The sequence below is a fragment of the Streptomyces sp. NPDC005648 genome (genome assembly GCF_040605395.1).
Classification (GTDB): domain Bacteria; phylum Actinomycetota; class Actinomycetes; order Streptomycetales; family Streptomycetaceae; genus Streptomyces.
This window is the reverse complement of record NZ_JBEXCS010000023.1, coordinates 1-56391: the sequence shown is the minus strand read 5'-3', so window position 1 is coordinate 56391 and position 56391 is coordinate 1. Positions and strand designations below refer to the sequence as shown.

Sequence of the window (56391 nt, the reverse complement as noted above, 5' to 3'; positions counted from 1 at the left end):
GGCCCGCACCCGGGGCATCCGGGTGCTGGAGGCCGACGTCCTCGCCGACAACACCCGGATGATCAATGTGTTCCTCGGCTCCGGCTACCGGGTGGAGGCCGGCCCGCCCGGCCAGATCATCCACTTCGAGATCGCCGTCGACCCGCAGGCCCAGGCCCTGGCCCGGGCGGAACGCCGTGAGCACACAGCCGTACGGCGCTCCCTGAAGCCCCTGCTGGAACCGCGGTCGGTCGCCGTGATCGGCGCCAACCGCAGCCCCCTGACCATCGGCCACGAGATCGTGGCCAACCTGCTGCGGGGCGGCTTCGGCGGCAGTGTGTTCCCGGTCAACCCGCGGGCGCGCGAGATCGCCGGGGTCCGGGCGTACCCCGGCGTGCGGGATCTCCCCGAGCCACCGGACCTGGCGCTGGTGGCCGTGCGTGCCGAGGCGGTTCCCGCTGCCGTACGGGAGTGTGCCGAGGCGGGGGCCAAGGCGGTGGTCGTCGTCTCGACGGGCTTCGGCGAGACGGGAGCCGAAGGGCGCTCGACCGAGCTGGAACTCGCGCGCTTCGCCCGCGCGTCCGGGATGCGGCTGGTGGGCCCGAACTGCATGGGCGTACTCAACACGACCCCCGCGGCACGGCTGGCCGCGACGTTCTCCCCCGCCCTGCCGAAGCCCGGCCGGGTGGCCATGTCCAGCCAGTCCGGGCCGCTGGGGCTCGCGGTCCTCGACTTCGCCAGGCGGCTGCGGCTCGGCTTCTCCGGCTTCGTGTCGGTGGGCCATGCCGTGGACGTGTCCACCGACGAGTTGCTCCAGTGGTGGGAGGAGGACCCGGCGACCTCGGTGATCCTGCTGCATGTGGAGACGTTCGGCGATCCGCGCCGGTTCGCCCGCGTCGCCCGCCGTGTCGCACCGCGCAAGCCGATCGTCGCGGTCCACCCGGGCCAGGCGGACGCGGCGGTGAGTTCGCTGTTCGCCCAGTCGGGGGTGATCCGCACCAGCGGCCTTCAGGAGCTGTTCGACGTCGCCCTGCTGCTGGCCCACCAGCCTCCGCCGCCCGGCAACCGGATCGCCGTCGTCACCAACGCGGGCGGTCCCGCGGCGCTCACCGTGGGTGCCTGCGCGGCGAGCGGCCTGTGCGTGCCCGCCCTCGGTGAGCGCACCCGGGACCGGCTCCGTCCGGCGCTCGCGCCCCACGCGGACGTCGCCAACCCGATCGACCTGACCCCCATGGCCACCGCCGAGCACTACCGGCAGGCACTGGAGGCGGCGCTGGCCGACGACGGCATCGACGCGGCGATCGTCCTGTTCATGCCGCCGCTGGCGGACAAGCCGGACGAGGTGGCGTCGGCGATCCTCGACGCGGCCGCGGGGGCGCCCACGAAACCGGTCGTGACGAGCTTCCTGGGCGGGGCGGGCGTCGCCGATCTGCTGCACCGGGGCGAACTCGTCGTCCCGACCTACGCCTTCCCCGAAGCCGCGGCCACCTCGCTCGGTCACGCGGCCGCCTACCAGTCCTGGCGCAGTACCCCCGCGGGGGTCGTACCGGACCTGGCGGGAATCGACACCGAGCGCGCGCGCTCACTGGTCCTCGGGCGTGCACCCGGCCCGCTTCCGGACGAGGTCACCGCCGAGCTGCTGGCCTCGTACGGCATCACCGTCCGGGACACCCCGAGGGGCGACGGCCCGGACGCGTTCCTCGCCGTCGGCGCCGACCCGGTCTTCGGTCCGGTGGTCTCCTTCGGCCTCACCGGGGACTACGCCGACCTCATGGCGGACCTCGCGCACCGCGTCACACCGCTCAGCGACCGCGACGCGCGGGAGATGGTCCGCTCGCTGCGGGCGGCCCCGCTGCTGGACGGCCGGGCGGGCGGCCGGGGTGTCGACCTGGCGGCGCTGGAGGAGACCATCCTGCGGATCTCGGCCATGGTCGAGGACCTCGCGGAGATCGAGGCGCTGGACCTGCGCCCGGTGCGGCTGCTGCCGCCCGGCGAAGGGATCTCCGTCGCGCGAGCGACGATCCGGCTGACGGACGACACGACGACAGGAGGCGGTCCGGCGTGAAGGTGGGCGTCTACTTCGACCTGCGCAACCCGCCGCCCTGGCGGCAGAGCTGGTCACGGCTGTACGGCTTCGCCCTGGAGATGTGCGAGGAGGCGGACCGGCTCGGTCTGGACTCGGTCTGGTTCTCCGAACACCACGGCTTCGAGGACGGCTACCTCCCCCAGCCGCTCACCATGGCGGCGGCCGCCGCGGCCCGCACCCGCAGGGTGCGCCTGGGCACCGCGGTCATCCCCGCACCGTTGCACGCGGCCCCCGAACTCGCCGAACAGGCGGCGATCGTGGACATCATCAGCGACGGCCGCCTGGACCTCGGCCTCGGCACCGGTTACCGGGTGCCCGAGTACCGTCTGTTCGGCGCCGACCTCGCCAAGCGGTACACCACGACCGACCAGCGCGTACGCGAGATCCGCGGCCTGTGGGCCGAATCCCTGGTCACCCCCGGCCCCGTCCAGGACCCGCTGCCGATCTGGCTCGGCTACCAGGGCCCGCAGGGCGCCCGGCGGGCCGGCCGGCTCGGCACGGGGCTGCTGTCCCTGAATCCCGCCCTGCTGGAGCCGTACCGGGAGGGCCTCGCCGAGAGCGGGTACGACGCCTCGGTGGCCCGGATGCAGGGTTCGTTCACCACGTTCGTCACCGAGGACCCCGAGGGGGACTGGCCGGTGGTGCGCAGACACCTGGCATACCAGTGGGACAGCTACCGCCGGTACATGGTGGAGGGGACGGACCGGCCCGCACCGCGCCCCATCGACCCGGAGAAGTGGCGGGAGACCGGGCTGAGCGCGAGCGGCGTCGGACAGTTCCTGTACGGCACCCCGCAGGAGACCGCCGAGGCCGTCACGGCGTACGTGGCAGGGTTGCCGGTGGAAGGGGTGTTCCTGTGGGCCTCGCTGGCCGGGATGCCCGAGGAGATGGTGGCCCGCCAGGTCCAGCTCATCGCCGGGAAGCTGCGTCCGCTGCTCGCGGACGTGTGACAGGAGGAACGGATGGGGAACACGACGGGGACCTGGGCGGGCGCGGACTTCCAGGAGCCGCCCCGCAGCCCCGGCGGGGTGGCGCTGTGCGGAGCGTGCCGCGGTTCCGGTTCCTGCCGGCTGGGCGTGCGTCGGGAGCGTCTCGACGACGACGGGGTGGCGTGGTTCGAACTGGCCTGTCCGCGCGACCAGGAGGGCGGCCCCGATGTGGCGCACGGCGGCTGGACGGCGGCCGTGCTGGACGACTGCCTCGGCCATCTCCCGCTGCTGCACCGGGTGTTGAGCGTGACGGCGGAACTGAGCGTGAGCTTCGTCAAGCCGGTGCCGGTGCAGCGGCCGCTGGAGGTCAGGGCCTGGGTGGAGCGGCGCGAGGGCTCACGCTGGTACATCAGGGGCGAGATGGTGCTGCTGCCGACGCGGGCCGTGCTGGCCCGGGCCTCCGGGATCTGGGTGACCCGGGACCGGGGCCACTTCGCACGGCACGAGAAGTGGCTGGCCGAGCAGGACGGCGGCAGCGGGGACGGCCGGGGCCGCCCGGACGGCCGAGGTCAGTAGGAGCGCAGTCCCATGCTGCGGGCGATGCCGTTGCGCTGGATCTGGCTGGTCCCCCCGGAGATGGTGGCCACGATCGACTCCCGGTAGCGGAAGCTCATCACGCTCTCCGTCGAGAATCCGTGTCCCGCGCAGACCTGCATCCCCAGCCGGGCGGCCGCCACGTACGTCTCCGAACCCTTCAGCTTCGCCATCGACCCCTCTCGGGTGCACGGCTTGCCCTGGGCGAGCAGCCAGGCGGCTCGGTGGGCGAGCAGTCGGGCGGAGTCGATCTCGGTCTGCAGGTCGGCCATGGCGTGGGCGAGCGCCTGGAAGTTGCCGATCGGCCGGCCGAAGGCGTGCCGGGTGCGCGCGTACTCCAGCATCTCGTCGAGGGTGGCCTGCGCGGCGCCCAGATAGCCGCCGCTGATGATCACCTTCTCCAGTTCGATGTTGGAGAGCATGACCTTCCAGCCGTCGTCGCGCGGTCCGACGAGGTTCTCCTTGGGGACCGCGGCGTGGTTGAAGAAGACCTCGTTGGTGCCCAGGATGTGCCGGGCGAGCGTCGGTGTCCGGCGCACCTCGACGCCCGGCGTCGCCGGGTCGACGAGCAGCAGGCTGATGCCGCCGTGCTTCGGCTCGCGCGGCCCCGTGCGCACGTAGGTCGCGATGGTCGTGTCGGGGAGCCCGGCACCCGTGCACCACGCCTTCTGCCCGCGCACGACGAAGTGGTCCCCGTGGTCCTCGGCGGTGGTGCGCAGCGCCGCCGCGTCGGAACCGCTGTCCGGCTCGCTGAGGCCGACCGCGAGCCGATGGCGGCCCGTCATGACCTGCTCGCGGATGAAGTCGCGCTGCGCCTCGCTGCCCCACCGGAACACGGTGATCCCCGGAATGAGCACGCCGATGTAGCACATGGCGACGTCGAAGCTGGCCCGCCCCAGCTCCTCGGCGATCAGGACGAGCTCGAGCGGCCCGCCGCCGTCGCCGCCCTCCTCCTCGCTGAACGGGAGCGAGAACCACCCCAGGTCGGCCATGCCGCGGAACAGCTCGGGCGGCACCACACCCTTCTCGTCCCACTCCTTGGCCTTCTCGGCCGGGCACACGTCGGCCACGAACTGCCGTGCCGTCGCGCGCAACAGGTCCTGCTCGTCGGTCAGCCCGAAGTCCACGGCCACTCCTCGCCACCAGTCGCCTATTTATCTATCTAATTATTCTATGTTAGCTGATAGAGGGGAGCGGGGCGGGGCGGTCGGGTGAGTGTTTTCGGGGGACGGCCGGAGCCGGAACCGGCCCACACGAAAAGGGCCCCCGCAGGCTCTCGCCTGCGAAGACCCTTCGCACCGTCGGGACGACAGGATTTGAACCTGCGACCCCTTGACCCCCAGTCAAGTGCGCTACCAAGCTGCGCCACGTCCCGGTGCCGTCTGACCTGGGGGTTTCCCCTGGCCGGACGTGCAGGGAAACAATACCGCACTCGGCTCCGTGGTCGCGCACGGCTTTTCAGTCCGCGGGCGGAAGCCCCAGCCCGGGGTAGGCCTCCAGGAGCCGCGGCGGGGCCGCCTGGCGCCAGGAGTCGGCGAGGATGGCGCGCAGTTCGCCCTCGTCCTCGATCGCGGCGAGCCGGGCCCGGACCCAGGCGAACTGTGCCTCGTGGCCGGCGATCCAGAACTTCTCCGGCTCGGCCAGCACCAGCTCGTCCCGCTCCTCCTTGGGACAGCGCACGGCGATGGAGGTCTCGTCCTCGGGCAGCGTCGCGAACATCTTCCCCGCGACCCGGAACGTGGGCATGTTCCAGGCGACCTTCTCCGTCGTGTCCGGCAGGGCAAGGGCGATTCGGCGTACGTCTTCGGCATCCGGCATGACAGGCACCGTAGCCGTCGTCACTGACAATCACCTGGTGGGAGTGCCCGTGCTCACATGCTTGCAGTACAGGGTCGTCGGCCGCAGCACCCCCGCCGGATCCGCCGCGTGGTCGGGGATCGAGGCCCAGGCCGCGCGCGTCCCGGTGCGCCATCAGCGGGCGGTTTCCCGCAGCTCGGCCAACACCGGGCGGATCAGCGGATGCCCCTCCGCCCCTCTGCGTACCGCCGCGAACACCCGCCGCGTCGGGGCGGCCCCGTCGACCGGCCGTACGACCACGCCCGTGAGGTCCGTGCCGCTCAGCGCCGACCGCGGTACGAGCGCCACGCCCGCGTCGGCCGAGGCGAGGGCGACGACCGCGCGGAAGTCGTCCGAGGAGTGTTCGAGGCGGGGCTGGAATCCGGCGCCCTCGCAGGCCAGGACGACCACGTCGTGGCAGGGGTTGCCCGGGTAGGGCCCGATCCAGACGTCCTTGGCCAGCTCGGCGAGCGGGATCACGGACGCCTCGGCCAGCCGGTGACGCACGGGCACGACCGCGTCGAACGGCTCCGCGTACAGCGGTACATGGGCCAGCCGCGGATCGTCGGCCGACGGGGCCCCGCGGTACTCGACGGCCACCGCCACATCCACCTGCCGGTCCAGGACCATCGGCAGGCTGGCGTCGCCCTCCGCGTCCAGGACGCGGAGGCGGATGCCCGGCGCCGACTCGGCGAGGCGGGCCACCGCGGGGGCCACGACCTGGGCGATACCGGTCGCGAAGGAGGCGACGATCACCGTGCCGGCGGCGCCCGAGCTGTACGCGGCGAGCTCGGCCTCGGCCCGCTCCAGCTGGGCGAGGACGGCGTTGGTGTGGCCGAGCAGGATCTCGCCGGCGGGGGTGAGACGTACACCCTTCGCACTGCGCTCGACCAGACGGTGGCCGGTCTCCTGCTCCAGGGCGGTGAGCTGCTGGGAGACCGCGGACGGGGTGAGATACAGCGCGGCGGCAGCCGCCGTCACCGTGCGGTGGTCGGCCACCGCACGGAGGATGTGGAGCCGCCGCGCCTCGATCATGGGATCGATTGTCTCAAATGCCCATGGGCCTCGACGCCCCCGCGCCCGCTCAGACCCGCTCGGCCTCCAGTGCCGTGCGCGCGGCCACGAAGGCGTCGACCGCCCGGTTCACATCGTCCGTGGAGTGCGCCGCGGACAGCTGCACACGGATACGCGCCTGCCCCTGCGGCACCACCGGATAGGAGAAACCGATCACATACACGCCCCGCTCCAGCAGCAGCTCCGCGAGCCGGCCCGCCTTCGCCGCGTCGCCGATCATCACGGGCGCGATGGCATGCTCGCCGGGGAGGACCTCGAAGCCCTCCTCGGTCATACGGCGGCGGAACAGGGCGGTGTTCGACGCGAGCCGTTCGCGCAGATCCCCCGCCGACTCCAGCAGGTCGAGGACCTTCAGGGAGGCCGCCGCGATCACCGGGGCGAGGGTGTTGGAGAAGAGGTAGGGGCGCGAGCGCTGGCGCAGCAGGGCGACGATCTCGGCGCGGGCCGCCACATAGCCGCCCGACGCGCCGCCGAGGGCCTTGCCGAGGGTGCCGGTGATGATGTCGACGCGGTCCATGACGCCGTGCAGTTCGGGGGTGCCCCGGCCGCCGGGGCCGACGAAGCCGACGGCGTGGGAGTCGTCGACCATGACCATGGCGTCGTAGCGGTCGGCGAGGTCGCAGATCTCGCGGAGCGGGGCCAGGTAACCGTCCATCGAGAACACGCCGTCGGTCACGACCAGCTTGCGTCGCGCGCCCGCGGCCTCCTTCAACTGCCGTTCCAGATCGGCCATGTCGCGGTTGGCGTAGCGCAGGCGGCGGGCCTTGGAGAGGCGGATGCCGTCGATGATCGAGGCGTGGTTGAGGGCGTCGGAGATCACCGCGTCCTCGGGGCCCAACAGGGTTTCGAAGACACCGCCGTTGGCGTCGAAGCAGGAGGAGTAGAGGATCGTGTCCTCCTGACCGAGGAAGCCGGCGAGGCGTGCCTCCAGCTCCTTGTGCACCTCCTGCGTCCCGCAGATGAAGCGCACGGACGCCATGCCGTAGCCCCAGCGGTCCAGCGCCTCATGGGCGGCCGCGATCACCTCGGGGTGGTCGGCGAGGCCGAGGTAGTTGTTGGCGCAGAAGTTGAGGACCTCGCCGGGCCGACCGCCGGAGGAGACGTGCACGGTCGCGGACTGCGGGGTGTCCAGGACGCGTTCGGGCTTGTGCAGACCGGCGGCGCGGATCTCGTCGAGGGTGGCACGGAGGTCGTCGCGCACGGAGTCGAACATGAGGGGGCTCCTAAAATGCCTTCGCCGTAAGGGGGTTACGCGGTCCAGTCGAGGATGACCTTGCCGCCACGGCCGCTCGCCGCGTCGGCGAAGGCCGCCTCGAAGTCGCGGTAGCCGTAGCGGCCGGTGATGACGGGCGACAGGTCGAGCCCGCCCTCCAGCAGCACCGACATCGCGTACCAGGTCTCGAACATCTCACGGCCGTAGATGCCCTTGACGGTGATCATCGAGGTGACGATCCGGGCCCAGTCGACCGCGAACTCCTGGGCGGGCAGGCCCAGCATGGCGATACGGCCGCCATGGGTCATGTTGGCGATCATGTCCCGCATGGCCTCGGGCCGTCCGGACATCTCCAGGCCGATGTCGAAGCCCTCACGCAGCCCCAACTCCCGCTGTCCGTCGGCGATCCGGGCCCGCGACACGTTCAGCGCGAGGCTCACACCGATCTTGCGGGCCAGCTCCAGCCGTTCCTCGCTGACGTCGGTGACGACGACGTTGCGGGCACCGGCGTGGCGGGCGACCGCGGCCGCCATCAGTCCGATCGGGCCGGCGCCCGTGATCAGCACGTCCTCGCCGACCAGCGGGAAGGACAGCGCGGTGTGCACGGCGTTCCCGAAGGGGTCGAAGATCGCGGCGACATCGAGGTCCACCGGGACGCGGTGCACCCACACGTTGGCGGCGGGCAGGGCGACGTACTGCGCGAAGGCCCCGTCGCGTCCGACGCCGAGCCCGACCGTGGCCCGGCACAGGTGACGCCGCCCGGCGAGGCAGTTGCGGCACTTTCCGCAGACCAGGTGGCCCTCGCCGCTGACCCGGTCGCCGACGGCGATGTCGGTGACGTCCCGCCCGGTCCCGACGACCTCGCCCACGAACTCGTGTCCCACGACCAGCGGGGTACGGATGGCCTGCCGGGCCCAGCCGTCCCAGGACCGGATGTGCAGATCGGTGCCGCAGATACCGGTGCGCAGCACCTCGATCAGTACGTCGCCGGGGCCGACGGCGGGCTCCGGGACGTCCGCGAGCCACAGCCCGGGCTCCGCCTTCTCCTTGACCAGCGCCTTCAACGCTACGGCTCCTGTGGGTGAGGTCCCGGCCGCGGGCAGACCGAGCAGGCCCGCGGCCGGGGAGGGGGTGGGTGCGTCCAGCAATCTGCCGTACGGCCCGGCCCCCGTCCATCGAGGTTTTCTTAACCCGCGCCTCAGCTCCGCTTCACGCCCGCACCGAGGTCGGCCGGGGAGGACATGGGGATGATGGGCACACCGACGGACACGAACGGAGCACGTCATGCAGGAGTTCCTGGTCGAGATCACCACCACCGTCCCCGAGGGCACCACGCAGGAAGAGGTGGACCGGCGGCGGGCCGCCGAGGCCGTCCGCGCCGCGGAGCTGGCCGCGACCGGCCATCTGGCGCGGCTGTGGCGCCCGGTGGGCGAGGTGCGCAGCATCGGGGTGTGGCGGGCCGCGGACGAGGAGGAGCTGCACCAGAAGGTGCTCGGCACGCTGCCCCTGCGCCCTTGGATGACGCTGACGGTCACCCCGCTGGAGCCCCACCCCAACGACCCGGGCCGGGTCGACACCACCCGATGAACCCCCTCCTCCCCGCCCCTCCTCCCCTTCCCCTGATGCCGGCGCCCTGCTTCCGGCCGCCCTCCTGGTGCGCTCCGGGCCGCTGCCGCCGCGGTGCCGCGGATCGGATGCCCGCGCCACATGGTCGTAGTACGACACACGGAACCCGGAAGACGGCGAGAATCGAACGACACGGGCGCTCTCGCCCCGCACCACTCGTCCGACTGACGTGGAGCCGCACATGACCACCGCACGGGACCTCGCGATCGTCGCCCTCGAGGTGGCGGCCCGCCAACCGCTGGAGCAGGGCGACCTGTCGCTCTCGCTGGCGGCGGCCGAGGTGTTCGACCTCGTCACGGCCGGGGCGCTGGTCCTGGACGGCGACCGCATCCTGCCCAGCGCCCAGTCCCCCACCGGCGACCGCCTGCTGGACGAGGCCGCGGCGGCTCTCGTACGACGGGAGCCGTACGAGTCGGTCGAGGACTGGCTGTGGCGCCGGGGCCGCGGGCTGTCCTCGACCTACGTCGACGACCTGGAGCGGATCGGGCTGACCACCCGGCCGAAGGGCCGCCGGATTCCCCTCCTGACCGGGCGCACGGTGCTGGTGGAGTCGGCGGCCCGCAGCGCGGCCGAGGAGCGCTGGACCGCACACGAGCCGATCCTCGCCGCGCTCGCCGCGGCCGCCGGGATCGCCGACGAACGGGCCGAGGACACCGAGGAGTCGACGGGTGACACGGCCACGACCGTGCTCGCCGCCCTCGGGGACGCGGTGATGGAACTGGAGGCGGTACGACAGCGCAAGGCGATCGAGGACGCCGCGTTCGACAACGTCTGGCGGGGCTACTAGGAGCCGGCGCCCGGAAGGGCCACCTCCGGCCGTGCCGAGCAGCCGCGTCCCTCGGTCAGCGGGGTTCTCGCCGTCACAGCAGCGGGAGACCGTCGGCCACGCGGCGCTCCAGCCGGGCCACCAGCTCCGCCGCCGAGGCCTTGATGGTCTCCAGGCCGGGCTTCCCCCAGGACCGCGGCTCCACGTCGGCCACACACACCGTGCCGAGCGCCATCCCGGTGCTGTCGATGAGCGGCGCGCCCAGATAGGACCGGATGCCGAAGTCGTCGACGACCGCGTTGCCCGCGAACCGCGGGTAGTCGCGGACGTCCTCCAGCACCAGGGCCTTCCGCCGGACCACCACATGGGGGCAGAACCCATGGTCCCGGGCGAGCTCACGGCCCAGCACCGGCGCGGTGCCGTCGGGTTTCACCACGGTGGCCGGAAGCACGTCCGGCAGATGCAGACCCGCGAAGAACTGCCGGTTCTCGTCGATGAAGTTGACCATGGCGTACGGCGCCCGGGTCTGCTCGGCGAGACGGTCCGCGTAGGCGTCCAGGTCGGGGTCGGGGCCTTCGCCCAGGTGCATTTCACCGAGGCGACGGGCGCGCGCGGGGGCCTCCTTGTCGTCCGGGGTGAGCAGCAGACGACCACCGGCCGGGCGCGACGGGTCGTACCTCATGGGCGGGCTCCGTCACTGTGGACGCAGGGCATATACGGGCTCCAGGGCGGGTGGTGTCAGGGGGTCACATGTGGGCGCCGTGGCTCGGCGCATGCGCCGGGGCGTGGGCGATGAGATGCCGGACGAGGGTGAGCAGGGTCTGGACACCGGAGCTGGAGATCCGGGCGTCGCAGCGCACCACCGGGATCTCCGGCGAGAGGTCGATGGCGGCGCGGACCTCCTCGGGGTCGTAGCGGTAGGAGCCGTCGAACTCGTTGATGGCGACGATGAACCCGAGGCCCCGCTGCTCGAAGAAGTCGACGGCCGCGAAGCACTCCTCCAGACGCCGGGTGTCGGCGAGGATGACCGCGCCGAGGGCGCCCTCGGAGAGCTCGTCCCACATGAACCAGAACCGCTCCTGGCCGGGCGTGCCGAACAGGTAGAGCACATGTTCCGGGTCGAGGGTGATCCGGCCGAAGTCCATGGCCACCGTCGTCTCGACCTTGTTCTCGATCCCGTCGAGAGAGTCGGTCGCGGCGCTGACCGTGGTGAGCAGCTCCTCCGTGCTGAGCGGCGCGATCTCGCTGACCGCGCCCACGAAGGTCGTCTTGCCGACTCCGAACCCTCCCGCGACCAGGATCTTCAGCGCGGTGGGGAAGGGGTCAGAGCTGTCGTCGTAGTCCATCGAGCACTGCCTCCAGAAGGGCCCGGTCAGTCGGGTTGTGGTGGAACTCGGGTGGCTTGGTGGTGAGCGCCCCGCAGTCGACGAGGTCCGACAGCAGCACCTTGGTGACCGCCGCCGGCAGCTTGAGATGGGCGGCGACCTCGGCGACCGAGACGGGCGCACGGCACAGGTCGAGCGCCTGCTGGTGCTCGGGGCCGAGGTAACCGAGGGGCGTGGCGCCGGTGGCCATCACATGCGACAGGAGGTCGAGGGCGATGGTCGGCCGGGTGCGGCCGTTGCTGACGGTGAAGGGGCGCACCAGCCGACCGGCCGCGTCGTCGAGCCAGGGCCCGTCGCCGGCCGTCGCCACGCTCAAGGCCTCATCGCCGTGGATTCGACGGCCTGCTGCCGGGGTGCGGTCGCCAGATAGGGGCGGACGCTCTTGACCAGCATCGCCATCTCGTAGCCCAGGACCGCCGCGTCGGCCTCCCGGCCGGCCAGCACGGCGAGACAGGTGCCGGAGCCCGCGGTGGTCACGAACAGCAGGGTCGAGTCGAGTTCGACGACGACCTGGCGGACCTCGCCGCCGTCGCCGAAGCGCACGCCGGCGCTGCGGCCGAGGGAGTACAGCCCGGAGGCCAGCGCCGCCATGTGGTCGGCGCTGTCCGCGTCGAGTCCGTGGACCGACTTCACGAGCCCGTCGCAGGACAGGAGTACCGCGCTGGTCGTGTGCGGTACGCGCTGCACGAGCCCGCTCATCAGCCAGTCGAGATCGGATACATGGCCGGTCGGCGCATCGCTCGCCATGGTGGATCGACTCCTTGGGGTACGAAGGTCTGCGGGAGCGGTGGGGGCGGGGGTGCGGGCTGAGGTGGTGAGTGGGGTGCTCATCCGGCTGGTGCGCTCCCGTCGTGCCGGGTGGGATGGTCGATGCCGCGCGCGGACGCGGGGCGTGCCTCGGCTATATGGGCCGGGTCCATGGAGGTGACATCCATGGGGGGCCGCGGGGTGATGGCGGTGACGTCCGTGTGCGGAGCGTCCGGGTGGGGGGTCGGGAGGCTGTACAGGGAGGCCGTGCGGGATGCCTCCCGGTGGGACGGCACGGGTGCCGGATCCATGGACCCCCTGGGGGCAGACCCCACGTGGTCGGACCCCATGTGTTCCGACTCCAGGTGCTGCTGGGCCTCGGCGAGGCCGATGCCGCGCTGGAAGGCGGCCATCAGGCCCGGGTCGTGGCCGACGAGCTGCTCCGCGTCCTGGCGGGGCGCCGGGCCGTCCCGCAGCTGCGGTGCGATGTGTTCCTGGGCGCGCCGGCGGGGCAGCTGGGGCTTGCCCATGGTGCCCCGGACGGTGCCGATGCGGGGTGTGGGCGGGGTGGTCACGTGCTCCGCGACGAGTCGTCGGTCGTCCGGCCGGATGCCGGGGAGCGCCTCCGCCGGATTGGCGCGCCCCTCGTGGGCACCGCGCACGGGCAGAGGCGCGGGTCCGCTGCCGTCGGCCGGGCCACCCGTGGCCGTAGGGCCGGCAGCCGCCGGGGGTCCGCCGTTCTGCTGGGGGGAGCGTGGGCCGTCCCACCGCTCTCCGTGGCGCGGTGCGGGCGCCGGGGGCGCGGCGCGGCGCCCGGTGGGCTCGGGGGCGGACCGGATCGGCACCTGCGGCTGCGGGGCCCGCGGCGGTACGGCGGCCCTGGGCGGTACGGCCGCCCCCGCCCCGCCGGTGACGGCGTGCGGCTGGGGCACCGCCCCGGGCACACCCGGCGCCGAGCCCAACAGCCCCTGGGGCACGACGAGTACGGCCTGCACACCGCCGTAGATGTTGGTCTGCAGGCGGACGTTGATGCCGTGCCGCCTGGCCAGCTGCGAGACCACGAACAGCCCGATCCGGCCGTCCGCGAGCAGGCTGGCGACGTTGACCTGGTCGGGGTCGGCGAGCAGGGCGTTCATCTTCTTCTGCTCCCCGACGGGCATGCCGAGACCGCGGTCCTCGACCTCGACGGCGAGGCCCGAGGTCACGAGGTTGGCGCGGAGCAGTACCTGGGTGTGCGGGGCGGAGAACACCGTGGCGTTCTCGACGAGTTCGGCCAGCAGGTGGATGACGTCGGCGACGGCGTGCCCGCGCAGGGTGCCGTCGATCGGGGGCACCAGTTTGACCCGGGAGTACTGCTCGACCTCGGCGATCGCGGAACGCAGCACCTCCGTCATGGAGACCGGATGGCTCCACTGCCGGCGTGAGACGGCGCCGCCCAGGACGGCGAGGTTCTCCGCGTGCCGTCGGATACGGGTGGCGAGGTGGTCGACGTGGAAGAGGCCCTTGAGCAGGTCGGGGTCCTCGATCTCGTTCTCCAGCTCGTCGAGGATGGAGATCTCCCGGTGCACCAGCGACTGCAGCCGCCGCGCCAGGTTCACGAAGACCTCGAGCTTCTGCTCGCTGCCGGCCTGGCTGGAGAGCTGGGCGGCCTGCACGACGGCGGTGACGGCACCGTCGTGCGCGCGGGTGAGGTCGGCGGCGAGCAGCTCGAAGTCGTCGGCGTCGTCGGCGGGGACGCCGCGCGGTGTGCGCTGCGGCGGGGCGTCGCCGCGGCGCAGCGCCTCCACGAGGGCGCGCAGGTCGGCCTCGCCGCGGGCGCTGCTGCGGCGCAGGGCGCCGATCCGGTCGCTCACGGTCCTGGCGGCGCGTTCGGCGGCGACGGCCGCGATCACGATGCCGGCCAGCGCGACACAGAACGCGCCGGCGAGGACGCCGTAGAGCGTGAGGCCGGGGCGGGCGCCGGTGGAGCGGACCGTGAACAGCACGGCCGCGCTGGCGCTCAGGGCGACGGCGACGGGGGGCAGCACCGCGAGCCTGAGCAGCTGGGGCCGTATATGGGTCTCGGGCAGCGAGGGAACGGTGCGGGCGACCGGTCGTCCGTGCCGTCCGCCCTCACGGCGGTCTGCGCGTGCGGCCGGTGCGCGGAGGTGAGACATCGGATTCCTCGTCGTACTGGTCCGTCGGTGCCTGGGGCGCGTGCTGCGCGGTTCGGGCATGCGTTGCCCGATGGACACTCACAGTAGTCGGCAAGGCATCATGTGCGGTGGGCAGTTGACAAAGTCCCACGCGGAGCATCCCGCTCTGGTATGAGGCGTCGTACGACAGACCGATAAACCCAGCGGAGATATGGTCCGAGCGGCAAAGGAACCGATCAGAGCTGGTCACAAGCGGGCGACAGGAATGACCGAGGGCCGGGGAGCCATCGCCCCCCGGCCCTCGCCGTGTGCCGTTCCCTGTCCGGTCACCGACCCCGCCGGACCGTTTGGGTCCTTTCCCTGCCCTTCCGAGTCATCCCCTGAACGTCACTGTCCGTGTCAACCGCGGACAGGGGCTCACGCCTTCGGCTGGGTGAACCGGATGCTGTTGCCGAAGGGGTCCCGCAGGGCGCAGTCGATGCCGTACGGGCGCTCGGTGGGCTCCTCCGTGAACTCGACCCCCTTGGCCCGCAGGGTCTCGTACGTCTTCCGGCAGTCGTCGGTGCTGAAGATGAGGAAGCCGCCCGTCGCGCCCTTGGTGAGCAGCTCGCGGACCTGCTCCGCCGTCTCCTCCGACAGCCGCGGCGGGCCGGGGCGCTCCAGCAGGACCTGGCGGTCCGGGTGGCCGGGGACGCTGACGGTGAGCCAGCGCATGATGCCGAGGTCGGCGTCCGTGTTGACCTCCAGGCCGAGTTTGCCGACGTAGAAGTCGAGGGCGTCGTCCTGGTCGAGGACGTAGATCTGCGAGTGCGTGATTGCTGTGAACATGTGCATCACGCTACGAGCCCCGCCCCGACAAAACTTATCCAGAACTGCTCTGTCGGCCGAAGGGCGGACGGACGTCAGGCGCTCGGCCGCATCCATGCCATCGTGAAGCAGGTGGGCACGTCCACGGCGACGGCCTGCTTGCGGTACTCCCTCGGCGAGTGGCCGACGACGGCGCGGAACGTACGGCTGAAGGTGCCGGGGCTGCCGAAGCCGACCTCGAAGCAGATGTCCGTGACGCTGCGGTCGGTCTCCCGCAGCAGGAACATCGCGCGCTCGACCCGGCGACGCTGGAGATAGCGGTGCGGGGTCTCGCCGAAGGTGGTCCGGAAGGTCCGCGCGAAGTGTGCCGGGGACACATGGGCGATCCGGGCCAGCGCCGGGACGTCCAGCGGTTGCGCGTACGCGCCGTCCATCGCGTCACGGGCCCGCAGCATACGGCGGTTGATCTCCTCGGCACCACGACTCACCGAGTCATCACACCACAGCAACGCGGCAGGACCGGCGCCAGGACGCCACGGAACAGGGGTGCCCCACGTCCTGGCCAAGGAGCATGTGTGGCCGGCGCGTGAGCGGAAGCGCCGACGGCAATCCGCCCGCACCGGAGCCACCGCCCCACAGCGCGACGTCCCTCGAAGCCCTCGCCCCACAGCGAACCCGACCGAACCCACCGGCCCACAACACCCCCGGAATCACCGCCCCGCAGCCCTGGTCCACCGAAGCCTCCACCCCACAGCCCGGCCCACCGGAGCCAACGGCCCGCGCGGCCTCGACCCCGTCCCGGGCTCACCGGCCCCGGCCCGTCCGGTGTCACCCGGCCGGGACCGTCTCCGGCTCTCCTGTGCCCTCGGACGTCCCGTGCGCGGCGGCCTTTGCCGTGTCGGCCTCCACCTTGATCGTCGCCGCCGTGAGCGCCTCCGTCGTCGGCCAGCCGCCCTTCGGGGGCTGGGCGACCGTCCGCCACCACGGGGCGGAGGGCACCGTCTCGGCGGTCGGTTCGAAGGGCTCGCCCGGCCGGGGCAGGGCGATACGGGAGCCGGTGGCCTGGGCGGCCGCGACGGTGCCCTCGCCGGGGTCGGACCACGCGTGCGTGGCCAGGTTGAACGTGCCCCAGTGGATCGGCAGCATCACTCCGTGCGGCTGCCCGCCCTGGAGGTCGAGGTGGGCACGCATGCCCTCCTCGGGCGTCATGTGGATGTCCGGCCAGAAGTCGGAGTACGCGCCGATCTGGATCATCGTGGCGTCGAAGGGGCCGTGCGCGGCACCGATGTCCTTGAAGCCCTCGAAGTACCCGGTGTCGCCGCTGTGGTAGATCCGGTGCTCAGGGCCCGCGACGGACCAGGACGCCCACAGGGTGTGCTGAGTGTTGCGCAGACCCCGGCCGCAGAAGTGGCGCGCCGGTGTCGCGGTCAGGGTGAGAGAGCCGACCCTCGTCGCCTCGTGCCAGTCCAGCTCACGCACCCGGTCGGCGGAGACGCCCCAGTGTTCGAGGTGGGAGCCGACGCCGAGCGGGACGGCGAAGAGGGTGTCCGTGCCGGCCAGCGCCTTGATCGTGGGGAAATCCAGGTGGTCGTAGTGGTCGTGCGAGATGACCACGACGTCGACCGGCCCGAGGGCCGCCAGAGGCAGCGGGACCGGGTGCAGCCGCTTGGGGCCGACGAAGGGCAGGGGCGAGCAGCGCTCACCCCAGACCGGGTCGAAGAGCACCCGCTGCCCGTCGATCTCCGCGAGCACACTGGAGTGCCCCATCCAGGTCAGCCGCAGCCCCGTGACAGGCGGCTTGGCGAGGTCGGCGAGGGTCGTGGCGTGCACCGGGACCGTGCCCTGCGGGGCGCGGCGGGGCCTCTGCTCCTTGTCGAAGAAGGCCTTCCCGAAGTCCAGCATCGAACCGGGGCGGACCCGGGCCGTGCCGCCGGGGTTCTGGAAGACCCCGTCCTTGAAGTGCGGTGATCTGCGGATGCGCGCGAGGCGCTCACCGCTCGGGTCCGCGCCGAAGGCCGCGGGCTGCAGCGAGCGGAGCCCGGAGCTCAGGGAACGGGACACGGTACCTCCAGGTGGAGTCGGTGAGGCATTCCATTATGGTCGGCGCCACTGACAACACCTGGGTCGTCCGGGGCTCGGCGGGCTCTTTCCAAGGAAAGCCCAAAGAACCGGCCGACCTCCCGCACCGCCGCGCCCACTTCCCGAAGGAACCGGGCCCGCCGCTCGGTGAACAGCCGATCGTCGGCGTCCATTCCCGTGACCATCCGGTGAGCTGCGACGGCGCCCCGTCCGGAGAACCACCGAGAGTCCCGTTGACACGCGCCGAAAGCGCTCCCGATACTGACTCACGATTCAGTAATAGCGAGGCGATGACCGTGATCGTCTGCCGGTGAGCATCCCCGCGGCCCGTTGGAGGCACCGTGTCCGACCTCCCCACCGAACTCGTCCCGCTCACTCCGGAGCAGCGCGACATCGTGGACCTCACCCGTACGTTCGCACGGGAGGAGATACGCCCACGCGCGCGTGCCGTGGACGAGGCGGACGTCGAGACCCCCTGGGACCTGTGGCGCAAGGCGGCCAAGGTGGGGATCACGGGCTTCATGCTGCCCGAGGAGTACGGCGGGGGCGGCTTCACGGACGTGTTCACCCAGTGCCTGGTCCAGGAGGAGCTGTGCGTCGGCGACCTGGGCATCGGCAACCTGCTCTGCTCGAACGGCTTCTTCGCCGACCCGGTCCTCGAACTGGGCAGCGAGGAGCAGAAGCGCGCGTGGCTGACCCCCCTCACCGGCCCCGACACCCCCATGACGGCCCTCGCGACCACCGAGCCGGCAGCGGGCTCCGACGCCGCCTCGATCACCACCACGGCCCGCCGCGGGGAGGGCGGCTATCTGCTGAACGGCCAGAAGGCGTGGATCTCGAACGCCGGCGAGGCCGAGCTGTACGTCGTCTTCGCCAAGACGGACCCGACACGGCGCTCGCGCGGTGTCTCCGCCTTCCTGCTGCGCAAGGACACCGAAGGGGTCTCCTTCGGTGAGCCGATGAAGAAGATGGGCCAGCGCGCGATCGTGTGCCGGGAGATCTTCCTCCAGGACGCCTTCGTCCCCGAGGAGCACCGGCTCGGGGCGGAGGGACAGGGCTTCCGGGGGCTCATGCGGACCTTCGACATCTCACGGACCGTCCTGGGCGCGGCCGCGACGGGCGTGGCGCGTGCCGCGTACGAGTACGCGCGCGACTACGCCCGCGAGCGGCACCAGTTCGGCAGGCCGATCATCGAGCACCAGGCGGTCGCCTTCCGGCTCGCCGACATGCGCACGCGCGTGGAGCAGTCCCGGCTGATGACCTGGCGGGCGGCCCGGCGCCTGGACGCCGGCCTGGACGCCACCGCGGAGGCCGCGATGGCCAAGCTGACGGCCTCCGAGACAGCCGCCCACTGCACCTGGGCGGCCGTGCAGACGCTCGGCGGCTGGGGGTACTCGCGCGAGTTCCCGGTGGAGCGGTGGATGCGGGACGCCAGGCTGGAGGAGATCGAGGAGGGCACCTCGGACATCATGCGGCTCGTGATCTCGCGGAACCTGCGGTGAGCGGGCCCGGCCACGAGCTCCTCACCGGGGGCGAGGCCCTCGTACGCGCCCTGTGCGGCCATGCCGTGACACAGGTCTTCGGCATCCCGGGCACACACAACCTGGAGGTCTACCGGCATCTGTCGGCCTACGGCATACGGCATGTGACGCCCCTTCACGAGCAGGGCGCCGGATACGCTGCCGACGGGTACGCGCGCGTGACGGGCCGTGCGGGAGTCGTCCTCACGACCACGGGGCCGGCGCTTCTCAACACGGCCGCGGCCGTGGGTCAGGCGTACTCCGACAGCGTGCCGCTGCTCGTCGTCTCGCCGGGTGTACCGCTGCGCCATCCGCGTCTGTCGACGGGGCTGCTGCACGAGACGCGCAGCCAGACCGACGCCCTGCGGGGCGTGGCCGCGTTCAGCCACCGGGTCTCCTCCGTCGCCGAGATCGACGCGGCGGTGGCCCGCGCGTTCACCCTGTTCCGCACCCGGCGCCCGCGGCCCGCGCACATCGAGATCCCGCTGGACCTGCTGGCGGCGACGGAGCGCGTCGGCCCCGTCCGGCTCACTCCGCCGCTGGAGCGGACGGCGCCGGATCCGCGCTCCGTGCGCGAGGCGGCGCGCCATCTCGCCGCCGCCCGGCGCCCGGCGCTGGTCCTGGGGGGCGGCACCCGTGACGCCCGGCGGGTCTGCCGCGCCCTCGCCGAGCGCCTGGGCGCCCCCGTCGTCACCACCGCCAACGGAAAGGGAGCCGTCCCCGAGACCCATCCGCTGTCCCTCGGCGTGTCCCTGCACAGCCCGGCGGTGCGGAAGTGGCTCACCGCGCGGGACGTCGTGCTCGCCGTCGGCACCGAGCTGGCCGAGTCCGACTTCTGGTCGCCGCCGCCCCGGCTCGACGGCACGCTGATCCGCGTCGACATCGACCCGGACCAGATGTACGCGGGCGCGCCGGCGGACGTGGCGCTCGTCGGGCACGCGCGTACCGTGCTGGAGACGCTGCTGGCCGAACTCCCGGGCCACGCGCGCGTACCCGACGACATCGCCACGCTGCGGGCGGCCCGCGACGCGGAGACCGCCGAACGCGACGCCCGCTGGACCCCGTATCTGAAGGCGCTGCGCGAAGTCCTCGCCGAGGACGCCATCCTCACCTCGGACAGCGCCCAGTGCTGCTACTACGGCGCCCTCCCCCACCTCCCGATCGGCTCCCGGAGCCAGTACCTCCACCCGACCGGCTTCGGCACCCTGGGCTACGCGCTGCCCGCCGCGATCGGCGCCAAGACCGCCCGCCCCGACCGCCAGGTGGTCGCGCTCAGCGGCGACGGCGGCCTGCAGTTCACGGTGCAGGAACTGGCGACCGCGGTGCGGCTGCGACTGCCCCTGCCCGTCGTGGTGTTCGACAACGGCGGCTACGGCGAGATCCGCGACGAGATGAGGGCGCGCGGCGACACGCCCACCGCGGTGGACCTCCCGCCGGTGGACCTGCCCGCCCTGGCCCGGGCCTACGGCGGTCACGGCACACGCGCGTACGGCCCCGAAGAGCTCCGCCGCACCCTCACACAGGCCCTCACCACACCCGGCCCCACCCTGATCGTCGTCCCCGAGGAGAGCCCATGACCGCCGCCCCCCTGATGTCGCTGACCTGGACGGACCACCTCACCGGCCGCCAGGGCTTCCTGGTCGTCGACCGGCTGGTGCGGGGTGTCTCCAGCGGGGGGCTGCGGATGCGCGAGGGCTGCACGCTGGACGAGGTCGCCGGGCTGGCGCGCGGGATGACCATGAAGGAGGCGCTGCACTACAACCCGGAAAGCCGCTACGTCCCGCTGGGCGGCGCCAAGGGCGGCGTCGACTGCGACCCCCAGGACCCGGGGGCGTACGGCCTGTTGGTGCGCTATCTGCGGGCCATGAAGCCGTACATCGAGAGCTTCTGGACGACCGGTGAGGACCTCGGCCTGACCCAGGACCTGGTGGACCGGGCGGCGGCGGAGGCGGGGCTCGTCTCGTCCATCCAGGCCGTGTATCCGCTGCTCGACGACGAGGCGGCGGCCCGGCGACGGCTCGCGGAGGCGTTCGCCGTCGAGGTGGACGGCATCGGGCTGGACGAGCTGGTCGGCGGCTGCGGGGTCGCCGAGTCGGCGCTGGCCGCCCTGGACCGGGCCGGTGTGCCGTACGAGGGCACACGGGTCGCCGTGCAGGGGCTCGGCACCATGGGCGGGGCCACGGCGCGCTTCCTGACGCGCGCGGGGCTGACGGTCGTGGCCGTCGCCGACATCAAGGGCACGATCGCCAACCCGGCCGGACTGGACGTCGAGGCGCTGCTGGCCGCGCGGGACGGGTACGGCGCCGTGGACCGCGCGGAGCTGCGGCCCGGGGACCGTGAACTGCCGGGCGAGGCCTGGCTGTCGGCCGAGGCGGAGGTGCTGGTGCCGGCGGCCGTGTCGTACGCGATCGACACCGCCAACCAGGAGCGGATCGGGGCGCGTTGGATCGTCGAGGCGGCCAACATGCCCGTGCTGCCGGAGGCGGAGGAACTGCTGGCGGCGCGCGGGGTGACCGTGCTGCCGGACGTCGTGGTCAACTCCGGTACGAACGCCTGGTGGTGGTGGACGCTCTTCGGCGACATCGGTCCGGACGCGGACGAGGCGTTCGCCCACACGCGGCGTTCGATGCGGGCCCTGGTCGAGCAGATGCTGGCCCGGGCGGAGGCCGACGGGACGACCCCGAGGGCTGCCGCGCACGCGATCGTGGCGGACCGGCTGCCGGTGATCGCCGAGCGGTTCGGATGGTACCGGTGACGGCCGTCGAGGAGCCGCCTGCGGGCCCGCGCCCCACGCCCGGGGCAGATCCGGGACGACCGGCCGTGCCCGACGCCTTGTTCGACCCCCGCTCGGTGGCCGTCGTGGGTGCCTCCGACAATCCCGCGAAATGGGGGTACTGGCTGGCGAGGGGTGCGCTGGCCGGGCGCGGACGCCGGGCCGTGCATCTGGTGAACCGGCGCGGCGGCCGTCTCGACACAGTGCCGTTCCGGGCGTCCCTCGACGGTGTGTCGTGCGAACACGTCGTCGTCGCCGTGCCGCCCGCGCAGATCCTCCCGGTCGTTTCCGAGGGACTGGGGGCGGGTGCGCGCTGTTTCACGGTCATCACATCGGGCGGTGACCCGGGCGGTGAACGCGAACTCGCGGCCCTGGTGACCGGCGGCGGGGCCCGGCTCCTCGGCCCCAACTGCATGGGCCTGGTCGACACCACGACCGAACTCCGGCTCAGCTGGGGCGACTTCCCGGCCGGCGCGGTCGGTCTGGTGTCGCAGAGCGGCAATCTCGCCCTGGAGATCGGGCGCCTCCTCGCCCGCGCCGGGCAGGGCTTCTCCCGCTTCGTCTCGCTCGGCAACCAGCGTGACATCGACGCGGCGGACGCCCTGGAGACCCTGATCGCGCACACCCCGACCCGGGTCGTCGCCGCCTACGTCGAGGATTTCCGGGACGGCCGCCGCCTGGCCCGCACCCTGTGTGCCGCCCACGCGGCCGGCAAACCGGTCCTCCTGCTGACGGTCGGCCGCAGCGCCGCCGCCACGGAAGCCGCCGCGTCCCACACGGGCGCGCTGGTGAGCCCGTACGACACGGTGGCGGCGGTGTGCCGGGACAGCGGGGCGCTGCTGCTGGAGTCGGCCGGGGAGCTCGTGGACACGGCGATGTGCCTGCTGGCGGCGCCGGGACGAGCGCCGGGAACCACGGCCCTCGCATCGAGTTCCTCCGTGCCCCGCGCATCGGGCTCCGTGCCCCTCGTGTCCGAACCTCACCCGGCCTCACCCACCGTCGAAGCGGCGGCGCCCCGAGCAGACTCCGCTGCCCGCCTCCTCCGCGTGGCGATCGTCGGCGACAGCGGAGGTCAAGGCGCTCTCGCCGCCGACGCTTTCGCCGTACGCGGCGCCGTCGTTCCCCCGCTCTCCCCGCGCACCCTCGACCGTCTCGCCGGACTCCTCCCGCCAAGTGCCGGGCGCCGCAACCCCGTCGACCTCGCGGGCGCCGGTGAAGCCGATCTCGGCGCCTACGCGCGCGTGGCCGGTGCGCTGCTGGCCGGCGGTGAGGCGGACGCGGTCGTCCTCACCGGCTACTTCGGGGACTACGCCACCGCCAACCCGGCCCAGACGGCCCGAGAGTGCGAGGTCGCCGGACTGCTCGCGGACGCCGCCGACGCGTCCGGCCGCCGTCTGCTCGTGCACACCATGGCGCGCGACACCCCGGCCCTGGCCGTCCTGCGCGAGCGCGGCATCCCGGTCTACGAACGCGTCGAGCAGGCCGCCACGGCACTCACCGGCGCCACCCGGGTCACCACCGCCACCCCGCACCTGCCCCCGCCGGCGCCGGCGGTGGCGTACCGCCTCGACGACGCCCGCCACGAGACCGTCCGCGCCCTTCTCACCGCCCATGGACTGGCCTTTCCCGCCGCCGAGTTCGTGACGGACGTCCACGAAGCCGTCGAGTCCGCGTACCGCGTCGGTCATCCCGTCGCGCTCAAGGCGATGGGCCTCGCCCACAAGACCGAGGCCGGTGGAGTGGAGCTGGACATCGCCGACGAGGCGGCGCTCCGTACCGCCTTCCACCGCATGCGGGCCTCGACCGGCGCCGGGCGCTACGCCGTCGAGGCCATGGCGGCACCGCCGTACGCCCATGAACTGATCGTCGGCGTGCGCCAGGATCCGGCCTTCGGCCCCGTCGCCCTGCTCGGCTTCGGCGGTGTCACGGCCGAACTCCTCGCCGACACCGCCCTCGCCCTGGCCCCGCTCACCCACGCACGCGCGCGTGCCCTGCTGCTCGGCCTGCGCCACGCCGCCCTGCTGACCGGCTGGCGGGGTGCCCCGCCCGTCCATCTGGACGCCGCCGCGGCCGCGGTGTGCGCCGTCACCCGAGCCGCCGCCGCACATCCGGAGCTGGCCGAACTGGAGGTCAATCCCCTGCTCGTCCACCCAGGAGGCGCGCTCGCGCTCGACGCGCACGCCGTCCCGCGAGCCCCCGAGGGCGACCGCACCCCCTGGGAACCGGTCAGGAGGTGATCTCAACCGGCGCCGTCAGCGGTGACGGAATAAGGTGACCGCGTGGCGAGAGTGCGGTTGAGTGTGGCGGAGCGGCGCGAGGAGTTGCTGCGGGCCGCCATCGAGCAGATCGAGGCGCGGGGCGTGGCAGCGGTGAGGATCGCCGACGTGGCCTCGGTGCTCGGCGTGAGCAACGCGCTGGTGCTGTACCACTTCTCGACGAAGGAGAAGCTGGTCGCCGCCGCCTTCACCTATGCGGCCGAGGACGACCTCGCCCATCTGCGCAAGCTGCTCGGCCGCCGTACGACGGCGCTGCGGCGACTGCGGTCGGCCGTGCGCTGGTACGCGCCGACGGGTCAGGCCAAGGGCTGGCGGCTGTGGATCGAGGGCTGGGCGGCGGCGCTGCGCGAGCCCGCGCTGCGGGAGGTCACCCGCGACCTCGACCGGCAGTGGAAGGCGGCACTCGCCGAGGTGATCGCGGAGGGCGTGGCCGCCGGCGAGTTCCGCTGCCCGGACCCGGGCGGCACGGCATTGCGCCTGACGGCCCTGCTGGACGGACTGGCCGTACAGCTGACGTCGTACGCCGGCGCGGTGTCGCGGACGCGGGCCCAGGACTGGGTGGACGAGGCGCTGGCGCGGGAACTGGGGCTGGAGCGGGAGGCGTTGACCGCCTCGGGGAGCTGAGGACGCTCGCCAACGCTCCGGCACCGCGGGCCGCGCCACCCGGAGGTGGGCACGGCCCGCGCGCCCGGAGTCGGACGGCTTCGCTCAGGCCACCGAAGCGATCCGCGTCCTGATGTCCTCGGGGGACAACGCGCCCTTCGCCGTGACATGGTCGCCGGACGACTCGCCGCGCAGTCGCCGTCCGATCCACGGCACCAGGTACTCCCGTGCCCAGTGCACGTCGTCGCGCCGCACCTCGAGCGTGCCGCGCGGCGGGAGCGGGGGCCAGGGCTGGTCCGGGTCGGCCGGGACCTGCAGACCGAGGACCTGACCGGCGCGCAGCGCCACGCGCGTGTGCCCCTCGGGTGAGAGATGGAGCCGGTCGCCGTCCCAGGCCCGCCGGTCCTGGATGGTCTTGAGGGACCACAAATCGAGCACGGGACAGCCGTACCGGTCGGCGACGGCCCGTACATGTCCGTTGTAGGTGGCGATCTTTCCACGCAGGTGCTTGAGCACGGGCACGCCACGGGTGTCGAATCCGGTCGTCACCATCACGGTCCCGGCGACCTCGGTGAGCCGGGCGATCGCCCGCTCGAAGCGCTCGGCGACCTCGTCGGGATCGGTGCCGGGCCGGATGATGTCGTTGCCGCCCGCGCAGAAGGAGATGAGGTCCGGCGCCAGTTCGACGGCCTGGGAGACCTGGTCCTCCACGATCTGGTCGAGCAGCTTGCCGCGCACGGCGAGGTTCGTGTAGGTGAAATCGCCTTCGGGGCGTCGGTCGGCCAGCAGGACCGCGAAGCGGTCCGCCCAGCCCACGAACGCCCCGTCGGGGCCGGGGTCGCCGACGCCCTCGGTGAAGCTGTCCCCCACCGCAACGTACGACCCGATCACTGATGTGCTGTCACTCTTCGAATCGTCTGCCACAGCGGTCATGATTCACCTTCCAATGTGACCTACGCGACCGTAGGAAAGGGTTGACGGTCGGTGAGATAAGCCACGCCTAAAGTGTTGACCAAACCTGGAATAACCTTCTGATCAGCGCTGTTGAGGCGGCAACGCCCGGACCCTGAAGTTCTGGGCTCCGAACGCTCTGCGGGTCGTCGTGAAGGAACACCGAAGGCCGGACCCGGGGATCGGGGTCCGGCCTTCGGCGGCGTGCCAGGCGTGAGGATGCCGGTCGGGGGGTCAGCCGACGGCGACGCCCTTGGAGCGGAGGTAGGCGACCGGGTCCACGTCGGAGCCGTAGTCCGGCGTGGTGCGGATCTCGAAGTGCAGGTGCGGGCCGGTCACATTGCCGGTCGCGCCGGAGAGGCCGAGCTGCTGGCCCGCGGCCACGGTCTGGCCGACCGAGACGGAGATCTGGGACATGTGGCCGTACTGGGCGTAGTAGCCGTCGGCGAGCCTGACGACGACCTGGTTGCCGTAGGCGCCGCCCCAGCCCGCGGTGACGACCGTGCCCGCGCCCACGGACTTGATGGAGGTGCCGGTCGGGACGACGAAGTCGACGCCGGTGTGGTAGCCGCTGGACCACATGCTGCCGGCCACGTGGTAGCCGGTGCCGATCGTGCCGCCGGAGACCGGGAGCTGGAAGCCGGTGGAGGCGCTGGTGGTCTCGGCGCTCCGGGTGGTGGCCTGGTGCGAGGCCGAGCTCTCCCGCGTAGCCGCGCTCTTCTCGGACGAGCCTCGCGAGCGGGACGACTCGGTGGTGCTCGACGCGGCCTTCCTGCCGAGGGTGAGCTTCAGACCCGGGTGGATCAGCGACGGGTTGTCGCCGACGGCCTCGCGGTTGTCCTCGTAGAGCCTGTGCCAGCCACCGCTGACGTTCTGCTCCTCGGCGATCTTCGAGAGGTAGTCACCGGCCCGCACCGAATAGGTGCGTACGCCCGCGGAGTTCGCGGCGCTCTTCTTTTCGGGCGCCTTCTTCGCCGTATTCGGAAGAACCTGCACGGCCTTTTCCGAAACCGACTGGGAAGCCGACTGGGCGGTGGCCGCATGGGCACCGGTGGCCCCCATCAGTGGGAGGGTGAGAGCGGCGCCACCGGTTCCGGCGACGGCGATGGAGCGGGTGAGGCGCTGGGACTTCGGGCGGCGGTGCTTACCCTTCGCGGGCATGGCGAATTCCTCTCCGGCGCCTGCGAGGTGAGCTGTCGGGTGCGGGCTGGAGATGCCCGGCCACGCGCTGGGCGCGGCTTTACCCCTAGCCGTTCCGGAGACCGGAACAGGCGTTTGTACCTGTGGGTCCCCCGCTCCTGCCGTTCACGGGTGAGTTGGTGCGGATACCGGTCGGCGGCAGGATTGGGCGTCCGTCCGGATTGGTGTGGAACGTAAGCGACGAAGACGCGAAGGAACAAGCGGCGGTTCCCCGCGAATGCGTTTCTCTTGATCCGCCGCGAAAAATAACCGTCACTCTCCGTGAATTGCGGGACCGCCCCGTCCCGCAACCGTCCATGAAAAGCGCCCTAATTACGTGAACATGACGGGGTACGCACGGTCACGAATATGACGCTCCTCACGTGACGCTGCTCCAGCTTCCTTCACTCCGGAGCGAGTTGGAATGAAGCCCAACCAAGGCGACCAAGGTGCCAATTCGGACAGAAGACTCAGATGCGACGCAGCCGGAAAACTGCCGCATCGAGGTCGCCGCGCAGGCCGGTAGCCAGTCCGTGATGCAGCAATACGGCACCTCGGTGCACTTCGCCCGTTTCGAGGCATTCGTACGACGCTTCGGAGTCGAGGGCGCGCAGCCGCAGCGCCGGTACCGGCTCGCCGTAGCCCTGCGCCTGGAGCCAGGCGAGGACGACCGTCTCGTCCCCGCGCGTGTACTGCACCGCGCTGAGCCCGCCCGTGGGCGGCCGCAGCCGGTGGAGGTCGCCGTGCTGGACGAGGGGCCGGATCTCCTTGTAGAGGGCCACCCAGTCGCCCGCCTCGGCGAGCTCCTCCTCCGTCCACTCGGTGAGGTCCCCCCCGACCCCGAGCACCCCGGCCATGGCGCTCACGAACCGGAAGCGCAGTGAGCTGACCCGGCCGTTGAGCTGCGTGTTCGGACTGTCGGTGACCCAGGCGGCCATCACGCGCGCGGGGTGGATCTGGCTGAAGCCGTGCTGGATGGCGAGCCGGTCCAGCGGGTCGGTGTTGTCGGAGGTCCACACCTGGTCGGTACGGCTGAGGACCCCGAGGTCGATGCGTCCGCCGCCACCCGAGCAGGACTCGAAGGCGACGCCCGGGTGGGCCGCCCGCAGCCGGTCCAGCAGGGCGTACAGGCCGCGGACGTGGTCGACCCAGAGGCGCTGGGGGTAGGCGTCGCCGGGCCAACCGGCGTCGGTGAAGCAGCGGTTGAAGTCCCACTTGACATAGTCGATCGGGGCGCTGGTGAGGAGCGTGTCGAGCTGCTCCCAGAGGTACTCCCGGACGTCCTCACGGGCCAGGTTGAGAACGAGCTGATTGCGGAACTCCGTCCGCTTTCGTCCCGGTTGGTACTGGACCCAGTCGGGGTGGGCGCGGTACAGGTCGCTGTCCGGGTTGACCATCTCCGGCTCGACCCAGATGCCGAACTGCATGCCGAGGCCGTGCACATAGTCGGCGAGCGGCCCCAGCCCCTTCGGGAAGCGGTCCGGGTTGGGCGTCCAGTCGCCGAGTCCGGCGCGGTCGCTCACCCGCTTGCCGAACCAGCCGTCGTCCACGACGAACAGTTCGACGCCGATCGCCGCGGCCCGCCGGGCGAGCGCCCCCTGCTGCTCCTCGGAGATGTCGAACTCGGTGGCCTCCCAGGAGTTGAACAGCACCGGACGGTCCTTGTCGGCGTCCGGGACGACATACGCCCGCTGGTAGGCGTGCCAGGCCCGGCTCGCCGCGCCGAAGCCGCCGTCGCTCCACAGGCCGGCGAAGACGGGAGTGGTGTACGACTCCCCCGTCTCCAGGCGCAGCAGCCCCGAGTCGTCATAGCCGGCGCCGCCGGTGATCTGCACGCGCGCGTCCGGGAGTTGCGCCACCGCGATCCGCCAGGAACCGGACCAGCCGAGCGCAGCGCCGTAGACCTCGCCGTGCTCCTCGGTGGCGTCGGTGTCCAGGGCGACCCAGGGCAGGTGCTGGTGACCGGTGTGGCCGCGCCGGCTGCCGATGGTCTTCTCGCCATAGGTGAGCGGGGACCGGGTGAGCAGGGACTCGGCGGCCCAGCGGCCGTGCAGCTGGGACAGGCGCCAGCCCTCGCGGTCGGGGAGGGTCCAGGTGGCCGCGTCGGCGCGCAGGAGTTCCAGGGCGGCGCCCTCGTTGGCGAGGGTCACCCACCGCTCCACCACGTCGTCTCGCATCCGGTAGTGCAGCGTCACGGCCAGCCCGCCGTCACGGAAGCGCAGCCTCAGGTCGTCGCCGTCGCTCTCGTACGCCTCGAAGCGCCACTCGGTGCCGCGCCGCTCCTCGGTGCGCACCGACAGGGCGGGGCGCACGAAGCGGGGGCCGCCCTCGACGGGGTACTCCTCACGGCCGTCGAGCTGGGACTCGAAGGGCCGGTAGACGGGCAGCGGGCGTACGGCCAGGGCCTCGGCGTCGGCGAGTGCGATCCGCGGGCCCCAGTGCAGATGCAGCAGCTCGTCGTCCTCGGTGAGGTGGACGGCGTAGCTGCTGGCCGGCCCGGACAGGACCCAGGTACGACCGTGGTCGGAGATCTCCAGCATCAAGCCCTCACACTTCCGAACAGTGGTGATCAATCTCCAACATCATCGACGGCGGCGGGGTGCCTCTGCAACGCCTGTGGACAACTCATTGCCTCAGGAATCCATGTGTATCGTCGACAGAAGTGCCCGTCGTCGAGCCGAGCCGGCGGGGCGAGCGGGAGGAGCCCTCGTGACGCAGCAGGTCCCGTCGACCGAACCGGAGCTGTCCGGAGTCCGCAACTTCCGTGATGTGGGCGGGCTGCCGACGGTGGACGGCCGGCGGGTGCGGCACGGCGTCCTGTTCCGCAGCGGTCACCTCGCGCACGCGACCGAGGAGGACGCCGGCTTCCTCGCCTCCCTGGGGCTGCACACGATCTTCGACTTCCGCAACACGGCCGACCACAAGCTGGAGGGGCCGGACGTCGAGCTGCCGGGCGTCCGCAATGTGAACCTGCCGCTGTCCGACCCGGCCGACGGCGCCGAGTTCTGGAAGATGGTCCGGGACGGCGAGATCGACCAGCTGCGCGGAATCCTCGGCGACGGCAAGGCGGCCGGCCGCATGATCGCCTCCTACCGCAAGATCATCAGGGAGCGCACCGAAGAGCACGCGCGCGTGCTGGGCGCGCTCGCCGAGGACAGCGTGCCCGTCCTGATGCACTGCGCGGCCGGCAAGGACCGCGCGGGACTGTCCATAGCCGTGACCCTGCTCGCCCTCGGTGTCGAGCGCGAGGCGATCGTCGCCGACTACCTGGAGTCCAACGCGAAGCACCGCCGCTACCGGATCCGCCGCAGCAGCTCCTCCGCCGCGGGCTACTCCCCCGAGGTCATGGAGTTGCTCAACCCCCTCTTCGAGGCGCGCGCCGAGTATCTGGAGGCGGCCTTCGCGGCCATCGAGGAGACATGGGGCGGTGTGGACTCCTATCTGGAGCAGGGGCTGGGTGTCACACCGCAGGTGCGGGCGCGACTGCGGGAGCGGCTCCTCGACTGACGGCGCGGGCCGCCTCGCCCGCGGCCCCGGGCTACTTCGCGCCCAGCGCGAACAGCAGGTAGATGAAGGCCGCGAAGAGGTGGCCCACGGCGATGTAGATGATCAGGCGCACCCACAGGGCGCGCGGGAACTTCTCTTCCATGTTGCTGTTGCTCATGGCATGTCTCCGGTGAGGGGGCCCAGGCACAGGGTGGCCGTGGGGCTCTGCAGCAGGGTGTGTACGAAGAGCAGCTCGACCCCGTCGTCGTCCTGCGCGGCGATGCGGTGCGGGGTGAGCGAGTCGAAGTGCGCGCTGTCGCCGGGGGCGAGCCGGTGCGCGGCGTCACCGAGGCGCAGCCGCAGCCGTCCCTTCAGGACGTACAGCCACTCCTCGCCGGGGTGCACCCGCACGATGTCGCCCTGCGAGCCGTGCGGGACATGGACGCGCAGGGCCTGCATCCCCCGGCCGGGCGCGCCGGCCTGGAAGTAGGTCCAGCCGCCGGCCGCCGTCGGTTCCATGTCGGCGGCCCGTACCACGGCGTCCCGCTCGGCCACCGTCTCGCCGAGCAGTTCGGACACCGTCGTACCGTAGATACGCGCGAGGGCGAGCAGCATCGGCAGCGAGGGCTGACGCAGACCGGTCTCCAGCCGGGAGAGGTGGGCCGGTGACAGCCCGGCGGCGCGGGCCGCCGCCTCCAGGGTGAGGGAGGCCCGGCGGCGCAGGGCGCGCAGCTGCGGTGCGACGGAGGGCAGCTCCGCCTCGGCTTCCGAAGAGCTCATGCCTCCATTCAGCCGGAAGCTTGCCTCCGCGGCAAATTTCTTGCCTCAGAGGCAAAGGCCACGCCTCCCCCGCCCGGCACTGCTACCGGTTGGCGACCGCCTGCTTCACCAGTGTCTTGCTGAAGTCCCACATCAGCCCGCCCCCGCTGTGCGCGTCGTCCATCACCGCGGTGAAGGCGTCCACGAAGCGGTCCACGTCCTGCTCGCCGATGACCAGCGGCGGGATCAGCTTGATCACCTCCAGATGGTCCCCGGAGACCTGGGTGAGGATCCGGTGCCGCTGCAGCAGCGGTACGACGACCATCTGCGCGAACAGGCCCTTGCGCGCGGCCTGCAGCATGGTCCAGCGGCCGCGCAGCTTCAACGACCTGGGCCTGCCGAACTCGATGCCGATCATCAGGCCCCGGCCGCGCACGTCGGCGAGCAGCTCGTACTTGTCGATCAGCGCGGCGAGCCGGGACCTCAACTGCTCGCCGGTGGCACGCGCGCCCGCGACGACCTGCTCGTTCTCCATGACGGACAGGACGGCCAGACCCGCCGCCATCGCCTGGGCGTTGGATCCGAAGCTCGCCGAGTGCACGAGCACCCGGTCCATCGACGAGTAGACCTTCTTGAAGATCCAGTCCTTGCCGAGCGTGGCTCCGACGGGCACATAGCCGCCCGACAGCGCCTTGGCCACACACACCAGGTCCGGTTCCACGCCCTCCTCGTGCTGGTAGGCGTAGAAGTCCCCGGTCCTGCCGAGGCCCGTCTGCACCTCGTCGGCGATGAGCAGCGCCTTGTGCCGGTGCAGCAGCTCCTGGGCCGCGCGCAGATAGCCGGGCGGGGCCTCGTGCACTCCCTTGCCCTGGATCGGCTCGACGATCAGGGCGGCCACATCGCCCTTCCTGAGCTCCCGCGCCAGGGCGTCGAGATCACCGAGCGGGACGGCGGTGTCGGGCAGCAGCGGGGCGAAGCCGTCCCGGAAGCCGTCCTCGCCGTTGACCGACAGGGAGCCGGTGGTCAGGCCGTGGAAGGCGTGGTCGCAGTAGAGGACCCTGGGCCTCCCGGTGGCGAACCGGGCGAACTTCAGCGCGGTCTCCACCGCCTCCGTACCGCTGTTGCCGAAGAACACCCGGTCCAGGTGCGGGCTGTACGACAGCAGCTTCTCCGCGAGCAGTCCGGGCAGCGGCTGGCAGTCGAAGCGGGTGAGGTCGGCGAGGCCGGCGTCGAGGACGTCGTGCAGCGCCTTGCGGACGACGGGGTGGTGGCGGCCCAGGCCCATCACCCCGAACCCGGCGAGCATGTCCAGGTAGTCGTTGCCGTCCGCGTCCCAGAAGTGGGCGCCCTCGGCGCGCTCGTAGACCTTGTCGAAGCCGATGGTGTGGAGCATGCGCGGGAGTTGGTGGTTCAGGTACCTCCCGTGCAGCTCGTAGCGTTCGGCTCCGCGCTCGGCCAGGAGCGCACCGAGGTCGAACTCCTTGGTCATTCGGCGTTCTCCTTGACTGACGCGGCCGCCTCGCCGCTCTCGGCCGCCTCCTTGACGGCGAGGGTGTCCTCGGCCTCCTTGACCGCGAGGCTGGCGCTGATCCGGCCGGCGACCTCCACGGGTGTGAGCCCGATGTCGGCCAGCACCTCACCGCGCTTGGCGTGCGCGAGGAACTGCTCCGGAATGCCGAATCGCCGTACGGGAACGTCGACTTCTGCGTCCCCGAGCGCCAGCGCGACCGCCGCGCCGACTCCGGAGGCACGGCTGTTGTCCTCCACGACGGCCACCAGCCGGTGTTCGGCGGCGAGGCCGGGCAGCGCCGGGTCGACCGGTTTGACCCAGCGCGGGTCGACGACCGTGCAGGAGATCCCGCGGGCCTCGAGGAGCTCGGCGGCCTGGAGGCACACGGGTGCCATCACCCCGACGGCGACGAGCAGGACCTCGGGTGTGGCAGGCCCACGGTGCAGGACGTCGAGGCCGCCGACCCGGTCGACGGCCGGGATCCGCGGGCCGACCGACTCCTTCGGGAAGCGGACGAGCGTCGGGGCGTCGTCGACGGCGACGGCCTCGCGCAGCTGGGCCCGCAACTGGTCGGCGTCGCGCGGGGCCGCGATCCTGAGCCCCGGCACCACCTGGAGGATCGACATGTCCCACATGCCGTTGTGGGAGGGCCCGTCGACGCCCGTGACTCCGGCCCGGTCCAGGACGAACGTCACCCCGCAGCGGTGCAGCGCCACATCCATCAGCAGCTGGTCGAAGGCACGGTTCAGGAAGGTGGCGTAGACGGCGACGACGGGATGGAGACCGCCGGTCGCCAGGCCGGCCGCGCTGACCGCGGCGTGCTGCTCGGCGATGCCCACGTCCCACACCCGGTCGGGGAAACGGGCCGCGAACTTCCCGAGCCCCACCGGGTGCAGCATCGCCGCGGTGATCGCCACGACGTCGTCCCGCTCCTCCCCGATCGCGGCGATCTCGTCACCGAACACCGAGGTCCAGGAAGGGCTGCCGGCGGGCGTCAGCGGCTCGCAGGTGAGCGGGTCCATCACCCCGACGGTGTGGAAGTGGTCCTCCTCATGGGCGAGGGCGGGTTCGTAGCCGCGGCCCTTCTCCGTCAGACAGTGGACGAGCACCGGACCGTGGAAACGTTTCGCGCGCCGCAGCGCCGACTCGACCGCTCCGATGTCATGTCCGTCGATCGGGCCGACGTACTTGAGGCCCAGGTCCTCGAACATGCCCTGCGGGGCGAAGGCGTCCTTGAACCCCTTCTTGGCGCCGTGCAGGGACTCGTAGATGGTGTTCCCGACGACGGGCGTGCGCAGCAGGACGTCCTTGCCCCAGGCGAGGACCTTCTCGTAGCCGTCCGTGGTGCGCAGGGTGGCCAGGTGGTTGGCCAGACCGCCGATGGTCGGCGCGTACGAGCGTTCGTTGTCGTTGACGACGATGATCAGCGGCCGGTCCTTGGCGGCCGCGATGTTGTTCAGCGCCTCCCAGGCCATGCCACCGGTGAGGGCGCCGTCGCCGATCACCGCGACCACATGGCCCTTCTCGCCCTGCACCTGACGGGCCTTGGCGAGCCCGTCGGCCCAGCCGAGCGCGGTGGAGGCGTGGCTGTTCTCGACGATGTCGTGCTCGGACTCCTCCCGCGACGGGTAGCCGGACAGGCCGCCCTTGCCGCGCAGCTTGGAGAAGTCCTTGCGACCCGTCAGGATCTTGTGCACATAGCTCTGATGGCCGGTGTCCCAGACGATGCGGTCGACGGGCGACTCGAAGACCCGGTGGAGCGCGATGGACAGTTCCACCACGCCCAGGTTGGGCCCGAGGTGTCCGCCGGTCCTGGCGACCGCGTGCACCAGGAACTCTCTGATCTCCTCGGACAGTTCACCGAGTTCCGCTTCGGACAGCGCCTTCAGGTCGCGTGGTCCCCGGATGCTCTCCAGAATGGTCACGCTCGGGCCCCCTTCGGTCCGTGCTGTTCAACTCACGGTGACGGCCGGCTCCCCCGACGCGACGCCGTCCTGTTCCATCTGTTCGGCGATCTTCATCGCCTCCTCGATGAGGGTCTCCACGATCTTCGACTCGGGCACGGTCTTGATGACCTCGCCCTTGACGAAGATCTGCCCCTTGCCGTTGCCGGAGGCGACCCCGAGGTCGGCCTCCCGCGCCTCACCCGGGCCGTTGACCACACAGCCCATCACGGCTACCCGCAACGGGACTTCCATGCCCTCCAGGCCCGCGGTGACCTCGTCGGCCAGCTTGTAGACGTCGACCTGGGCGCGTCCGCAGGAGGGACAGGAGACGATCTCCAGGCGCCGCTGCCTGAGGTTCAGCGCCTCCAGGATCTGGATGCCGACCTTGACCTCCTCGGCGGGAGGCGCGGACAGCGAGACCCGGATCGTGTCGCCGATGCCCTGCGAGAGCAGCGCCCCGAAGGCGACCGCCGACTTGATCGTGCCCTGGAACGCGGGACCGGCCTCGGTCACCCCGAGGTGCAGCGGGTAGTCGCACTGGGCCGCGAGCTGCTTGTAGGCCTCGACCATCACGACCGGGTCGTTGTGCTTGACCGAGATCTTGATGTCCCGGAAGTCGTGCTCCTCGAAGAGGGACGCCTCCCACAGCGCGCTCTCGACGAGCGCCTCCGGGGTCGCCCGGCCGTACTTCTGCAGCAGGCGCCGGTCCAGGGACCCCGCGTTGACCCCTATCCGGATCGGCGTGCCGTGCTCCTTCGCGGCCCGCGCGATCTCCTTCACCTTGTCGTCGAACTGCTTGATGTTGCCCGGATTGACGCGTACGGCCGCGCAGCCGGCCTCGATCGCCGCGAACACGTACTTCGGCTGGAAGTGGATGTCCGCGATCACCGGGATCTGCGACTTGCGGGCGATGGTGGCCAGCGCGTCCGCGTCGTCCTGCGTGGGACAGGCGACGCGGACGATCTGGCAGCCGGACGCGGTGAGTTCGGCGATCTGCTGGAGGGTGGCACCGATGTCGGAGGTACGGGTCGTCGTCATCGACTGCACCGACACCGGTGCCCCGCCGCCGACCGCCACCGGCCCGACATGGATCTGCCGCGACACGCGCCGCTCGGCGATCGGCCGGGCCGGTACCTCGGGGACGCCCAGGGAGACGGCGGTCATGACCTCACTCCCGGTTTCCGGAGACCGTCTCGCGCATCGCGCGCAGGGACTCCTTCAGCGACCCCATGGTGGCGAGGACGGCGGTGGGCTCGTAGCCGCAGTGCGCCATGCAGTTGGCGCACCGCGGGTCCTTGCCGCGGCCGTACTTGTCCCAGTCGGTCTCCTCGATGAGTTCGCGGTACGTCGGCACATACCCGTCGCTCATCAGGTAGCAGGGCCGCTGCCAGCCGAAGAGCGAGTAGTTCGGGATCGCCCAGGCGGTGCACGGGAAGTCGACCTTGCCCTCGAGGAAGTCGAGGAACAGGGGCGAGTGGTTGAGCCGCCACTTCTTGCGGTTGCCGCCCGCGAAGGCCTTCTTGAACAGCTCGCGGGTCTGCTCGACGCCGAGGAAGTGCTCCTGGTCGGGAGCCTTCTCGTAGGCGTAGGCGGGCGAGATCATCATCTCGTCGACGTGCAGGTCGTCGTTGAGGAAGTTGAGCACCTCGATGATGGTCTGCGGGGTGTCCGTGTTGAAGAAGGTCGAGTTGGTGGTGACCCGGAAGCCGCGCCGCTTGGCCTCCTTGATCGCCTCCACCGCCTCGTCGAAGACGCCCTCCTTGGCCACCGACTCGTCGTGCCGCTCGCGCAGCCCGTCGATGTGCACGGCGAAGGCGAAGTACGGGGAGGGCTTGAACTTGTCCATCTTCTTGCGCAGCAGCATGGCGTTGGTGCAGAGGAAGACGTACTTCCTCTTGGCCACCAACTGCCGCACGATCTCATCGATCTGAGGGTGCATCAGGGGCTCGCCGCCCGCGATGGACACCATCGGCGCACCGGACTCGAGGACCGCGCCGACGGCCTGCGCGACCGGCATGCGCTGCTTGAGGACGCCCGCCGGATGCTGGATCTTGCCGCAGCCCTCGCACTTGAGGTTGCATGCGAAAAGAGGTTCCAGCTCCACGATCAGCGGGAACTTGTCCCGCTTGCGGAGCTTCTGTTCGGCCAAGTAAGTAGCGACTTTGATGGACTGACGCAGCGGCATGGCCATCTGGCTCACCTCCTGGGGAGCAGCAAAGAACGGTGCCATTCGAAGAAAGCCGGAAGTACGGAACGAAGGACGCGGAAGGCTGATATTCCACCGCGCACCGTGCCGATCCGGACCAGTTCATGTTCAGGAGCGTCCACGACCACCCGTACGGCCGCAACGGGGCGCTCACCAGCGCGCACGGCGCTCAGAAGCGTCGCCGCCGATTCCATGTCGACCGCGATTGCGCCGGTCGCGAGCAGATCCGACCGTTCCTGACCGCGCACGACGTGATCGGAGCCGGTGAGAGGGCCGGTGTGGACGGTGCGGCCGGGCACGGCGCGCACGAGTTCCTTGACGAGCAGTTCGGTGCCGACGCACGGGACGGTCCCGCGCGGGTCCCTGGTCTCCTCGGCGACGACGAGGTCACCGGGGTGCATACCCGGGGCGAGCCCGGCGCAGAAGCCGGTGGCCAGGACGGCGGCGTCCACGAGGTCCGGCCGGGCCAGCATCCGGGCGGTCGACACATCGGCCGCCTCGGGTCCCATGCCCGTCCGCAGGACGGTGACCGGCCCGCCGGCGCCGCCGCGGTCGCTGGTGCGCAGGGCGAAGCTCTCGATGCCGAGCGCACAGGCGATCAACAACGGGGCCGAAACGGGCTGTGCGTCCATCAGCCCCCCTCCGCCCCGGCGAGAGGCCTCCTGGAGAAGGGCTCGCCGTTCTTCTCGGAGAAGGGCTCGCCGTTGACGTACCGGCCGAGTGCGGTCAGCGGGAAGACCTGCCGGTAGAGGTGGTAGTTGATGGAGAAGTCCCAGGGAAAGCCGGTCCCGGTGAAGTACGGCTCGTCCCAGGAACCGTCCTCGCGCTGGGTGGCCGCGAGCCACGCGACGCCACGCTCGACGGCCTTGGAGTCCTTCTCCCCCGCCGCGAGCAGAGCCATGAGCGCCCAAGCGGTCTGCGAGGCCGTCGAGGCGCCCCGACCGCTCCACTTCTCGGCCTCCTTGTAGGAACGCAGGTCCTCGCCCCAGCCGCCGTCGTCGTTCTGGACCGACTCCAGCCAGGCGACCGCGCGCCGGATCGCCGGATGCGAGCCGGGGAACCCGGCGGCCACGAGGGCGGGTACGACGGACCCGGTGCCGTAGATGTAGTTGACGCCCCAGCGCCCGAACCACGAACCGTCCGGCTCCTGTTCGGCGAGCAGCCATTCGATGCCGCGCCGGGTCCGGGGGTCGTGCGAGAGCCCCTCGACCGCGAGCATCTCCACCACATGCGCCGTCACATCCGCCGACGGCGGGTCGATGACCTCTCCGAAGTCGCAGAACGGCAGCCGGTTGGGGAACGGGCTGGTGTTGTCGACGTCGAAGGCGCCCCACGCCCCGTTCTTCGACTGCATCCCGAGGTTCCAGCGGACCCCCCGCCCGATGGCCCTCTCCACCCGCTCCGGGTCGTGGTGCCTGACCCTGCGCAGCGCGAGAACCACCTCGGCGGTGTCGTCGATATCGGGGTAGTTGTCGTTGTGGAACTCGAACGCCCAGCCCCCCGGCGGGAGTTGGGGTCGCTTGACCGCCCAGTCACCGGGCCGCACGATCTCCTCGCCGAGCATCCAGTCGGCCGCCTTGACCAGTTGCGGGTGATCGGCGGGCACCCCCGCGTCGACGAGCGCGATGGTCGCGAGACAGGTGTCCCAGACCGGTGACTGACAGGCCTCGATCATCCGGGCCCCGTCCTCGCGCCAGATGGCGAAACGGTCCAGCGAGGCCAGCCCCTCACGCATCACGGGGTGTTCGAGGTCGTAGCCGAGCAGGTACAGCGCGATCACCGAATACACGGCCGGCGGCTGGATGCCGCCCCAGCAGCCGTCGTTCTCCTGCCGCTCGATGATCCAGCGGGCGGCGGAGTTCATGGCCGCCTTGCGCAGTCTGCGTGGTACGACCTTGCGCACCTGGTGCAGCGCCTTGTCCAGCCGCTGGAAGGCGCCGTCCCAACTCGCCACTGGGGCAAGGGACTTGGGCGGGTTCGGGTTGTCGGGGTCGATGTGCAGCTCGTCGAGCGGGAAGGGCGCGGGCCGCACCGGGCGCTTCGCGGAGACGACCGTCAGCGGCACGATCGTCTGCCGTGCCCAGCACCCGAAGTCATAGATGTTGAGCGGCATCCACTTGGGGAAGTAGATGAGTTCCGGCGGGAGTTCGGGCAGGTCCTCCCACTTCCACCAGCCGAACAGCGCGAGCCAGATCCGGGTGAAGACCCGGGCCTCGGCGATACCGCCCCGGCCGCGGATCCAGGCGGCGGCCTTCGCCATGTGCGGGTCGCCGGGTTCGTCGCCGGCCAGGCGCAGGGCGACGTACGCCTCGATGGTGGTGGAGAGTTCGCCCGGTCCGCCGTAGAAGCTTGCCCAGGTGCCGTCCTCGCGCTGTTCGCCGCGGATGAACAGGGCCGCGGCGTGCGCGGTGGACTCGTCGAGGATGCCCAGGAACTGCCTCAGCAGGAGATCCTCGGCGTCCATGGTGACGTTGGTCTCGAGATCGCCCTTCCACCAGCCCTCGGCGTCCTGCCGGGACAGCAGGAAGCGGGTGGAGCGTTGTACCGCGCGTACGGCGACGTCGTGCACCCCGGTCACCACGGGGCTCGTGCTGTCGGTTTCGCTGGCCGCGGCAGCCCGGGGCGGCAGGGCCCCGGTGCTTCCGTCGGTCGTCGCTGTCATGGCTTCCCCTTCGTGCAGTCGTTCACATCGTGCTGCTGTGGGTCCGCCGTCGGCCGGTGCTCGTGTTCCCGCGACACCGACCGGCGACTACGCGAGGGCTATTCGACCGATAGTGATCATCTCTTTCGTACGACGACGAAGTCGGCGAGCGCCGCGAACCGGGCCCGCACCCGGTCGGGCATCTCGATGGCGTCCAGGGCCTCGATGGCGATGGTGTGCTGACGGCGTGCTTCCGCGGCCGTCCACTCACGGCCGCCCGCCTCCTCGATGAGGGCGGCGCGGGCGGCGAACTCCTCCTCCGAGAAGTTCTCGAAGTCGCTGCTCTTGGCGTCGGCGGCGAGGATCTCGCCGAGCCGCTCGGAGGCGGCACCGCCCGCCGCGAGCGCGGCCACGACCGGCAGGGACTTCTTGCGCTGGCGCAGGTCGCTCCAGGTCTGCTTGCCGGTGGAGACCGGGTCGCCCCAGATGCCGAGGAGGTCGTCGACGGCCTGGAAGGCGAGGCCGAGGTGGTAGCCGTACTTCTCCAGCGTGTCGGCGGTGCGGTCGTCGGCCCCGCCGAGCACCGCCCCGATGGAGCTGGAGGCGGCGAGCAGGGCGCCGGTCTTGTTGCCCTCCATCTCCAGGCACTCCTCGACGCTGACGCGGTCGCGGTGCTCGTAGGAGATGTCCTGCGCCTGGCCGTCGATCAGGGCTCGGGTGGCGGTGGTGAGGCGGCGGGTGGCGCGGCCGGCCTCGACGGTGCCGAGTTCCAGCAGCACCTCGTTGGCGAGGGCGAACAGGGCGTCGCCGACCAGGATGGCCTGGGCGGGGCCGTGCACCTTCCAGACGGTGTCGCGGTGGCGGCGCTGTTCGTCGCCGTCCATCAGGTCGTCGTGCAGGAGGGAGAAGTTGTGGACCAGTTCGACGGCCACGGCGCCCGGGATGCCGACCTCGGGTGCGGCACCGGTGACCTCGGCGGAGAGCACCGCGAGGGCGGGGCGGACGGCCTTGCCGCCGTCGCCGTCGGCGGGGTTGCCGTCGGCGTCGATCCAGCCGAAGTGGTAGGCGGAAACGGTGTCCATGGGAGGGGCCAGGCGGTCGACGGCCGCCCGCAGTACCGGTGTGGCAAGGGTCCGGCCGCGCTCCAGGAGCGCGGTCACGTCCACCGCGGTCCTCTCAGCGGCCGCCTCGGCCGGGGGCACAGTGGGCACAGTGTCTCCTTTTTCTGCGGTACCGGGGGTGCGGGGGCCTGCCGCGTGCTGATCGAGCATCAGGCCGCCTCCTCGACTTCGAAGAGGTGGCTCGGGCGGGGCCGGCCCAGGGCGGCGAGGGCGGCGTCCGCCGCGCTCACACCACTGCGGACCGCACTCTCCATGGTCGCGGGCCACCCTGTGGCGGTCCACGCTCCGGCCAGGTAGAGGCCGGGGGCCTTGGTGCGGGCGCCGGGCCGCAGCCGTCCGACGCCGGGGGTGGGGGCGAACGTCGCCGTGCGCTCCCTGGTCACGAAGAAGTCCTTCACCTCGGCACCGCGCGTGCCCGGAAGCAGTCGCTCCAACTCGGGCAGATAGCGCTCGCGCAGCGCGGCGACCGGTTCGTCGATCTCGTCCCGCGCCGCCGACTGCGACAGCGCCAGATACTGGCCCTCGCGCAGTCCGGAGGCGTCGGTGCGGTCGAAGACCCACTGGACGGGGGTGCCCAGGGCCGCGAAGAACGGCTTGTCGAGCACCTTGCGGTCGTAGACGACATGCACGTTGAGGATCGGCGCGGTGCCGATGTCCAGAAGATTTTCGGGGGCGTCGAGCGCGCCCTCGGGCAGCAGGTCATGGGCCTCGCGCTGGGGTACGGCGAGCACCACGGCGTCCGCCGACAGCGTCTCGCCGGGAACCTGGACGGTCCACCGTCCGTTCTTCCGGGTAGAGACGGAGGTGACGCGTGTACGGACCTCGGTACGGACGCCCGCGGAGTCGAGCGCCTTGCGGGCCAGCCGGTCATGCAGTTCACCCAGCGGGACGCGCGCCCAACCGATGTCGGCCGCGCCCGGGTCGGACAGCAGACCGGTCTTGAACACCATCGCGGCGAGCCCCAGCGAGGCGTCGCCCGCGACCGCGTTGAGGGTGGCGACCCCGACCAGGTCCCACAGGGCCTCGACGGCACGCGCCGACTGACCGTGCGCGGTCAGCCAGCTGCCGAAGTCCTGGGTGTCCAGGTCCGGATCGGCGAGGTCGAGACCCTTGAGCGCGAGCGCGGCCCGGCCCACCCTGGCCCGCTCGGCGAGCGAGAGATGCGGATAGGTGGCGAGGCTGCGCCCCAGGTGCAGGGGCACCGGCAGCGCGTCGCGCCGCAGCCTGCCGAGCCGCCGTCCCTCGGGCTTGTCGACGTCGAGTACGGGCACGTCGAGACGATCCTGCAGCGGCGCCAGCCCCGCCCCCTCGATCCGGTCGAGGAACCAGCGGTAGGCGGTGCAGCAGCGCAGATAGACATGCTGTCCGTTGTCGACGGTCAGTTCGCCGCGCTGGAAGGAGAAGGCCAGGCCGCCCAGTCTCGGCCTGCCCTCGACCAGGGTGACGCGGACACCCGCGTCGGCGAGCGCGAGCGCGGCGGTGATGCCGGCGAGCCCGCCGCCGATCACGACGGCGTCCCGCCCGGGTCGTCCCGGGATGCCGGCGTCCGGTCCCTCGGACCGCGTGCCGTCGCTCATCGTGCGCCCTCCCCTGCGCGACCGCCGTGCTGGTGCTGTGCGCGGTCGGCCGTCGCAGTCAGGGACGCCGTCCCCGTCCGGAGGGTTGCGTGCCGCTTTTCTCCGCCGGACTCACCTTGGACCCTTTTGTCCATCGGGCGGGCGTCCATCAGGCGCGCCTCCTGACGGTTCTGCGTGTGACATGCCGGGTGTCCAGGCCGGACAGCCCGCGCACGGCGACATACGCCTTCTCCCGCCCGGGCAGCGAGACCCGGCCGCGCAGCACGGCCTCCGGATCGCGCTCGATGCGGTCCAGCAGGCGGCGGTAGATGCCGGCCATGGCGGCGACACAGGCGCCGCTGCGGCGGTCGAGCATGGGGAGCAGCCGGTACCCCTCGGCGAAAAGGGCGCGGGCCCGTCGCACTTCGAAGTGCACGAGGCCCGCGAAGTCGGAGCCCTCCGGTGGGGTCGGGCCGTTGAACCCGGCCGAGCACCCGAACTTCGCGAGGTCGTCGGAGGGCAGATAGGTACGGCCGCCCTGGGCGTCCTCGCGGACGTCTCTGAGGATGTTGGTCAGCTGGAGCGCGAGCCCGAGGGTGTCCGCGTACTCGGAGGCGCGCTCGGCGCCGCGCGCTCCCGCCTCCGTACCGAACACGCCGAGCGAGAGCCGTCCGATGGCGCCCGCGACGCAGCGGCAGTAGACCTTGAGGTCGTCCCAGGTCTCGTAGGTCTCGCCCCGGACGTCCATCAGCACGCCGTCGATCAGCTCGTCCAGGCCGCCGAGCGGGATCGGGAAGATCTCCGCGGTATGGGCGAGAGCGACCGCGACGGGGTCGATGTCGTCCTCGGCGACCGCGCCCTCGCGCACCCGCGCCAGCAGCGAACGGGTGTCCTCGAGTCTCGCGGCCTTGACGTCGTCCGCCAGCGCGCCGTCGCCGATGTCGTCTACGCGCCGGGAGAACGCGTACAGCGCCGACATCGCCCTCCGCTTGGGCGTCGGCAGCAGCCTGATGCCGTAGGCGAAGTTGCGCGCCTGCTGTCCGGTGACGGCCTCGCAGTAGCTGTAGGCGGCGAGTACCGGTGCGGACACGTGTGGTTCGGCCTCCACGGTCCGGATCACCCCTCTCCTCGCAGAGTCACGCCCACCTCGCGCAGCAACTGCACCTTGCCGGGCTTGGGCGGGCCGGGAAGTACGTCGAATTCGGCGGCGGCGATCGCCTTGATCGCCGCCCTTCCCCCCGCCACGAACCCCGCGAGCAGCAGTTTCAATCTGCCGTGGACGCTACCCACCAGGGGGGCGCCTTCATTCAGGAGACAGCGGGCGCGTTCCGCTTCGTATGCAACCAGTGCGCGCACCGATGCCCCCGCGGTGGGCGTGGCGAGATCCGCCTCCTGGACATGAAACCGCTTCATGTCCTCGGCGGGCAGGTAGACGCGGTCGCGGCCGAGGTCCTCGGCCACGTCCTGCAGGTGTTCGACGATCTGGAGTGCGGTGCAGATCGCGTCCGAGAGGCGGATGCGCTCGGGGGTCGACGTGCCGGTGACGGAGAGGACGAGGCGGCCGACGGGGTTGGCCGACAGTTCGCAGTACGCGAGCAGGTCGTCGTAGGTCTCGTAGCGGCTGACCAGCTGGTCCTGGCGGTTCGCGGCGATCAGGCCGAGGAACGGCTCGGGGGTGAGCGAGCGGCGGCGGACCGTCGGCTGCAGGCGGCGCAGCAGGGGGTGGCGGGGCTCGGAGGTGAAGACGCGGTCGAGGTCGGCCTCGAAGGCGTCCAGGAGCAGCAGGCGGTCCTCGGCGTCTTTCGGCGGCACGCCGAGGAGGCGGGCGTCGGCGCCGCCGGGGGCGAGGTCGCCGTCGCCGATGTCGTCGACGAGGCGGGCGAAGCCGTACACCGCCATGAGGTCGTCGCGCCAGGCCCTGGGCAGGAAGAAAGGCGCCACGGGGAAGTTCTCACCCGCGGCCTTGTCGAGCGTGTCGCGCTCCGGATCACCGGCGCGCGACGTGCCGGTTCCCGTCACCGTCCGCTGCCCGGCGCGGGGACGGCACATGCTGCGTGGAGCTGGGGAGTTTCCGTAGCCATTGCCGTCACATCTCCCGTTCTACACCGCCGACCCAATACACACTATTTCGGACACGCCGCCCGGCCGTCCGCACGGCTGTCCCGGTTGAGGGTGTCGCGCATTATCGCCCCACTTGCCGCGTTTCGGGACCGGTACAGCTTACGTTGTACAACGCAGCGAGGATCTCTGGGGTGTCCTGCACATCACAACAACACACCGATTGGCGTCAAGATTCCTTGGCGTGAACCGAGTTGACGTTTCCTTTGCAGACGCAGGGCCCCGCCGCGAAGGTTGCGGCGGGGCCCTGCCAAGCGTCCTGGCCAGTGCGTCCAGCTCCGGGTGGACTACTTGCCCGTGAACTTCTCGTACTCCTTGATGACCTCTTCGGTGGGGCCGTCCATGCGCAGCTCGCCGCGTTCCAGCCACAGCACGCGGTCGCAGGTGTCACGGATCGACTTGTTGTTGTGACTGACCAGAAACACCGTGCCCGCGGACTTGCGCAGCTCACGGATGCGCTCCTCGGAGCGGACCTGGAACTTGCGGTCACCGGTGGCCAGCGCCTCGTCGATCATCAGCACGTCGTGGTCCTTGGCCGCGGCGATCGAGAAGCGCAGCCGGGCCGCCATACCGGAGGAGTACGTCCGCATCGGCAGGGTGATGAAGTCGCCCTTCTCGTTGATGCCGGAGAAGTCGACGATGTCCTGGTAGCGCTCTCTGACCTGCTCCCGGGACATGCCCATCGCGAGCCCGCCCAGGATGACGTTCCGCTCACCGGTGAGGTCGTTCATCAGGGCCGCGTTCACACCGAGCAGGGAGGGCTGGCCGTTGGTGTAGACCTTGCCGCTCTCGGCGGGCAGCAGACCGGCGATGGCGCGCAGCAGGGTCGACTTGCCGGAGCCGTTGGAGCCGATCAGACCGACGGCCTCGCCGCGGTAGGCGACGAAGGAGACGCCCTTGACGGCGTGCACCTTGCGCACCCCGCGCTCCTCGCCCCGCTTGACGATACGGCTGAGCGCGGCGGTGGCGCTGCCCTTGCCGGTCTTCGCGCCGTGCACGCGGTACACGATGTGCAGCTCGTCGGCGATGACGGTGGGGATCTGATCCCCGGGGTTCAGCTCAGCCACGGCCGTACCGCTCCTCTGCCTTCCAGAAGTAAACGAAGCCGCCGAGGAACACCACGACGGACCAGAACAGTGCGATGCCCCAGACATGCGGGGGGAGGTTGGAGGCGCCGTAGCCGTCGATGAGCGCGAAGCGCATCAGGTCCATGAAGATGGCCGCCGGGTTCACCTGCATCGCGCGGATGAACGCCTCGGAGCGCCCGGCCAGCATGTGGTTGATCGAGAACATGACCCCGGACATGTACATCCAGGTGCGCAGGATGAACGGCATCAGCTGGGCGAGGTCGGGCGTCTTGGCACCCATGCGGGCCACGATCAGCGCGAGCCCGGTGTTGAAGAGGAACTGCAGGGTCAGGATCGGCAGGATCAGCAGCCAGGACGCTCCCGGGTAGCTGCCGAAGCCGATCACGATGATGAACAGCACGATCATCGAGAAGAGCAGCTGCTGGAGCTGCTGCAGCGCGAAGGAGATGGGCAGCGAGGCGCGCGGGAAGTGCAGCGCGCGGACCAGGCCGAGGTTGCCGGAGATCGCGCGCACGCCCGTCATGATCGAGCTCTGCGTGAAGGTGAACACGAACACCCCGGTGACCAGGAACGGGATGTACACGTCCTGCGACATGCCCCGGCTGGCGTGCAGGATGACGCCGAAGATGAAGTAGTACACGCCGGCGTTCAGCAGCGGTGTGGCCACCTGCCAGAGCTGGCCGAGCTTGGCCTGGCTGTACTGAGCGGTCAGCTTCGCCTGCGAGAAGGCGAGGATGAAGTGACGCCGGTCCCAGAGCTCGCGGACGTACTCGACGAGGGAGGGCCGGGCGCCGCTCACGGTCAGCCCGTACTTGGCGGCGAGCTGTGCCACCGTCATGCCCTCGTCGGGCGACACGGCCGCGCTCAGCGCGACCCCGCCGTCATGCGTTGTCTCACTCACTGGTGGAAACCTTCGTCTTCGGGATGCGCGGCCTGTGCGGGCATCGCATGAACCTGGGGCCCTGGTGGGGCCGATTGCTCACAGGAACGAGCTTGTCAGATCACAGGGGGTCGGCCCAGTCGGGTCAGCCGCCACACGGTACGCCACCGCATGGGCCTGCGAGGCCCGCACGGAGTGGTCCAGCCTTCCCGGAAACCGCCGAACCACGCCTTCAGGGCGGACCGGGAGGGACGGCGCAGGAGGGTGAGCAGCATCCAGACCCCGAGGTAGACGGGGACGAGCGGCGCGGGGAGGTTGCGGCGGGCGAGCCAGACGCGGTTGCGGGCGACCATGCGGTGGTAGACCGCGTGCCGGGAGGGCGCGGTGGTGGGGTGGAACAGCACCATGTCGGACCGGTAGTCGATCATCCAGCCGGCGTCGAGGGCCCGCCATGCCAGGTCGGTCTCCTCATGGGCGTAGAAGAACTCGTCCGGGAGGCCGCCGACCTCTGCGAAGACCTGGGTGCGTACGGCGTTGGCGCCACCGAGGAAGGTGGTGACCCGGGAGGAGCGCATCGGGTCGGCGGCGCGCAGCCGCGGGACGTGCCGGCGCTGGGTGACCCCGGTGTCGGGGTCGGCGATACGGAAGCTGATGATGCCGAGCTCGGGGTCGGCGGCGAAGGCCTGGCGGCACAGCTCGGCGGTGTCGTGGTGGGCGAGGAGCCCGTCGTCGTCGAGGAAGAGCAATATGTCGACGTCGCGGCCGCTGGGGCCGAAGGTCTCTATGCCGACGTTCCTGCCGCCCGGGATACCGAGGTTCTCGGGCAGTTCGACGGTCCGGACGCCCTCGGGGACGTCCGGCACCGGTGAGCCGTTGCCGACCACGACCACCTCGACGCGGTCGCCGTCCTGCTTGGCGACCGAGTCGAGCAGGGCGCGGAGTTCGTCGGGGCGGTTGCCCATGGTGATGATCACCGCGCCGACCCTCATGCCGGTCACTTCAGCCTGCTGGAGGCGAGGATGGACACGAGGTGGAGCAGCGTCTGGAGCAGGGCGATGCCGGCGAGTACGGCGACGCCGAGCCGGGAGAAGAACAGGTCGCCGCGGGCCTGGTCGACGATCGCCAGGACCAGGATCAGCAGGGACGCCTCGATGCCGAGGATCAGCCGGTGGAACTTCAGCATCGCCGCGGCCCGGCGGGCCAGCGCCATGCCGGAGGAGCGCATCTCGGCGGCGGACTCCTGCACCGGGGGCTTCCCGGCCTGGTGGCGGGCGACGCCGACGAGGTCGGTCTCGGCCTTGATCAGGATCGCGCCGAGTGCGGCGAGCGTGCCGAGGAAGGCCCACAGCCAGTCGATACGGCCGCCGCCCCACAGGTCGGCGGCGCGCAGCCCGAAGCCGACGAGCACGGCGGCGTCGGTGAGGTAGGCGCCCACCCGGTCCAGGTAGACACCGTTGAGGGAGTACTGCTTCTTCCAGCGCGCGATCTCGCCGTCGACGCAGTCCAGGAGCAGATACATCTGGACGCAGACCACACCGAGCACGGCGCCCGGGATCCCCGGCACGAGCAGTGCCGGGGCCGCGAGCACGCCGAAGACGGTCATCAGGTACGTGAGCTGGTTGGGCGTGACCCTGGTGTTCACCAGGTAGCGGTCGACCCGCAGGGACACCTCACGCATGTAGAGGCGTCCCATCCAGTGCTCACCGCTGCGCCGGTCCTTCACCCCCGCGGGGTGGACGACCGGACGGAGTTCAGCTACCGATGGCCTTGACATAGTCGGCGTAGATGTCCTTGATCTGGTCGGGCTTGAGGTCGAGGTGTTCGAGGATCGTGTAGCGGCCGGGCCGGGTCTCCGGGGCGAACTCCACGGCGCGGACGAACTCGTCCACCGTGAAGCCGATCTCCTCCGGCAGCACCGGAAGCCCGTGCCTGCGCAGCACCTCGGCCATGTAGGCCGACTCCTCGTGCGCTCCGCGCAGGTACATCGCGAAGGCGGCGCCGAGGCCGCACTGCTCGCCGTGGCTCGCGGCGCGCTTGGGGTAGAGCAGGTCGAAGGCGTGGTTGATCTCGTGGCACGAGCCCGAGGCCGGGCGCGAGTCTCCGGAGATCGACATCGCGATACCGGTGAGCACCAGCGCCTCGGCGAGCACCTGGAGGAAGTCGTTCTCGCCGACCCCGCCCGGGTGCCTGAGCACCGCCTCACCGGCCTGCCGCGCCATGGCCGCGGCGAGACCGTCGATCTTCTCGCCCTTGACCCGGCCCGCCAGCTCCCAGTCCGCGATCGAGTTGATGTTGGAGATCGCGTCGCCGATGCCCGCGCGCACGAACCGCACCGGTGCCTCGCGGATGACGTCCAGGTCGATGACGGCCGCGATCGGGTTCGGCACTCCGTAGGAGCCGCGCCCCGCGTCGTTGTCGAGGGTCGCCACCGGCGAGCACAGACCGTCGTGCGCCAGGTTCGTCGGTACGGCGACCAGGGGCAGGCCGACGCGCGCCGCGGCGAACTTGGCACAGTCGATGATCTTGCCACCGCCGAGGCCGACGACCGCGTCGTAGTGGCCGGCCTTTATGTCGCTCGCCAGCCGGACCGCGTCGTCGAGGGTGCCGCCGCCGACCTCGTACCAGGTGGCGCCGGGCAGCGTCGGCTCCAGCCGGGCCCGCAGCCGGGCCCCGGAGCCGCCGCTGACGGCGACGGCGAGCCGGCCCGAGGTCGAGATGCGCTCGTCGGCGAGCACACACGCCAGATCGTCGAGGGCACCCGGACGGATGTCCACGACGAGCGGCGAGGGAATCAGCCGGGTCAGTACTGGCATGCGATCTCCCGTCCCCGGGCGAGATCGTCGTGGTTGTCGATCTCGACCCAGTCGACGTCACCGATCGGCGCCACGTCGATACGGAAGCCGCGGTTGACGAGTTCCTGGTACCCGTGCTCGTAGAACTGCTGCGGGTCGGTCTCCCAGACCGCCTTCAGCGCGTCGGCCAGCTCGGGCGCGGCGTCGCCCTCGATCAGCGTCACACCGATGTACTCGCCGGTCGCCTCGGCGGGGTCCATCAGCTTGGTGATCCTCGTCATGCCCTTCTCGGGGTCGACGACGACCTTCATCTCCTCGTCGGCGAGGTTCTTCACCGTGTCCAGGGCCAGGATGATCCGCCTGCCCTCACCGCGCGCGGCGAGCAGGGTCTTCTCCACGGAGACGGGGTGGACGGTGTCGCCGTTGGCGAGGATCACCCCGTCCGCGAGGGCGTCACGGCCGCACCACAGGGAGTAGGCGTTGTTCCACTCCTCGGCCTTGTCGTTGTCGATGAGGGTGACCTTGAGGCCGTACTTCTGCTCCAGGGCGGCCCTGCGCTCGTACACGGCCTCCTTGCGGTAGCCGACGATGACCGCGACCTCCCTCAGCCCGATCTCGGCGAAGTTGCCGAGGGTCAGGTCGAGCACCGTGATCGAGTCCTCTATGCCCGCGGGCCCCACCGGCACCAGCGCCTTGGGCAGGCTGTCGGTGTAGGGGCGCAGACGCCGTCCGGCGCCCGCCGCCAGCACGAGGCCGATCATGCGGTTTCTCCTTCGTCGTGTACGGCGGGCGCGCCGCCCAGATGGGCGGACACCCAGAAGCGGATGCTCTCGACGAGCACCACCAGGGCGACGGCCACGGCGAGGACCGTGAGCGCGGCCTTGAACTGCGCGGCGGTGAGCGCGGCGGCCAGGACGGTGACGAGCAGCGTCCGCCCTTCCTGCCCCCCGATGGCGCGCACCAGCCGGGCCGGGGGCGCTCCGGCGTTGCCGCGGATGCGGTACACCGTGTCGTAGTGATGGTAGGCGACGGCCGCCACCAGGCCGAAAGCCGCAGGAAGCGCTCCGTTCACGTCCGCTTGGGCCGCGAGGATCAGGACGGTGCCGTACTCGGCCGCGCGGAACAGGGGCGGGACCAGCCAGTCGAGGGCGCCCTTCAGCGGGCGGCGCAGCGCGTGACCTGCGGTGTTGGCGTACACGAAGGCGCCGGCGACGGGGGCCCAGGTCACACCGGAGAACAGGGACACGGCGAGAACGAGCGTGCCCGCGAGGGCGATCGGGAACGGCCCCCCGAGCTGGCGGGGGCTCACCCGGCCCAGGAGGGAGGCGAGCGGCCCGTTGTCCGCCAGGTCCGCCAGCGCCTTCGCCGCCCGGTCCGTGCGTCGGGCCCTGCGGGTCAGCGAGCGCAGCACCCGGCCAGCGGTTGTGTAAGTCGCCGCGAAGGCGCAGCCGATGAGCAGCGCGTAGAAGGTGATGCGCGGCGTCGTCACGGCCGTCAGGACCGCGATCATCGCCCAGCGCTCACCGATCGGCAGCACGATCATCCGCCGTACCCACACCGTCCAGCCGACACTGTCCAGCTTGTCCGAAAGGGCCGCCGTGGGGCTGGTGTTGGCGGTGGCGTCGTGGTTGGCCTCGTTGAACGAGAAGTCGACGACATGACGGCAGGTCTGCAGGATCATCGCGCCGAGCGCCAACGCCCAGACGTCGTCGCCGCCTCGGGCGGCGCCCAGCGCCAACCCGGCGTAGTAGGCGTACTCCTTGGCGCGGTCGAAGGTCGCGTCGAGCCAGGCGCCGAGGGTGGAGTACTGCAGGGAGTAGCGGGCCAACTGGCCGTCCGTGCAGTCCAGTACGAAGGACGCGATGAGCAGGACGCCGGCCGCGACGAAGCCGATCCGGGTGCCGGTGGCCGCGCAGCCCGCCGCGACGAGAGCGGTGAGCAGGGAGGCGGTGGTGACCTGATTGGGGGTCAGACCGCGGCGGGCGCACCAGCGGGCGAGGTAGCGGGAGTAGGGGCTGATGAAGAACGTGGTGAAGAAGCCGTCGCGGGACTTCACCGCCGACTTGAGGCGTATTGCCTCGTCGTCGATGTCGGCGACGGCCTGCCGGGCCTCGTTGCGCGTCTGCGGGTCGGCCGGGACGGCGGCGACGAGACTGCCCAGCTCGACGTGGTGGACGGGGGCGCCGTCGTCGTCGAGCGCGGTGACGAGACGGTCGGGGAGGCTCTCCACGGCCAGTGCCGTGCCGCCGCCGCCGGAGTTCTCGCGAGCCAGGGCGCGTGTGATCGCGTCCCGGCCCTCGGGCCGCGCGGTGAGGGCGCCGGGGATGGCCGCGAGCGGGAAGCGGGGGTCGGTCAGGCCGAGCCGCAGCGCGTGCGGATGACCGACGAAACGGGCGTCGACCACGGCGACCCGGGCGTCACAGGGCGCCTCGGCGACGAGCCGTTCGGCGTCGGCCGGGTCCGTGGCGATCCGGACGTCGAAGCCGAGGGACCGCAGATCGCCCTCGATCGACGATCCGGGGACCGGCTGACCGGTGAGGATGGCGGTCGACAACCGAACTCACTCCCTGGGTGCCGACGCGTGGGCGCCGGTCATGTGCACGATGGGGGCGCCCCTTGGCTGCACCAGGCGGGCGGCATGTCGGCAGAGGCTATCGGATGCCCGGAGAGCACCGTTCACCGCCCGTTCATGAGTCGATCAACGCTGTCTCCACTGGCCTTTGCCGCGATCATCATCGGTGATGCGGGGTCCCGGCCACAAACCGCGCCTCCCAGATCAGGCATCCCGGACATTGCGGATCGCCGGGCGGGTCCGGCATAGGGTGGGCGCCCATGACATGGCTGATCACAGGCGGAGCGGGATATATCGGGGCCCATGTGGCACGGGTCATGACGGAGGCCGGGGAGCGGGTCGTGGCGCTGGACGACCTCTCGGCCGGCTTCCCCGAGCGGCTTGCGGCGGACGTCCCGCTCGTCGAGGGCTCGACGCTCGACGGCGCCCTGCTGAAGCAGACGTTCGCCGAGTACGGGGTGACGGGCGTCGTCCATCTCGCCGCGCGCAAGCAGGTCGCCGAGTCCGTGGCACAGCCCACCCGGTACTACCGGGAGAACGTGGGCGGGCTCGCGACGCTGCTGGAGGCGGTGGCGGACGCCGGGATCGGGAGGTTCCTCTTCTCCTCGTCGGCGGCCGTGTACGGCAACCCGGATGTGGCCCTGATCACGGAGGACACCCCGTGCGCCCCGGTGAACCCGTACGGCGAGACCAAGCTCGCCGGCGAGTGGCTGGTGCGGGCGGCGGGCCGGGCGCACGGCATCTCCACGGTGTGCCTGCGCTACTTCAACGTGGCGGGCGCGGCGGCGCCGGAGCTGGCGGACACCGGCGTCTTCAACATCGTCCCGATGGTCTTCGACCGGCTCACCCGGGACGAGGCCCCGCGGATCTTCGGCGACGACTATCCGACACCGGACGGCACCTGCGTCCGCGACTACATCCATGTCGCCGACCTGGCCGAGGCGCATCTGGCGGCGGCACGCGGGCTGGAGACGGGCGCGAGCGGCGATCTGACGGTCAACATCGGACGCGGCGAGGGCGTCTCCGTACGGGAACTGATCACGGTCGTCGGCGAGGTGACCGGCAACCGCCGTACGCCGGTCGTCGAGGGCCGTCGGGCCGGCGACGCCCCGCTGTCGGTGGCCTCCGCCGCGAGAGCCGCCGAGGAGCTGGGCTGGACCGCCCGGCGCGGGATGCGGGAGATGGTGGAGTCGGCCTGGCGGGGCTGGCTGCTGCACCACGACCGCTGACGCGCCCGCGGCCGTGAGTGCCGTCGGTCACAGAAGCTGCCGCACGAGCCGGGATCGTGCCATTGAGGCAGGTGGGGCACCTTATGGCCGGAATGCAGCCATCCGCGGCGCCCCCGCGTCGTTAAGCCTCACAGCCCGCCCCGGGCGGTTCCCCGCCGACCGCACCGGGCACGATCAACCACTGGGCCCCTGTCAGGACATGCGGGCATGCCGTGAAGTGCCGGGAGTGCCGGTTTCGTACGGCAGACTTGGGGCGCGAAGACCGATGCGAAGGATGGGTATGCCGATCACACCTGCCACCGCGACGCACACTCCGTCGAACGGCACCGCAGACGCGATTTTGCTGGAACTGGTCGACGACGACGGCGTCACGATCGGCACCGCGGAGAAGCTCGCCGCCCACCAGCCGCCGGGACAGCTGCACCGCGCCTTCTCCGTCTTCCTCTTCGACGAGCACGGCCGCCTGCTGCTGCAGCAGCGGGCGGCGGGCAAGTACCACTCCCCCGGGGTGTGGTCCAACACCTGCTGCGGCCACCCCTACCCCGGCGAGGCGCCCTTCGCTGCGGCGGCCCGGCGGACCCACGAGGAGCTGGGTGTCTCGCCCTCCCTGCTCGCCGAGGCGGGCACCGTCCGCTACAACCACCCCGACCCGGACTCGGGCCTGGTCGAGCAGGAGTACAACCACCTGTTCGTCGGGCTGGTGCAGGCCCCGCTGCGGCCGGACCCGGAGGAGGTGGGCGCGACGGCCTACGTCACCCCCGCCGAGCTGGCGGAGCGGCACGCGAGGGACACCTTCTCGTCCTGGTTCATGACCGTGCTGGACGCGGCGCGCCCCGCGGTCAGGGAGCTGACCGGCCCGTCCGCCGGCTGGTGACCGTCACGGCACCCGCACGGGCTTGAGCGGCAGGGCGGCCCAGATCACCTTGCCGCCACTCGCGGTGTGCTCGACGTCGCACACCCCGCCCGCCTCCCGGGTGACCTCGGTGACGAGCAGCAGCCCCCGGCCGCCCTCGCCGCCGTGGTCGGCCGCCAGGGCGGTCGGGCGGTAGGGGTGGTTGTCCTCGACGGACACCCGCACCCACTCGGCTCCGACGGCGACCTCCACCGCGAGCATCGGCGACAGCAGCGCCGCGTGTTTCACGGCGTTCGTGGCCAGCTCCGAGACGATCAGCAGCAGTCCGTGGACCAGGTCGTCCGAGACGGGCACACCCTGGCGGTACAGCAGGTCCCGTACGGCGTGTCGCGCCTGCGGGACCGAGGCGTCCACGGCGGGAGCGGTGAACCGCCAGACACCTTCGTACGGCAGCGGGTCCACCGGCCCCGGTTCTTCGAGGGGCTCCTCCGCGCCGTCCTCTGGGCGCGAGCCTGACCCGCGCCCGTGGTTCTCCATCGTCCGGTCGCCACCCTTGCGCTCGATTGTCACCACACGTCGAGTGTTGGGAACGACCCGCACTCCGCCGGAGGACTGAACAGAAGTCAGCTGGTATCGAGCGTTTATGACCGTCGGCGTATGACACGGTCAGTTGTGGGACCGCTCTTGTCCCACTTGAGCCGACTACACGAACTATTCGTGTTGTACGGGTTTGGTGACGGCCACGACGACTCCGTCAGACCCCGTCTTGATCGTACGGTCGTGCGGTACGGCTAGCATCCGGCCCATGGAGCCCCAGCTGCTGCACACGGTCGCCGACTCGGTCGCCACCGTCGTCATCCACCACCCGGGCAAGCTCAACGCCATGACGGCCGCGATGTGGGCGTCCCTGCCTCCGCTGCTCGACGAGCTCGCCGCCGCCACCGAGGTACGGGCGCTGGTGCTGACCGGGGAGGGCGGCACCTTCTGCTCCGGAGCCGACATCTCCACGCTGCGGGCCGGTCCGGAGGAGGCGCAGGGGCTCGCGGTGCGCGCCGAGGAGGCGCTGGCCGCCTTCCCGAAGCCGACGCTGGCCGCGATCCGGGGGCACTGCGTGGGCGGCGGCTCCCAGCTGGCGGCGGCCTGCGACCTCCGGTTCGCCGAGGAGGGTTCACTGTTCGGGGTGACGCCGGCCAGGCTCGGGATCGTCTATCCGGCGTCCTCCACCCGCCGGCTGGTGTCCCTGGTGGGCCCGGCCACCGCCAAGTACCTCCTCTTCTCCGGCGAGTTGATCGACGCGGAGCGCGCGCTGCGCACCGGACTCGTCGACGAGGTGCTGCCCGAGGGCCGACTCGCCGAACGTGTGGCCGAGTTCAGCGGGATCCTGGTGTCCCGCTCACAGCTCACCCAAGCCGCGGCGAAGGAGTTCGCCGACGGGCGGACGGACCGGGACGCGTACTGGACCAAGCAGGCGCGCGCCGGGGCCGACACCGCGGAGGGCGTCGCCGCGTTCCTGGAGCGCCGCCGGCCACGCTTCACCTGGACCGCACCGGCGTGAACCCGCTCGACGCGCGTACGGGCCCGCCGCCGGCGCTCACCGGGTATCCGGCACCTCCCTCTGGAGTCCGTACCGACCAGTCGGTAACGTCCTCGTCATGACTACCGCCGTCAACGATTCCCGCGCCGGCCGGCGCTGCCACAACGCGCTCAACTCCCTGCACGCGACGCTCTACTTCTCGCCCGACCTCACCGGGGAGCTGGGCGCCCTCGGCGTCCGGCACCCCAGGGCGGTCAACTTCGCCGTGCGGGCCGCGGCGATGGGGCCGGTCGGGGCGGGCGCGGTGGCCGCGGCCTTCTACAACTACAAGTACGAGCTCGTGGCCCGGCACGTGCCCTCGGTGTGGTCGGCCGCCTCCCCCGAGGACGTGCTGGCGGCACGCGCGCGTGCGGCCGACGCGACACTGCGACGGCTGCTGGGCGAGCGGACCGTGGCCTCGGCGGGGATGGCGGAGGCCGCGCGGCTCGCGCTGCGCGCCACCGAGGCGTGCGGCCGTTCCGCGCGGCCCCTGTACTCGGCGCACGCCGATCTCCCGGTGCCCGAGGAGCCGCATCTGGCCTTCTTCCACGCCGCGACGCTGCTGCGCGAGCACCGGGGCGACGGACATCTCGCCGCCCTGATGTCGGCGGAGCTGGACGGGCTGGAGGCCGTCGTGACCCACACCGCGACCGGGAAGGGAATGGCGCCGAAGTGGGTGTTCGCCAGCCGCGGTTGGAGCCGGGAGGAGTGGGACGCGGCGGCCGGGCGGCTGCGGGGGCGCGGGCTGCTGGACGCGGAAGGCGAGCTGACGGAGCAGGGGGTCGCCCTGCGGGCGCGGATCGAGGCGGAGACGGACCGGCTGGACCGGGCGCCCTACGAGCATCTGGGTGCGGAGGGAGTCGAGCGGCTGACGGAGCTGGGGGCCGCGTTCGCGAAGGCGGCGCTGGCCGCGGGGGCCTTTCCGGCGGATCTGATCGGCAAGCGCTGATCCACTCCTGATCCCGTACCGATCAGCCGGGCAAGGGCCGGGGGAACCGGGGTACCCGGTCCTCTCCCGGTCACCGTGGCCGGGAGAGGAAAGGGGAAGTTCGTGTTCCGAGCGATAGCTGACGTCCTGCGCCAGATCGGCGGTGCCATCGCCACCGTCGTCACGCTGCCCTTCCGGGCACTGGCCCGGCTCTTCGGTGGAGCCTCCTCCACCGCCCGCGGGCGCGGGGCCTGATTCCGGCCCCGCGGCCCGCCGGGCGCGGCCCTGATCCCCGGCTGTCGGTGCCACCTGCCACAATTGCCGCGCAACCTCAGTGAGAAGGCGGTACGGGATCGTGACGACACCCGGGTCTCTGGCAGCAGGGTCCATCGAAGGCAGGATCGCCGAGGAGCTCGGCGTACGGGAGCGGCAGGTCAGGGCTGCCGTGGAGCTGCTCGACGGCGGTTCGACGGTGCCCTTCATCGCCCGCTACCGCAAGGAAGCGACCGAGATGCTCGACGACGCGCAGCTGCGCACGATCGAGGAGCGGCTGCGCTATCTGCGGGAGCTGGAGG

54 protein-coding genes, 1 tRNA gene and 1 riboswitch (1 of these 56 only partly in view) are annotated in these 56391 nt (G+C 71.5%); of the genes, 17 read left to right on the top strand and 38 right to left on the bottom strand.

The genetic code is table 11. The features are described 5' to 3' along the window. The 3 genes in view from ABZT17_RS16185 to ABZT17_RS16175 are tightly spaced (at most 12 nt apart) and all read left to right on the top strand, a layout consistent with a single transcriptional unit that may run on beyond the window. Positions 1-2044 carry the 3' portion of a GNAT family N-acetyltransferase gene (locus tag ABZT17_RS16185; RefSeq protein WP_356348960.1) on the top strand. 407 nt of this gene lie to the left of the window's left edge, so only the last 2044 of its 2451 coding nucleotides appear in the window; its start codon lies beyond the left edge, outside the window; its stop codon occupies positions 2042-2044. Next, positions 2041-3015, top strand: a complete 975-nt coding sequence (locus ABZT17_RS16180) for an LLM class flavin-dependent oxidoreductase (RefSeq protein WP_356348958.1) — start codon at positions 2041-2043, stop codon at positions 3013-3015. The genes ABZT17_RS16185 and ABZT17_RS16180 overlap by 4 nt, the downstream gene beginning before the upstream one ends. Before the next feature lie 12 nt (positions 3016-3027). Beyond that, complete coding sequence (locus tag ABZT17_RS16175) at positions 3028-3570, top strand: PaaI family thioesterase (RefSeq protein ID WP_356348956.1); 543 nt, start codon at positions 3028-3030, stop codon at positions 3568-3570. On the opposite strand, the gene ABZT17_RS16170 is transcribed toward ABZT17_RS16175, so the two are convergent. The 6 genes from ABZT17_RS16170 to tdh form a co-directional block, all read right to left on the bottom strand. Next, complete coding sequence (locus ABZT17_RS16170; protein WP_356348954.1) at positions 3564-4715, bottom strand: acyl-CoA dehydrogenase family protein; 1152 nt, start codon at positions 4713-4715, stop codon at positions 3564-3566. The two genes, ABZT17_RS16175 and ABZT17_RS16170, sit on opposite strands and share 7 nt — an antisense overlap. Positions 4716-4889: 174 nt before the next feature. Further along, a tRNA-Pro gene (locus ABZT17_RS16165) sits at positions 4890-4963 on the bottom strand. An 83-nt stretch (positions 4964-5046) separates the two neighbouring features. Then, the gene (locus ABZT17_RS16160) at positions 5047-5406 is read right to left on the bottom strand and encodes an MmcQ/YjbR family DNA-binding protein (RefSeq protein ID WP_356348952.1); all 360 of its coding nucleotides are present in this window, start codon (positions 5404-5406) and stop codon (positions 5047-5049) included. A 153-nt stretch (positions 5407-5559) separates the two neighbouring features. Further along, positions 5560-6459 (bottom strand): LysR substrate-binding domain-containing protein, encoded by a 900-nt coding sequence (locus tag ABZT17_RS16155; RefSeq protein WP_356348950.1) that lies wholly within the window; start codon positions 6457-6459, stop codon positions 5560-5562. Positions 6460-6508: 49 nt separating this feature from the next. Beyond that, a complete protein-coding gene (locus ABZT17_RS16150; RefSeq protein WP_356348948.1) occupies positions 6509-7711 on the bottom strand; it encodes a glycine C-acetyltransferase in 1203 nt (400 codons plus the stop codon). Between the two features lie 35 nt (positions 7712-7746). Then, complete coding sequence (gene tdh / locus ABZT17_RS16145) at positions 7747-8775, bottom strand: L-threonine 3-dehydrogenase (protein WP_356349084.1); 1029 nt, start codon at positions 8773-8775, stop codon at positions 7747-7749. A gap of 220 nt (positions 8776-8995) precedes the next feature. Between tdh and ABZT17_RS16140 the strand changes: the two genes are divergently transcribed. Further along, positions 8996-9298 (top strand): muconolactone Delta-isomerase family protein, encoded by a 303-nt coding sequence (locus ABZT17_RS16140; RefSeq protein WP_356348946.1) that lies wholly within the window; start codon positions 8996-8998, stop codon positions 9296-9298. A gap of 220 nt (positions 9299-9518) precedes the next feature. Then, a complete protein-coding gene (locus ABZT17_RS16135; RefSeq protein ID WP_356348944.1) occupies positions 9519-10124 on the top strand; it encodes a GPP34 family phosphoprotein in 606 nt (201 codons plus the stop codon). Positions 10125-10197: 73 nt separating this feature from the next. Here the strand turns inward: ABZT17_RS16135 and ABZT17_RS16130 are convergent, their stop codons facing one another. The 8 genes from ABZT17_RS16130 to ABZT17_RS16095 form a co-directional block, all read right to left on the bottom strand. Then, positions 10198-10785 carry a GAF domain-containing protein gene (locus tag ABZT17_RS16130; RefSeq protein ID WP_356348942.1) on the bottom strand — a complete coding sequence of 196 codons (588 nt, stop codon included), beginning with the start codon at positions 10783-10785 and terminating at the stop codon, positions 10198-10200. A 64-nt stretch (positions 10786-10849) separates the two neighbouring features. Further along, a complete protein-coding gene (locus ABZT17_RS16125; protein WP_356348940.1) occupies positions 10850-11449 on the bottom strand; it encodes an ATP/GTP-binding protein in 600 nt (199 codons plus the stop codon). Next, positions 11427-11798, bottom strand: a complete 372-nt coding sequence (locus ABZT17_RS16120) for a DUF742 domain-containing protein (RefSeq protein WP_356348937.1) — start codon at positions 11796-11798, stop codon at positions 11427-11429. Before ABZT17_RS16120 ends, ABZT17_RS16125 begins: the two co-directional genes overlap by 23 nt. 2 nt (positions 11799-11800) lie before the next feature. Further along, positions 11801-12235 carry a roadblock/LC7 domain-containing protein gene (locus ABZT17_RS16115; RefSeq protein WP_356348935.1) on the bottom strand — a complete coding sequence of 145 codons (435 nt, stop codon included), beginning with the start codon at positions 12233-12235 and terminating at the stop codon, positions 11801-11803. Positions 12236-12315: 80 nt separating this feature from the next. After that, positions 12316-14391 (bottom strand): ATP-binding protein, encoded by a 2076-nt coding sequence (locus ABZT17_RS16110; protein ID WP_356348933.1) that lies wholly within the window; start codon positions 14389-14391, stop codon positions 12316-12318. Positions 14392-14787: 396 nt separating this feature from the next. Next, on the bottom strand, positions 14788-15198 hold the full coding sequence (locus ABZT17_RS16105; RefSeq protein ID WP_356348930.1) for a VOC family protein: 411 nt from the start codon (positions 15196-15198) through the stop codon (positions 14788-14790). Between the two features lie 74 nt (positions 15199-15272). Next, positions 15273-15665 (bottom strand): AraC family transcriptional regulator, encoded by a 393-nt coding sequence (locus ABZT17_RS16100; protein ID WP_356348927.1) that lies wholly within the window; start codon positions 15663-15665, stop codon positions 15273-15275. 340 nt (positions 15666-16005) lie between these two features. Continuing rightward, positions 16006-17238 (bottom strand): MBL fold metallo-hydrolase, encoded by a 1233-nt coding sequence (locus tag ABZT17_RS16095; RefSeq protein WP_356348925.1) that lies wholly within the window; start codon positions 17236-17238, stop codon positions 16006-16008. 359 nt (positions 17239-17597) lie between these two features. Here ABZT17_RS16095 and ABZT17_RS16090 point away from each other — a divergent pair, with 359 nt between their 5' ends. From ABZT17_RS16090 to ABZT17_RS16070, 5 genes are all read left to right on the top strand, one after another. Continuing rightward, the gene (locus tag ABZT17_RS16090; protein ID WP_356348923.1) at positions 17598-18758 is read left to right on the top strand and encodes an acyl-CoA dehydrogenase family protein; all 1161 of its coding nucleotides are present in this window, start codon (positions 17598-17600) and stop codon (positions 18756-18758) included. Continuing rightward, positions 18755-20353: a 5-guanidino-2-oxopentanoate decarboxylase gene (locus ABZT17_RS16085; protein WP_356348920.1), complete on the top strand. Its 1599-nt coding sequence runs from the start codon at positions 18755-18757 to the stop codon at positions 20351-20353. The genes ABZT17_RS16090 and ABZT17_RS16085 overlap by 4 nt, the downstream gene beginning before the upstream one ends. Next, complete coding sequence (locus ABZT17_RS16080) at positions 20350-21531, top strand: Glu/Leu/Phe/Val dehydrogenase dimerization domain-containing protein (protein WP_356348918.1); 1182 nt, start codon at positions 20350-20352, stop codon at positions 21529-21531. The genes ABZT17_RS16085 and ABZT17_RS16080 overlap by 4 nt, the downstream gene beginning before the upstream one ends. 65 nt (positions 21532-21596) lie before the next feature. Continuing rightward, entirely contained in the window at positions 21597-23786 is a 2190-nt protein-coding gene (locus ABZT17_RS16075; RefSeq protein WP_356348916.1) for an acetate--CoA ligase family protein, read from the top strand. A 42-nt stretch (positions 23787-23828) separates the two neighbouring features. After that, a complete protein-coding gene (locus ABZT17_RS16070; RefSeq protein WP_356348914.1) occupies positions 23829-24449 on the top strand; it encodes a TetR family transcriptional regulator C-terminal domain-containing protein in 621 nt (206 codons plus the stop codon). An 84-nt stretch (positions 24450-24533) separates the two neighbouring features. On the opposite strand, the gene ABZT17_RS16065 is transcribed toward ABZT17_RS16070, so the two are convergent. From ABZT17_RS16065 to ABZT17_RS16055, 3 genes are all read right to left on the bottom strand, one after another. After that, on the bottom strand, positions 24534-25319 hold the full coding sequence (locus ABZT17_RS16065) for an SGNH/GDSL hydrolase family protein (RefSeq protein WP_356349081.1): 786 nt from the start codon (positions 25317-25319) through the stop codon (positions 24534-24536). Positions 25320-25613: 294 nt separating this feature from the next. Next, entirely contained in the window at positions 25614-26540 is a 927-nt protein-coding gene (locus ABZT17_RS16060; protein WP_356348912.1) for a LysM peptidoglycan-binding domain-containing M23 family metallopeptidase, read from the bottom strand. Between the two features lie 4 nt (positions 26541-26544). Continuing rightward, positions 26545-26711: riboswitch (cyclic di-AMP (ydaO/yuaA leader) on the bottom strand. Between the two features lie 317 nt (positions 26712-27028). Further along, entirely contained in the window at positions 27029-29098 is a 2070-nt protein-coding gene (locus tag ABZT17_RS16055) for an alpha-galactosidase (RefSeq protein WP_356348910.1), read from the bottom strand. A 169-nt stretch (positions 29099-29267) separates the two neighbouring features. Here ABZT17_RS16055 and ABZT17_RS16050 point away from each other — a divergent pair, with 169 nt between their 5' ends. Next, positions 29268-30065 (top strand): tyrosine-protein phosphatase, encoded by a 798-nt coding sequence (locus tag ABZT17_RS16050; protein WP_356348907.1) that lies wholly within the window; start codon positions 29268-29270, stop codon positions 30063-30065. A 31-nt stretch (positions 30066-30096) separates the two neighbouring features. On the opposite strand, the gene ABZT17_RS16045 is transcribed toward ABZT17_RS16050, so the two are convergent. The 20 genes from ABZT17_RS16045 to ABZT17_RS15950 form a co-directional block, all read right to left on the bottom strand. After that, the gene (locus ABZT17_RS16045; protein WP_356348905.1) at positions 30097-30222 is read right to left on the bottom strand and encodes a DUF6126 family protein; all 126 of its coding nucleotides are present in this window, start codon (positions 30220-30222) and stop codon (positions 30097-30099) included. Further along, positions 30219-30824: an XRE family transcriptional regulator gene (locus ABZT17_RS16040; protein WP_356348902.1), complete on the bottom strand. Its 606-nt coding sequence runs from the start codon at positions 30822-30824 to the stop codon at positions 30219-30221. The genes ABZT17_RS16045 and ABZT17_RS16040 overlap by 4 nt, the downstream gene beginning before the upstream one ends. Positions 30825-30906: 82 nt before the next feature. Continuing rightward, positions 30907-32292, bottom strand: a complete 1386-nt coding sequence (locus ABZT17_RS16035) for an aspartate aminotransferase family protein (protein ID WP_356348899.1) — start codon at positions 32290-32292, stop codon at positions 30907-30909. Continuing rightward, a complete protein-coding gene (gene dxs / locus ABZT17_RS16030) occupies positions 32289-34238 on the bottom strand; it encodes a 1-deoxy-D-xylulose-5-phosphate synthase (RefSeq protein WP_356348896.1) in 1950 nt (649 codons plus the stop codon). The genes ABZT17_RS16035 and dxs overlap by 4 nt, the downstream gene beginning before the upstream one ends. 27 nt (positions 34239-34265) lie before the next feature. Next, on the bottom strand, positions 34266-35423 hold the full coding sequence (gene ispG, locus ABZT17_RS16025; RefSeq protein ID WP_356348893.1) for a flavodoxin-dependent (E)-4-hydroxy-3-methylbut-2-enyl-diphosphate synthase: 1158 nt from the start codon (positions 35421-35423) through the stop codon (positions 34266-34268). 4 nt (positions 35424-35427) lie between these two features. Then, complete coding sequence (gene hpnH / locus ABZT17_RS16020; protein WP_356348890.1) at positions 35428-36450, bottom strand: adenosyl-hopene transferase HpnH; 1023 nt, start codon at positions 36448-36450, stop codon at positions 35428-35430. A 5-nt stretch (positions 36451-36455) separates the two neighbouring features. Then, on the bottom strand, positions 36456-37097 hold the full coding sequence (locus tag ABZT17_RS16015) for a 1-hydroxy-2-methyl-2-butenyl 4-diphosphate reductase (protein WP_356348888.1): 642 nt from the start codon (positions 37095-37097) through the stop codon (positions 36456-36458). Beyond that, positions 37097-39127 carry a squalene--hopene cyclase gene (shc, locus tag ABZT17_RS16010; protein ID WP_356348886.1) on the bottom strand — a complete coding sequence of 677 codons (2031 nt, stop codon included), beginning with the start codon at positions 39125-39127 and terminating at the stop codon, positions 37097-37099. The genes ABZT17_RS16015 and shc overlap by 1 nt, the downstream gene beginning before the upstream one ends. 116 nt (positions 39128-39243) lie before the next feature. Then, positions 39244-40308, bottom strand: coding sequence for a polyprenyl synthetase family protein (locus ABZT17_RS16005; RefSeq protein ID WP_356349079.1), 1065 nt, complete (start codon positions 40306-40308; stop codon positions 39244-39246). Positions 40309-40376: 68 nt separating this feature from the next. Next, positions 40377-41804: a hydroxysqualene dehydroxylase HpnE gene (gene hpnE, locus ABZT17_RS16000; protein WP_356348883.1), complete on the bottom strand. Its 1428-nt coding sequence runs from the start codon at positions 41802-41804 to the stop codon at positions 40377-40379. Next, positions 41801-41938, bottom strand: a complete 138-nt coding sequence (locus ABZT17_RS15995) for a DUF6380 family protein (RefSeq protein ID WP_356349076.1) — start codon at positions 41936-41938, stop codon at positions 41801-41803. The genes hpnE and ABZT17_RS15995 overlap by 4 nt, the downstream gene beginning before the upstream one ends. Positions 41939-41952: 14 nt before the next feature. Beyond that, a complete protein-coding gene (hpnD, locus tag ABZT17_RS15990) occupies positions 41953-42903 on the bottom strand; it encodes a presqualene diphosphate synthase HpnD (protein WP_356348881.1) in 951 nt (316 codons plus the stop codon). Beyond that, positions 42900-43802: a squalene synthase HpnC gene (gene hpnC, locus ABZT17_RS15985; RefSeq protein ID WP_356348879.1), complete on the bottom strand. Its 903-nt coding sequence runs from the start codon at positions 43800-43802 to the stop codon at positions 42900-42902. The genes hpnD and hpnC overlap by 4 nt, the downstream gene beginning before the upstream one ends. Positions 43803-44188: 386 nt before the next feature. Next, on the bottom strand, positions 44189-44968 hold the full coding sequence (locus tag ABZT17_RS15980) for an ABC transporter ATP-binding protein (protein WP_356348877.1): 780 nt from the start codon (positions 44966-44968) through the stop codon (positions 44189-44191). Then, a complete protein-coding gene (locus ABZT17_RS15975; RefSeq protein ID WP_356348875.1) occupies positions 44961-45890 on the bottom strand; it encodes an ABC transporter permease in 930 nt (309 codons plus the stop codon). Before ABZT17_RS15975 ends, ABZT17_RS15980 begins: the two co-directional genes overlap by 8 nt. A gap of 95 nt (positions 45891-45985) precedes the next feature. Beyond that, positions 45986-46858: a glycosyltransferase gene (locus ABZT17_RS15970; RefSeq protein ID WP_356348873.1), complete on the bottom strand. Its 873-nt coding sequence runs from the start codon at positions 46856-46858 to the stop codon at positions 45986-45988. A 5-nt stretch (positions 46859-46863) separates the two neighbouring features. Next, positions 46864-47643 carry a CDP-alcohol phosphatidyltransferase family protein gene (locus ABZT17_RS15965; RefSeq protein WP_356348871.1) on the bottom strand — a complete coding sequence of 260 codons (780 nt, stop codon included), beginning with the start codon at positions 47641-47643 and terminating at the stop codon, positions 46864-46866. Next, positions 47621-48682, bottom strand: a complete 1062-nt coding sequence (locus ABZT17_RS15960) for an iron-containing alcohol dehydrogenase family protein (protein ID WP_356348868.1) — start codon at positions 48680-48682, stop codon at positions 47621-47623. The genes ABZT17_RS15965 and ABZT17_RS15960 overlap by 23 nt, the downstream gene beginning before the upstream one ends. Further along, the gene (locus ABZT17_RS15955; protein WP_356348866.1) at positions 48670-49422 is read right to left on the bottom strand and encodes a phosphocholine cytidylyltransferase family protein; all 753 of its coding nucleotides are present in this window, start codon (positions 49420-49422) and stop codon (positions 48670-48672) included. The genes ABZT17_RS15960 and ABZT17_RS15955 overlap by 13 nt, the downstream gene beginning before the upstream one ends. Continuing rightward, complete coding sequence (locus ABZT17_RS15950; protein ID WP_356348864.1) at positions 49419-51215, bottom strand: DUF5941 domain-containing protein; 1797 nt, start codon at positions 51213-51215, stop codon at positions 49419-49421. The genes ABZT17_RS15955 and ABZT17_RS15950 overlap by 4 nt, the downstream gene beginning before the upstream one ends. Positions 51216-51493: 278 nt before the next feature. Between ABZT17_RS15950 and galE the strand changes: the two genes are divergently transcribed. Both galE and idi read left to right on the top strand, forming a co-directional pair. Further along, positions 51494-52462, top strand: a complete 969-nt coding sequence (gene galE / locus ABZT17_RS15945; RefSeq protein WP_356348861.1) for a UDP-glucose 4-epimerase GalE — start codon at positions 51494-51496, stop codon at positions 52460-52462. Positions 52463-52742: 280 nt separating this feature from the next. Then, positions 52743-53336: an isopentenyl-diphosphate Delta-isomerase gene (idi, locus tag ABZT17_RS15940; protein ID WP_356348859.1), complete on the top strand. Its 594-nt coding sequence runs from the start codon at positions 52743-52745 to the stop codon at positions 53334-53336. Between the two features lie 3 nt (positions 53337-53339). Here the strand turns inward: idi and ABZT17_RS15935 are convergent, their stop codons facing one another. Beyond that, positions 53340-53852, bottom strand: coding sequence for an ATP-binding protein (locus ABZT17_RS15935; RefSeq protein WP_356349074.1), 513 nt, complete (start codon positions 53850-53852; stop codon positions 53340-53342). A 268-nt stretch (positions 53853-54120) separates the two neighbouring features. On the opposite strand from ABZT17_RS15935, the gene ABZT17_RS15930 reads away from it, so the two are divergent. The 4 genes from ABZT17_RS15930 to ABZT17_RS15915 all read left to right on the top strand — a co-directional run. Continuing rightward, the gene (locus tag ABZT17_RS15930; protein WP_356348856.1) at positions 54121-54870 is read left to right on the top strand and encodes an enoyl-CoA hydratase/isomerase family protein; all 750 of its coding nucleotides are present in this window, start codon (positions 54121-54123) and stop codon (positions 54868-54870) included. Positions 54871-54967: 97 nt separating this feature from the next. After that, positions 54968-55837, top strand: a complete 870-nt coding sequence (locus ABZT17_RS15925) for a hypothetical protein (protein ID WP_356348854.1) — start codon at positions 54968-54970, stop codon at positions 55835-55837. Positions 55838-55939: 102 nt separating this feature from the next. Further along, the gene (locus tag ABZT17_RS15920) at positions 55940-56071 is read left to right on the top strand and encodes an LPFR motif small protein (protein WP_016431377.1); all 132 of its coding nucleotides are present in this window, start codon (positions 55940-55942) and stop codon (positions 56069-56071) included. 100 nt (positions 56072-56171) lie between these two features. Continuing rightward, positions 56172-56391, top strand: a 220-nt coding sequence (locus ABZT17_RS15915) for a Tex-like N-terminal domain-containing protein (protein WP_356348851.1), incomplete at its 3' end; no start/stop codon positions are given.

What these genes read in the sequence shown, in the direction of transcription:
- ABZT17_RS16175 (WP_356348956.1), top strand. Translation starts at nt 3,028, where the DNA reads ATGGGGAACACGACGGGGACCTGGGCGGGCGCGGACTTCCAGGAGCCG.
- ABZT17_RS16160 (WP_356348952.1), bottom strand. Translation starts at nt 5,406, where the DNA reads ATGCCGGATGCCGAAGACGTACGCCGAATCGCCCTTGCCCTGCCGGAC.
- ABZT17_RS16155 (WP_356348950.1), bottom strand. Translation starts at nt 6,459, where the DNA reads ATGATCGAGGCGCGGCGGCTCCACATCCTCCGTGCGGTGGCCGACCAC.
- ABZT17_RS16150 (WP_356348948.1), bottom strand. Translation starts at nt 7,711, where the DNA reads ATGTTCGACTCCGTGCGCGACGACCTCCGTGCCACCCTCGACGAGATC.
- ABZT17_RS16140 (WP_356348946.1), top strand. Translation starts at nt 8,996, where the DNA reads ATGCAGGAGTTCCTGGTCGAGATCACCACCACCGTCCCCGAGGGCACC.
- ABZT17_RS16135 (WP_356348944.1), top strand. Translation starts at nt 9,519, where the DNA reads ATGACCACCGCACGGGACCTCGCGATCGTCGCCCTCGAGGTGGCGGCC.
- ABZT17_RS16130 (WP_356348942.1), bottom strand. Translation starts at nt 10,785, where the DNA reads ATGAGGTACGACCCGTCGCGCCCGGCCGGTGGTCGTCTGCTGCTCACC.
- ABZT17_RS16125 (WP_356348940.1), bottom strand. Translation starts at nt 11,449, where the DNA reads ATGGACTACGACGACAGCTCTGACCCCTTCCCCACCGCGCTGAAGATC.
- ABZT17_RS16115 (WP_356348935.1), bottom strand. Translation starts at nt 12,235, where the DNA reads ATGGCGAGCGATGCGCCGACCGGCCATGTATCCGATCTCGACTGGCTG.
- ABZT17_RS16110 (WP_356348933.1), bottom strand. Translation starts at nt 14,391, where the DNA reads ATGTCTCACCTCCGCGCACCGGCCGCACGCGCAGACCGCCGTGAGGGC.
- ABZT17_RS16105 (WP_356348930.1), bottom strand. Translation starts at nt 15,198, where the DNA reads ATGTTCACAGCAATCACGCACTCGCAGATCTACGTCCTCGACCAGGAC.
- ABZT17_RS16080 (WP_356348918.1), top strand. Translation starts at nt 20,350, where the DNA reads ATGACCGCCGCCCCCCTGATGTCGCTGACCTGGACGGACCACCTCACC.
- ABZT17_RS16060 (WP_356348912.1), bottom strand. Translation starts at nt 26,540, where the DNA reads ATGCCCGCGAAGGGTAAGCACCGCCGCCCGAAGTCCCAGCGCCTCACC.
- ABZT17_RS16055 (WP_356348910.1), bottom strand. Translation starts at nt 29,098, where the DNA reads ATGCTGGAGATCTCCGACCACGGTCGTACCTGGGTCCTGTCCGGGCCG.
- ABZT17_RS16045 (WP_356348905.1), bottom strand. Translation starts at nt 30,222, where the DNA reads ATGAGCAACAGCAACATGGAAGAGAAGTTCCCGCGCGCCCTGTGGGTG.
- ABZT17_RS16040 (WP_356348902.1), bottom strand. Translation starts at nt 30,824, where the DNA reads ATGAGCTCTTCGGAAGCCGAGGCGGAGCTGCCCTCCGTCGCACCGCAG.
- ABZT17_RS16035 (WP_356348899.1), bottom strand. Translation starts at nt 32,292, where the DNA reads ATGACCAAGGAGTTCGACCTCGGTGCGCTCCTGGCCGAGCGCGGAGCC.
- ispG (WP_356348893.1), bottom strand. Translation starts at nt 35,423, where the DNA reads ATGACCGCCGTCTCCCTGGGCGTCCCCGAGGTACCGGCCCGGCCGATC.
- hpnH (WP_356348890.1), bottom strand. Translation starts at nt 36,450, where the DNA reads ATGGCCATGCCGCTGCGTCAGTCCATCAAAGTCGCTACTTACTTGGCC.
- ABZT17_RS16015 (WP_356348888.1), bottom strand. Translation starts at nt 37,097, where the DNA reads ATGGACGCACAGCCCGTTTCGGCCCCGTTGTTGATCGCCTGTGCGCTC.
- shc (WP_356348886.1), bottom strand. Translation starts at nt 39,127, where the DNA reads ATGACAGCGACGACCGACGGAAGCACCGGGGCCCTGCCGCCCCGGGCT.
- hpnE (WP_356348883.1), bottom strand. Translation starts at nt 41,804, where the DNA reads ATGAGCGACGGCACGCGGTCCGAGGGACCGGACGCCGGCATCCCGGGA.
- ABZT17_RS15995 (WP_356349076.1), bottom strand. Translation starts at nt 41,938, where the DNA reads ATGGACAAAAGGGTCCAAGGTGAGTCCGGCGGAGAAAAGCGGCACGCA.
- ABZT17_RS15970 (WP_356348873.1), bottom strand. Translation starts at nt 46,858, where the DNA reads ATGAGGGTCGGCGCGGTGATCATCACCATGGGCAACCGCCCCGACGAA.
- ABZT17_RS15965 (WP_356348871.1), bottom strand. Translation starts at nt 47,643, where the DNA reads ATGTCAAGGCCATCGGTAGCTGAACTCCGTCCGGTCGTCCACCCCGCG.
- ABZT17_RS15960 (WP_356348868.1), bottom strand. Translation starts at nt 48,682, where the DNA reads ATGCCAGTACTGACCCGGCTGATTCCCTCGCCGCTCGTCGTGGACATC.
- ABZT17_RS15955 (WP_356348866.1), bottom strand. Translation starts at nt 49,422, where the DNA reads ATGATCGGCCTCGTGCTGGCGGCGGGCGCCGGACGGCGTCTGCGCCCC.
- galE (WP_356348861.1), top strand. Translation starts at nt 51,494, where the DNA reads ATGACATGGCTGATCACAGGCGGAGCGGGATATATCGGGGCCCATGTG.
- idi (WP_356348859.1), top strand. Translation starts at nt 52,743, where the DNA reads ATGCCGATCACACCTGCCACCGCGACGCACACTCCGTCGAACGGCACC.
- ABZT17_RS15935 (WP_356349074.1), bottom strand. Translation starts at nt 53,852, where the DNA reads ATGGAGAACCACGGGCGCGGGTCAGGCTCGCGCCCAGAGGACGGCGCG.
- ABZT17_RS15930 (WP_356348856.1), top strand. Translation starts at nt 54,121, where the DNA reads ATGGAGCCCCAGCTGCTGCACACGGTCGCCGACTCGGTCGCCACCGTC.
- ABZT17_RS15925 (WP_356348854.1), top strand. Translation starts at nt 54,968, where the DNA reads ATGACTACCGCCGTCAACGATTCCCGCGCCGGCCGGCGCTGCCACAAC.